The sequence below is a fragment of the Spongiibacter marinus genome, assembly GCF_016906995.1.
In the GTDB taxonomy this organism is placed as follows: domain Bacteria; phylum Pseudomonadota; class Gammaproteobacteria; order Pseudomonadales; family Spongiibacteraceae; genus Spongiibacter; species Spongiibacter marinus.
This window is the reverse complement of the sequence record NZ_JAFBBD010000007.1, coordinates 1-57,671: the sequence shown is the minus strand read 5'-3', so window position 1 is coordinate 57,671 and position 57,671 is coordinate 1. Positions and strand designations below refer to the sequence as shown.

Here is a 57,671-nt window from a genome sequence, read left to right as displayed (position 1 = left end):
CTGCTGGAAGAGCGCATCCAGCGGGTATTGATTTTGGTGCCCGACAGCCTGGTTCACCAGTGGCTGGTGGAAATGCGCCGCCGCTTTAATCTGAACTTCAGTATTTTTGACGAAGCCCGCTGCCGGGAAATCGACCCGTATCGCGACGACGCCGACAGCGTGTTTTTCGACGAGGAAGAAGAAAAAGCCCGCGAGCAAAACCCCTTTGAAAGCGAGCAGCTGCTGATCGCATCAATCGACTGGCTGGCCAGCCACCCTCGTCGGGTGAGCCAACTTGAAGCCGCGGGTTGGGATACGCTGATAGTTGACGAGGCCCACCACCTGCAATGGCAGGAGACCGGCGAGCAAACACCGGGCTACGCCATGCTGGAAACCCTCTGCAGCGCCACCCCGTCTGTGCTGCTACTGACGGCAACCCCAGAGAACGCCGGTATCGACGGCCATTTCGCGCGCCTGCGCCTGCTTGACCCAGAGCGCTACAACGACCTGCAGGCCTTTCGCGACGAGCAGCGCGACTACACAGACATTAGCGAACTGATTAACCGGGTGCGCGACAAGGATGCCGACAGCGGCCTACAAGACGCGTTGCGCTCCTACCTGGATAGCGACTTACTCACCGCTTTCGCCAATGACCCGCAGAGCCATCGCCAGGCGGTCGTCGATGCACTGCTCGATCGATTCGGCACCGGCCGCAGTTTGTTTCGCAACAGCCGCGCCTCAGTGGGTGGTTTCCCCGCCCGGGCCCTGCACGAGCACCCATTGTCGGCCCCTGCACTCTATACCGCGGCGGCCGATGAGCTACCGCTGCACGATCGCCTGCACCCTGAACCGCTGCTCGGAGATGACTGGCCGGACACCGACCCTCGCGTGCAGTGGCTGGAAAAATTCCTCCTCGGCCAGCCCGACGCTCGCTGCTTGCTGATTTGCGCCGATACCAATACTGCCCGCGAGCTCGAGCTCTACATGCGGTTGCGCCGCGGTATTGCCAGTGCGGTATTCCACGAAGAAATGAGCCTGATGGAGCGCGACCGCGCGGCGGCCTACTTTGCCGATCCCGACGACGGCGCTCAGCTTTTGGTATGCAGCGAAATCGGCAGCGAGGGCCGCAACTTTCAGTTTGCCGAACACCTCGTTCTATTCGATCTCCCGCTGAACCCGGACCTGCTGGAGCAGCGTATTGGTCGTCTGGACCGCATTGGCCGCCAAGGGGATGTCAATATTCATGTGCCCTACTACAGCGGCAGTGCACAGCAAGCGCTGCTGAATTGGTATCGCGACGCCATGGCCATATTTACCGAACCATGCACCATCGGTAGCGCCATGATGCAGCGCTATGAAAGCCAGCTGGTCGCGGCGCTGGAAGATTCCACCGAAGCCGTCGATGCCCTGCTGTCAGAAGCGGCAAACACCGCAGCAAGCCTGCGCGCTGAGCTGCACTCTGGTCGCAATCAACTGCTGGAATTAAATTCCTGCCGCCGCGACCAGGCTGACGCGCTGGTAGCCCAAGTGGCTGAAGAGCAACGCAGCGAGGAGCTGGCCGCCTACCTGGAACAACTGGCTGACCAGTTTGGCCTTGAGCACGAAGACCACAGTGACCAGGCTATTATCCTTCGGCCCGGCGATCATATGCTCAGCGATGCTTTCCCACAGTTACCCGAGGAAGGCCTGACCGGCACTTTCGACCGACGTCGCGCGTTGAGCCGCGAGGACATGGCGTTTCTCACCTGGGAGCACCCGCTACTGCGCGATGCCATGGAGCTGATCGCCAACGGCGATTTCGGCAGTGCCACAATGTGCACACTCGCGGTGAAGGGCTTACCCGCCGGCAGTATGCTGCTGGAAACCTTCTTTAACCCTTCGCTGCAAGCCCCTGCGGCATTGGCACTCGATCGCTTCCTGCCCGCCCAGAGTGAGCGGATTTTGCTGGATACTCAGGGCCGGCAACTCAGTGACAAGGTCAGCCACGCCCAACTCAACAGCCTCTGCCAACACGTTAAGAAAGGCCTGGTGCCGGCGTTAATGCGGCAAATCCGCGAACCCTTAACCGCGTTGCTAAACAACGTGGAGGGCATTGCCAAACAGTTGGAAAGCGAGTGGCGCGAGCAGGCTCTAACCGCCTACGAGCAGGCGCGCAGCAGTGAACGTGCGAGACTACTGGCACTTGCCGAGCGCAATCCAGACATTGACGAGCAGGCCGTGCAGCGCTTCGATAGTGAAACCGAACAGGGCCGTACTCATCTCGGGGCCTTGCGGCTAAATACCCACGCGCTGCGACTGGCCATTATCAGCTAAGTTGCCACCGACAGGAGAGCGCCGATGTTTCTTTTTTCCATGAACGCCAGCTCACGCAAGGACCAAGGTGAGTTTAAAAAAGACGAGGAAGTGCCCTTTATTGTCTACATCGACTTTAAAGATCTGTTTGGCGCAGAGCAGCTCGCAACCCTATTTGTGATGCGCGAGGGCTTTCGTGACGTAAAGGTGCTTAAGCGCAGGCAGATCAAGGTCGACGCCGCCTTGGAGAAGGACCCGCAAGTTCAAGAGGCCATTAACAAAGGCTATTGCGTGCAGGCCTTCAGCGCCCACTGATTTACCGCGAAAAAGTCGTTGCCCACGCTACGCCGTGGGCACATGCTGGCGCAGCCACTGCTGAAATTGCACCTTCGGCAAAGCGCCTGACAGGCGAGCGATTTCTCGCCCCTGGTGAAACACGACCAACGTGGGAATGGAGCGAATTTGATAAGCTGCCGCTGCCTGTTGCTGGGCCTGTGTATCCACCTTCAGAAAGCGCGCACGCGTCGCTTCTTCTGCGGCAACGCTGCTATACACCGGCGCGAAACTTTTGCAGGGGCCGCACCACGGCGCCCAAAAATCCACAACTACCGGCTGGCTACTGTGCTGTAGGAAGCGCTGCAGGGTTGCGCTGTCCGCCGTGACGACCTGTCCATCTAATAATGGCGCACGGCATTTTCCGCATACCGGGCCGTCATCTAAACGACTGTCGGGTATACGATTGATCGCCCCGCACGCAGGGCATGGCAGTTGTTGGCTCGCCGTCACGACAATTCCTCTTTCATCCACAACAGTAGTTATCGGGACGAAAAACCGGATTTCAAGTGGCTCACGCCCCTGCCGCGAGCAAGGTTAAAAACGCGCTAATGGCGCTGTTTACTGGCTCTGGCTTTTCCAATTGGACGAAGTGACCGGCATCCGGCACCAGAACGAGTGGCTGCAAATCGGGAATACGCTGACGCATTCTCGCGACCATCTCATCATCTAACGAGGCCACCACGGGGTCGGATTCACCGGCAATAAAAAGTGCAGGTACAGTAATATTCTGCGCAGCGTAGGCCGCGCCGATGTGCCAATTTTCGTCGGCCACCCGGTAGCTTGCCAAGGCACCACTGAAGGCGTTATCGGCACCGGCGCGCAGATAATCGTCGACGATGACCGCCATATCGTTCTCACTCATCCACGGCCACGGCAGGCTCGGCGCCGGTGGCAGCACATCCAGATACGCGGTGCCCTGGGAGGGGAAGCTCGCCCAATCGCCGAGGCTGCCCTCGGCGCTTAACGCCCAGTATATGCGACGTAAAAATTCGCTGGCATTATGGCCGAGCTCGCGATCGGCCACACCGGGGCGCTGGAAATACTGCGCGTGTAAAAATTGCTGCTCTGCAATTGCAGCAAAACCCACACTGGGCGGATGTAGTGGCGATGCTACCAGCAGGGAGTCGGCATTGAGCGCCTGCAGTTGTGCGTCAGGCAAATGCCCCATACAGCTGCGGCCGTAGTAATCGTGATCAAAGGGCACGCTAATACCGACCACAGCCCGAACGCGCTCGGGCTGCCGGAGGGCGAGATTCCACACCAGTGATGCACCAAAATCCTGCCCGACAAACACCGCTTGTTGAATACCAAACGCATCCAGCAAGCCGCACATATCGCCAATTTGCTGGTTCATGTTATGGGCCGAGACGTCATCTGGGCGGCTGCTCTGACCGTAGCCGCGCATATCGGGCACCACAGCGGTATAACCAGCATCGGCCAGAACCTGCATTTGGCTGCGCCAGTTTGACCAATGACCGGGATAACCATGGCAAAGCACAACCCAGGGGCCTTCTCCCTGACACCGAATGTGTAAGTGAATCCCGTTAACCTCGACCCGTTGCTGGCGCGTGCCGGCCATGACCATCACCCTCTGGTTGCAGCGTTTAGCATCCGCCCCAACCTCAGGGAGTCAACAGCCAGACTTTCTCCTGTGCGGGGCATTGCCCCTTGAGTCCCCCAGGCACCGACTCGCAGTGCAATGGCTCAAGGGTATAGCGCTGCGCGTAGTGCCTATTTAGCTCGTCGTCACTAATGGCGAATGGCGGCCCCGGCATCGCGCTTTGCTGGTAGTCATAATTCACCAATAACTGCGGGGCCGCATCGGTCATTTGAATGAGATGCTGGGTATAGTGCTCGCGCATTTCTGTTGGCAGAGCGACCAGTGCGGCTCGATCATAAATGGCATCAACCACCCCGAGTAAAGGCGACGTTAACGCAAAGATGTCACCCAGGTAGATATCCAACCCGGGGGCAGCATAGACGCTGAGCTCGCCGAGCTCGGAGATCACCGGGGTTTCACCTAGCTCACTGAATAATTCTTCGACGGCAATGCGACTTAATTCAGCGCCAGCGACGTGCATCCCCTGCTGTCGAAGCCACGCAATATCACGTGTTTTCCCGCACAGGGGCAGAAAAATACGCGCCCCTTTGCTCAGGGCCAAGGCAGAGAAATAACGCTCCAGCATCGGGTTCGCCCCCGACGTATGAAAAGCGATATCTTTATCCGCCCATTTTTTGTGCCAAAACTCCGCGTCCATTTCCCTACCTCTTCCACACGCGCGGCGACTACCGCGCTATCAATTTGACCCCGGCACACCACCGGGATTCGCCTCGGACTTTGGTGCTTCAACACAGATCACCACCAGGCGGCGAACCAACGGTGACACCGCCGTTACCGTGGGAAAAGCCACCGTAAATGCCAACGCCCAGGCGCGCAGCCAAATACCGACAATACCGTCGACCGCGCCAATATTGATCAGGGAAATAAACAGCGACATCACCCCTGACATGATAAAAGCAAACACATAGCCAGCGTATCGTTGCGGTATCACGGCGTCCTCCTTTGCGAGCAGGTTGCTCGGCGTAGATTTTTTTGCCCAACAAGGGCATAACGCCTATGATAAGACAGCTACCATTTAAGGAACTATACGAAGTTTAATAAGCTTATATTTCATATTTGAAATTATATATGTATGACGATATCGCACTTTTTGTCCATATCGCTCAGCAGGGCGGTCTCGGCAATGCAGCCAAGCATCTGGGGCTACCGCCAGCCACGGTGACCCGTCGACTGCAAAAATTGGAATACCAGCTGGGGTATAAATTGCTGCAGCGCTCAGCCCGCCAATGCGTGCTCACCGTCGACGGCGAGGCGCTATACCACGCCTACGCCGAATTAATTGAACAATTTGACCAAACACGGCAGCAGCTGCGCAGTGACATGCAACAGCTGCGCGGAAAGTTGCGGGTCCTCGCGCCAAGCAATATTTCTCACGGCACACTGCGTCCCATGTGGCTGGGCTTTACCCGCGACTACCCCGACATTCAGCTCGAGCTGCAACTGAGCAACCAGCTACAGGATATGATTAAAACCAAGGCAGATATCGCCCTGCGCATCGGCCCTCAAGCTGACTCGTCGCTGTATCAAAAGAAGCTGGGGCAGATCGATAAGGTGGTAGTGGCGGCAGCCAGCTACCTGAACAAAGCCGGCGAGCCACAGCACCCCAGCGAATTGAAAGACCACCGCTTAGTCGGCACCACCATTTCCAGCAAATGGACACTGCGCCACGTTGAGACAGGGAGCCTTCAGGAGATCCTCCCGCGTTTTGTCGCACAGTTTAACGACACCACTTTCGCCAAATACATGGCTGTCGACGCGCAGGGGATCACATTGCTGCCGCTCAGCGAGGTGAAACCCGAGCTCGACTCCGGACAGCTGGTGCAGGTGTTGCGCCAGTGGCAGGGGGAGCCGCGGGAGCTCTTTGCGGTGTGGCCAAGCGGCCGCCTATTGAGCGCCAAGGCGAAGTGCCTGCGTGACTATATGGCTGAATATATCGCGCGCCACTTGTCCTGAAACACGCGGCACGCCATCGGCAATGCCTTGACCGTATTCGTCATTACGGTGCCGAGAGGCCATCATTATACTGGGCGAATCACTGACAGGAGCCCACTATGGAAGTCCAAGATAAACTGAATGCCGTGCAGCGCTATGTCGATGCCTTTGAAACGGCGGACATCAACATTATTAAAGAACTCTACGCCGCCGATGCGACAGTCGAAGACCCCGTGGGAAGCGACATTCACAATGGTATCGACGCGATTGTGGCATTTTATGAGGGCGCACTCAGCGCAGGGATTAAATTGCAACTGAGCGGCACGCCGCGCTGTGCAGGCAGCGAAGTGGCCTTCCCTTTTCAAGTGAAGGGGCCAGGCATGAGTATCGATGTGATTGATGTGTTCAAATTTAATGCCGAAGGCAAAGTCGTGTCTATGCGCGCCTTCTGGGGCCCGGAAAATATGGCCAGCTAATCATTCCAACCGAAAAAAAAGGCGCCTAAGGGCGCCTTTTTTACTGGCCAAGTCGCAACTACAAACTCAACACTTTCTCGCCGCGGGCAATACCCGACACACCACTGCGCACTACTTCCATAATGGCAGCTTCGCCAACGGCCTCCAGGAAGGAGTCCAGCTTGTCCGCTGCGCCAGTCACCTGAATGGTGTAGACACTGGGGCCGACGTCGACAATCTGTCCGCGGAAGATGTCAGTGCAGCGCTTGATCTCGGCGCGCTGCGCACCTGTCGCCCGCACTTTCACTAACATCAGCTCGCGCTCAATGTGCGCACCCTCTGACAAATCGACCAACTTCACCACATCAACCAAGCGATTGAGATGCTTGGTGATCTGCTCTATCTTGTGATCGTCGCCAATCGTTGTCAGCGTTAGCCGCGACATCGTTGGGTCTTCAGTCGGCGCCACATTCAGCGTTTCGATGTTGTAGCCGCGCTGAGAGAACAGCCCGACAACACGCGACAGTGCGCCGGGCTCATTTTCCATAAGTACTGAAATAATCCGCCGCATTAGGTTCGCTCCGTTTTGTTCAACCACATGTCGCGCATCGAGCCATTCGGGGCCACGTGCATGGGATACACGTGCTCGTGCGGGTCGACATGAATGTCCATGAATACCAACTCATTCTTGCGGGCGAAGACTTCTTTCATCGCCTCTTCCAGATCACTCAGCTGCGTGACCTTAACCCCCGAGTGCTGGTAGGCCTCGGCCAGCTTGATAAAGTCTGGCAATGAGTCTTCATAGACACTTTCTGAGTAGCGACCGTCGTACTGCATGTCCTGCCACTGCTTAACCATGCCCAAGTAGCCGTTGTACAAGTTCAAGATTTTCACGGGAATCTTGTACTGCGCACAGGTAGACAGCTCCTGAATATTCATCTGAATACTGCCCTCGCCGGTAACGCAGGCAACGTCCGCATCCGGGAAGGCCAACTTAACACCCATCGCGGCTGGCAGGCCAAAGCCCATGGTTCCCAAACCACCGGAGTTGATCCAGCGGCGCGGCTCGTCGAACTTGTAGTACTGCGCGGCAAACATTTGGTGCTGACCTACGTCCGAGGTCACAAAGGCCTTGCCACCGGTTACCTTGCACAACGTTTCGATAACCTGCTGAGGCTTGATATAGGGCGTTGTCGTATCGTAGCGCGGCGCCGTCCACAGGCCGTGGTGGTCACGCCACTCGTCGATCTGCTTCCACCAGTGACCCAGCGCGTCTTGATCCGGCAGCGTTGGTTCCTCGGCACGCAGCTCACGCACCAGCGCAATCAATTCAGTTAACACCGAATCGACGGGGCCAACGATGGGAACATCGGCGTTGACCGTTTTAGAGATCGCCGCCGGATCAATATCGATGTGAATGATCTTGGCACCCGGGCAGAACTTGCTCGTGGTGTTCGTCACCCGGTCATCAAAGCGCGCGCCCACCGCCAGAATCACATCGCTGTGATGCATGGCGTTATTGGCTTCATAGAAACCGTGCATCCCGAGCATGCCCAGGAACTGGCGATCACTGCCAGGATAGGCACCAAGGCCCATCAGCGTATTGGTAACAGGGAAGTTCAACTCCTGGGCCAACTCGCGCAGCTGCGGTGAGGCATTGCCTTGCACCACACCACCGCCCGCGTAAATAACCGGACGCTTGGCCGCCAGCAACAAGCTCGCCGCCTTTTTAATTTGCCCACTGTGCCCACGGCTCGCTGGCGTGTAGGAACGCAGCTTCACCTTCTTCGGGTAGTTGTACTCGTACTTGTCATGGGGGTTGGTGAGATCTTTCGGCAGATCAACCACCACCGGCCCGGGGCGACCGCTGGAGGCGATATAAAACGCCTTCTTGATCATCTCGGGGATTTCTTCGGTTTTCGTCACCTGGAAGCTGTGCTTCACAATCGGCCGCGAAATACCGAGCATGTCGGTTTCCTGGAAGGCATCCTCACCGATCAGGTGACTCATCACCTGCCCGGAAAGTACCACCATTGGAATAGAATCCATATACGCCGTGGCAATACCGGTAATGGCATTGGTGGCTCCGGGGCCGGATGTCACCAGCACCACACCGGGTTTACCCGTGGCACGGGCATAACCGTCTGCCGCATGGGTGGCCGCCTGCTCATGGCGCACCAGAATATGCGGCACCTTACAACTTTTGAAAAGCGCATCGTAAATATGTAATACCGCACCGCCGGGATAGCCGAAGATGAACTCAACACCTTCGTCTTCCAAAGCACGTGCGATCATTTCGCCGCCAGATAACAACTCCACTGAAAGACCCTCGCTTCAGTTTGAAACTTAAATTCCGTCGCCACGCCTCCGGCTGCCCACCGGAAACGCTCAATGTGAACGCCTAGATGCCGAAACACATACCTTCCGAGCACATTTGCTGGTGCTCGGGCGAATCGCCTAATGCCGCTGCTAGCGGCTATCTTTGCTTTGCGGGGTACGCAAAGCGGGCAATCTCGCAACACAGGTCATGTGTCTGCAGAGTGAATGGAACTACCTTGAGTAGCAGTGCAACAGCTTTAGTCACACTCTGTATATTGGCCGCAGGTAAGCAGCGCGGAAAACAGCCATCGCCACCCTAATTGGGAGGACGGTATATTTTTTAACCTCACCTGTTTTTTGTCAAGGCAATGGGTGCGCCAAGACCGTGTTTTTTCTGGCAATCTGGCTGTTTTGTGGTTTTGTGACAGCGCTTTTTGCGGCCCCGCTAGAATCTGCCATAATCAGCCCATCAATTATGTTGTTGTGGCCGCTGAATATGCGCAGAAATTTGCTGTTTTTATCCCTGATAAGTGTGAGCTTATTGACCAGCCACGCCGCCCTTGCGGCCAAGTCCGGTTACTACCGCTGGACCGATGCAGAGGGCGAGGTGCACTTCAGCCAAAAACCCCCGGTAGGGAAAGCCTACGAGTTTATCGAATCGCAAACCGGCAAACGCTCAGCCGCGACTGAAAGCGCTAACGATTCAACAACGCCCCCACCTGAGTCCGAGCAGGACTTAGCCCCGGACGCAAAAATGGAAGTGCTTCCGCCCAAGGACCCGGCAATTTGCCAGCAGGCGAAGAGCAATATGCAATCCCTGAATGCCGCCGGGGCGCGAATTCGCGCGACCGGGAAGAATGGCGAAGTCCGCTACCTGACGCAGGAAGAGATTGAAGTGCAAAAACTGCGTGCTCAAGACGCGATTAAAGTGCACTGCGAATAACAGCCGTGTTTTAAATGCGTTGCCACGCCCACCACAACCCTACAGCGGCGACCGTCAGTAATATAGCGGGATATCCCCAGCGGGTATAAAGGGGCTTTTTCTGGCAGTACACCAGAAGCGGTACCAGAGCCACCGTTACCGCTAATTGCGCAGCTTCCACACCAATATTGAAACTGGCTAATGCCAGAACCGCACTGCTGCCCTCATCCATTAACCCGGCCAACATGCTGGCAAAGCCAAAGCCGTGAATGAGCCCAAACACCCCCGCCAGCTGCCATTGAAACCGGTGGTGTTCGCCGAACAAGGCGACCAACGCCGCGACGCTTATTGATAGTGCGATGACTATTTCAACGGGCTGGATAGGCAACTGCCACCACCCGAGGGTTGCCGCAGTTAACGTAATACTGTGAGAAACCGTAAAAGCCGTCACAACGCCTGCGCAGCGCCATAGCAACGGTCTAAGCGACTCATCTGAGGAGGATGCCCTCACCAGAGGCAATAGCAAAGCCAACAAGAAAAGAAGGTGGTCATAGCCCAACACCATGTGCAGGACACCTTCCTTGAAGAAGGCGGAAACGGTCGCCCAGGGCCCATGAGACTGCAAAGTCAGGGCACTTTCGGAAGGTGTCAGTACACCGAGTAGCGACTGCTCTGCCACATCATTTCGGTAGAGCAACCTGTGAAGTGGATCGACATCAAAGAGCAAGTCGTAATTCAGCGTCAGCCTGTCTGGCTCAGCAAAACAAGGTGACTTAAGCCCCCATGCTGCATAGTACTCGCCGCTGTGGCTCGCTACGCCCAGGCGCTGTAATTTGAGGGGGCAATCGCCGCCTTCCCGCGTTACACGGATACCTTTTAGAATAGATGCCTCAAGCCCCATCGCCGCACCGCGAAGCTCCTTGGCTGTCACCCGTCCATCCACTGGGTTTGTATCCAGATCGTAGATTCGCTGCAGATCTTCCACAGCAATATCTAGCCGCCATTGCTCCGAAGCTATATACAGATAACTGTCACTATTTTTATGCGCAAATAAGCTGGTACTGGCAAAGCAAAGAAAGAGAGCAAACCACCGACTCATTGTTGTACTCCCTCTGCCGAACGACTGCGCGCCAGTAACTGCTCGTCCGGCCATTCGCGCTGCTCTTGCCAATTACTGCTAGCAACACGCAAAGCCAGTTGCGGCTTGTCTACAACATCGAGCAAAAAGTGCGCATAAGCACGCTTGTGGAGCCGCTCCCCGCGCCATTGAGCATCCTCAAACTTTTCGAGGAGTTCTTCCTTGAGCTGTAAATACTGCTTTTTATGATCGCCTTCGTTGGTTGCCGCCAGACTTTTTAGCGCGACCGCGCGACAAGTGAGTACGCCATCTGAGAGCGCTCCCTCGCTGATCTCCAGTACCAACGCGTACTCACGCTGCTGCAATGCCGCAAGGCAAAAACGATCACGCACGTATTGATCACCTGGCGACAGCGCAGCGGCGGAGCGCCATAGCGAGAGCGCATCTGCACGGCGCCCCCGGTCAGCCAAGTCAGCTAGGCTGACCAATGACCAATGTAATTCGGGGCCTGTGCCTTGCAGCACTTTTGCTCTTACGAGACCTTGCAGCGCCTCGAAAGCTTGCTCAGTATCACTGGTGAGACCGCGCAAGTATTCGCGGCATGCTTGGAAATACAACGATGGACTAACGACGCCCAATTTCTCACAGTGCGATTTCGCAGCGTTGTATTCACCTCGCACAACGGCCAAATTCATGAGGGCAAGCAGCGTTTGCTCGTAGGGGCCATCGACTTCAGCCTCGCCTGCATTGCTAAGCACTTGCCATGCACTTTCGAGACCTCGCTGGGCCTCGTCAAACTTGTGAAGGCTCTCAGCAATTTGAGCCGTTAAAAAATGAAATCGCCATTTCAGAAGAGGAGAAAGAGTCGTAGGCGGCTCTAATTTGGCTAATACGCCGCTGGCCTCACCCAATCGCCGGGGGTTACCCTCACGTCGGTATCGCTGAAGATAATCTTGCACCTGAGCCAGCTGCTCTGCAGGCGGTCGATCCGCACTATCCACAGACTCAGTCTTAGCCTCAACGGTAATTAGTTCGGTACTCGGCGCGGGCCAGGACGCGGGGGGGAAGGCGTATATACTCGCGCTAAAAAAGCCGATAAAAGCGGTAAGGATGAGTCCTTTCATATTATTTACTCAATAGTAAAAGGGGCAGCCCAGCTGCCCCTGCCTGCCAGTAGACTGGCTAGCGAATAAAGCCGTCGAAAGACTGTTTATCCAGTGTTTCAGGCTTAATATCGTTGACCTCCACAGGTGCGTCATTCGGCTCCTGAGAAAAGGCCTGTGCAAAAGTGACAGCAAAGACGCCATCGCGCTTGGCTTGCGCAGGTCCATCGCCGTCGTCGTCAAGTGAGCACGCCGACACCGCTGCCGCCACAATTGCTATTACGAGTCGCTTTTTCATAGGTAAAGTCCTCGTATTATTCAGGGTGAGCCCGCAATGGGCGTAGCGAGGTAGGGGAAGCCACCGAGGTAATCAAAGCGGTCGGGCTTCGCCCCGTCATTGACGACGGCGCCAGCATTCACCACCGCTGGTGCTGCTCCTGACAAATCACATGTCTGCAAGCCATTGGGGTTGGCCGCGGTAATCGCGCCTTCAGCAACACTTAACGCAATGTCGACGACATCATCGACTGGGCGACGCCCATTTGGGAAGCCCGCTAAGTCACAATCTAAAAAGCCCAACTCCCCCTGACTCACTAACGCCGTTGGCGCAATCGCGGTATTCAGGCGAAGCATTTCGCCCGGCTGTGCGGCAGCGGCTTGGTTCAGACCGTTAACACCGGTCACGAATGCCGCTAGCAAATCGCTTCGCGGGGTGTCGGGTACGACCGTTGCACCGGGGAACAGAACATCCACCAAGACTGGTAATGTGGGATACAACACATAGGCGCCGAAGTTTTCGACATCATCTTTTGGATGGCTGGCGTTAAACTTATCTTTGTCGGTGATCCCGATGACGACTTCATTAACTAGCGGGCTACCCAGACGAGACACCTGAGTCCAGGCACCACCCTCCACACTGGGCCCCTGCCCGTCAGCCGAGGCAGTCGGCCCAACGGGCTTGGAGTTCAGCAATCGTGCCTGTGGCTTGCTTGCCGTTGTCCAGGCACCAATAACGGTTTCGCTGCCAGCGGTCACACAACTGATCGGCAGCTCAAGCGCCAGCGACGTTACGTTTTTATCAGCGATTGTATTTGAAGCGCTGTCTCGAGCACCCAGAGGGTTGAGATTCACTTGATCGAAGACTTGACCCAGGTTTACAACAAATCCTTCTTGGCGCTGGCCGACAAACATCTTGCCAGGAGACATGCACCCGGGAATATTAATATCGTATACGAACTGCGAGGCGTAGCCCTCGTAGTCAGGAATGGTCTTGTTGCCGATATTGTCCACCGGCTTTGCGAAGCTTGTAGAACCATCAGCCAGATTCGAAACCGGCGTCGCGTTACCACTGCGGCGTGGTCCGGCAACCAGCTCCACAGAGAAGCTCTCCACGACATTCAGCAATCCGGTGCTGGTGCCACTGCCACCGCCCACGGCGGCTAACGGGACCTGTACCAAAATGTCATTGCCCTGATCGTCCTCACCGGTTTTAACCTTACCCGCATCAATCAGCCCCGCCGCTGAGGCTTGGCCGTAGGCGTTGGCAAACTGGAATTGAAAGGTCAGGTCTTCAATCGCATCTCCGTCGTTGTCTATGTGAATCTCATAAAGCGCCTGCGGGTCCATCGTGAAGTAATTAGGACCGCCATAGGCATCTTGCAACGGCTGATAGTTCGCAATGAGCGTCACAAATCCCTCTCGACCTGCCTCATAACTGCGAAACATATAGAAATCTGTACCGTCGACTTTTGGAGAGCCCGCTATAAATGGCGCCTCCCGATGACTTGACGCCATCAAAGACGAAGAGAATGCTGCGCAGCCTAACATGCTGAGCATGACGGCCTTCTTGTACGCTAACCCCATAGTGTCACCTCTGTCAGATATAGTGTTTATTTTTTCTTACAAAGGAGTTCTACGACACAACTAGGTATTGCGATCACCTAGACAAAAAAAAGCCCGGTGGGAGCCGGGCAACTGATAAGGGTGGGTATGTTTTGTCGCAGGTCTACTGTAGCGTAGCCGCCTTAAATGCCAGTTGATCTCCATCAATTTCTGCGCGAATTTGCTGGCCCGGGGTAAACTCCCCCTGCAGCAGACGCTGCGCCAAGGGGTTTTCCAGCTGTTGCTGTATCGCACGCTTGAGCGGGCGGGCACCAAATACGGGGTCAAAGCCCACATCCGCCAGGCGATCCATCACCGCATCGCTGAGCACCAGTGACAATTCCCGCTCTGCCAACCGTTTATTGAGTATTCCCAGCTGGATATGCGCGATTTCACGCACTTGCTCTCTGCCCAGCGGCTCGAATACCACCAGCTCATCGACGCGGTTAACAAACTCTGGACGGAAGTGGCCGGATACCACGTCGAGCACCGCGGAACGAATCGCCGGGTAGTCGCTACCGCCGCGTGTCATTTCCTGGATCACATCGGAGCCTAAGTTCGAGGTCATCACGATCACGGTGTTGCGAAAATCCACCGTGCGGCCCTGACCATCGGTCAGGCGGCCATCGTCAAGCACCTGCAACAGGATGTTGAATACATCGGGGTGAGCCTTTTCAACCTCATCCAGCAACAACAGCGAATAGGGGCGACGACGCACCGCCTCAGTAAGGTAACCGCCCTCTTCATAGCCGACGTAGCCCGGAGGCGCACCAATTAAGCGAGCAACGGAGTGCTTCTCCATAAACTCCGACATATCGATACGTACCATCGCCTCTTCGCTGTCATACAGGAAGGTTGCCAATGCCTTACACAGCTCGGTTTTACCCACACCGGTTGGCCCCAGGAACAGGAACGAGCCATTGGGGCGATTCGGATCACTCAGGCCCGCGCGACTGCGGCGCACCGCATTGGAAACGGCGTCCACCGCTTCGCCCTGCCCGACAACGCGTTTATGCAGCGCCTCCTCCATGCGCAGCAGCTTGTCTTTTTCGCCCTCCAGCATCTTGCTGATGGGAATCCCTGTCCAGCGCGATACCACCTCGGCGACTTCCTCGTCCGAGACTTTATTACGCAGCAGCTGCATTTCGCCGTGCTCTGCGGCATCTGCCGATGCGAGACGTTTTTCCATATCGGGGATCACGCCGTACTGCAGCTCCGACATTTTTGTTAGGTCGCCACTGCGACGCGCGGCCTCCAGGTCCAGCTTAGCCTGCTCGAGATCACTCTTAATCTGCGCGCTGCCGTGCAGGGTCGCCTTCTCGGCCTTCCAAACTTCGTCGAGATCGGCGAACTCTTTTTCCACTTTATCGATATCGGCATTGAGCAAGGCGAGTTGCTTCTTCGCCGCCTCATCGTCGTCTTTCTTCACCGCTTCACGCTGAATTTTCAGTTGGATCAAGCGGCGCTCCAGCTTGTCCATCACCTCGGGCTTGGAGTCGATCTCCATGCGAATGCGGCTGGCCGCTTCGTCGATCAGGTCGATGGCTTTATCCGGCAACTGGCGGTCGGTGATGTATCGCTGCGACAGCTTGGTCGCCGCAATAATAGCGGAGTCAGTAATGTCGACACCGTGGTGCACCTCATAGCGCTCTTTCAGGCCACGCAGAATCGCGATGGTGTCCTCTTCAGAGGGTTCGTCCACCAAGACTTTTTGGAAACGACGTTCAAGCGCCGCATCTTTTTCGATGTACTGGCGGTATTCGTCCAGGGTTGTGGCGCCCACACAGTGCAGCTCACCGCGCGCCAGCGCAGGTTTGAGCATATTGCCTGCGTCCATCGCGCCGTCAGCTTTACCGGCACCGACCATGGTGTGCAGTTCATCGATAAACAGGATGACCCGCCCCTCTTCCTTGGCGAGTTCGTTAAGCACCGACTTCAGGCGCTCTTCAAAGTCACCGCGAAATTTGGCGCCGGCAAGCAGTGCCCCCAAATCCAGAGACAGCACGCGCTTGTCTTTTAAGCCCTCGGGCACCTCACCGTTAATAATGCGCTGCGCCAAGCCCTCAACGATGGCAGTTTTACCCACGCCCGGCTCGCCGATCAGCACCGGATTGTTCTTGGTACGGCGCTGCAACACTTGAATTGTGCGGCGAATTTCATCGTCACGGCCGATCACCGGATCCAGCTTGCCCGACTCAGCGCGCTCGGTCAGATCAATGGTGTATTTATCCAAGGCCTGACGATTTTCCTCGGCCGATGCGTCGTTCACCGACTGCCCTCCTCGCAATTGTTCTATCACGGATTCAAGGCGGCTTTTCTCTATGCCAGCCTCTTTCATCACTTTGCTAATCGACGTCGCCGACTCGAGCATCGCCAACACCACAAGCTCGCTGGAAATGTAGGCATCGCCGCGTTGTTGGGAAAGTTTGTCGCTGATATTAAATACCCGCGCCAAGCCCTGCGACACATGAACATCGCCAGGGTTGCCCTCGACTCGGGGTAGCTTGTCCAAGGCGTCATTAACCGCAGCGTCCAGCGCAGCGGCATTCGCCCCCGCCTGGCTGAGCATCGGTTTAACCGCGCCGCCGGACTGTTTTAGCATCGCCGCCAACAGGTGCTCGGCTTCAATATATTGGTTGTCGCGTCCCAGCGCCAAGGATTGGGCATCTTGCAGCGCGGTTTGCAGTGAGTTGGTAAATCGATCTATACGCATTCGCGGCTCTCCATCCATGCGGCCCCGCTCACGCAGAGCGATAACCGCACTATTAATAAGGTCTTTCTACTTACTAGATGGGGATGCTTCGCTGGCTTTCAAGCCTGACTGGAGAGATTTTTAGCTGTCGCGCAACAGAATAATGCTGGCCTGGCGCCCACACTGGGGCTGTCGCCGATAGGAGTAGAACAGGTCCTCGTCGGCCACCGTGCAGTACTCTCCTCCATAGATGGCGTCGACTCCGAGCGATTTCAACTGCAGCCGCGCTAATTGATACAAATCGGCGAGATATTTTCCAGAGTGACCGTCTGCCGGCACAAAGGCGGCGCGAATGGCAGCGGTATCCGGGCCGGAAAATTGGCACTGAAACGCTTGTAGCACCTCTTCGCCAACTTCAAAGTGTTGAGGGGAAATCGCCGGCCCCAACCACGCCATTAATTGCTGAGCGGGGCGATCAAACGCGGCAACGGCATTGGCGACCACACCGCTACACAGGCCGCGCCAACCTGCGTGAACAGCGGCCACCTGACGCCCTGACCGGTCACAGAGCAACACCGGCAGGCAGTCGGCGGTTAATACGGCAAGCGCCTGGCCGATGTCAGTTGTAATGGCGGCATCGGCATCGGGCAGCGCCTGCACATCGGCCTGAGATCGATACACAGCAGTACCGTGGGTTTGGTTCAGCCATTGAATACGACGCAAGCCCTGCGGCTGCAATTGGTGGAAAAGCGCCGCGCGGTTTGCGGCGACCGCCAGCGGCTTGTCGTGAACATGCTGGGCAAGATTAAAATCCGCATACGCCCCTTCACTGGCGCCGATAGTGCCCGCTGGCGCGTGCCGCGTTGTGGTCAGCGCGACCACATTGTCGGGCGCTGGCCAGGCCGCGCGAATCACAACTTTTCCTCCGCATCCAATACGGCTAGCAGAGCTTGCATGTCGTCGGGCAAAGGCACTTCCCAGCTCATGGTATCGCCACTTATGGGGTGCTCGAGTTCAAGCTTGCGGGCATGCAGCGCCTGCCGGGGAAAGCTGCGCAGCATATTCACCAGCGCATCGCTCGCGCCTTTGGGCAGGCGCGGCCGACCGGCATAAGTGGCGTCGCCCACCAAAGGGTGGCGAATATGGGCCATATGCACACGAATCTGGTGGGTGCGGCCGGTTTCAAGAAAACAGCGCACATGGCAGTGGTCGCGATAACGTTTTTGCAGGCGATAATGCGTAATCGCCTCCTTGCCGCCAAACTGCACCACCGCCATTTTCGTGCGCTGCTGGGGGTGACGCCCCATTGGCTCCTCAACCTTACCCCCACCGGTCATGCTGCCCATCACAACGGCGTCGTATTCGCGGTGAACATCGCGCGCCTGCAGCTGCGCCACCAAGTCGGCGTGGGCTCGCAGCGTTTTGGCAACCACCATGAGCCCGGTCGTATCGCGGTCGAGACGGTGAACAATACCCGCGCGCGGCACGCTATCAATACTGGGGCAGTGACTGAGCAGGGCATTCAGCAGGGTGCCGCTGGGATTACCGGCACCCGGGTGAACAACCAGGCCGGCGGGCTTATTGATCACGATAATATCGTCGTCTTCATAGACGATATCCAACGCTATCGCCTCGGCCTCAAAACGCCCCTCGGGTTGCAGCTCCGCTTGCAGGGTCAGCACGTCGCCTTTGTGAACTTTGTCCCGAGGGCGGCAGCTGCTGTGATTGGCCGTTAATTGGCCGCCTTTTATCCAGCTTTGTAGGCGCGATCGCGAATATTCGGGGAACAAGGCGCTGGCGGCCTGGTCGAAACGCGCATAGTTGAGGTCGGCGGGAACGATTTCCTGGCGATTGATGGTTTCTGTCATAGTGATTCTCCGAGGCCTTCTTTATACCACTGACACGCTGTGGTTAAATAGCAGGCCCTCGCAAATGCGGGGTTCTTCCGCCATTTGGAACGGGTAAATGAAAGCGTTTAACAAGCTCCTAGCACTCCTTCTCATCGCCACCCTCGTGGGTTGCGCCAGCGAACCTGAACGACAGGAACTGTCGGAGCGGGAGATATACGAAACCGCGCAAGGCTACCTGAACAGCAAGAACTTTTCACTGGCTATTCAGAACCTGCAGCTTTTGGAAAGCCGCTACCCCTTCGGCCCCTATGCCGAACAAGCGCAGCTGGAGATTATCTACGCCTACTATCGCGGCGGTGACAACGAGGCAGCGATCGCTGCTGCCGATCGCTTTATTCGCCTGCACCCACAGCACGAGAAAGTGGATTACGCCTACTACATGCGCGGCCTCTCGAACTACACCGAGGGCGAGGGCCTGCTGGAACGCTTCATCCCCACTGACATGACTCAGCGCGACCCGGGTTCGGCGATCCAATCCTTCGAAGATTTTCGCCAGCTGCTACAGCGCTTCCCGAACAGCGTGTATGCAGACGATGCGCGCGCCCGGATGATCTACCTGCGCAACCGTCTCGCGCGCTACGAGATCAATGTGGCGAATTACTACTTCAAGCGCAAAGCCTACTTGGCCGCGGCCAACCGCGGGCGCTATGTTATCGAAAATTTGCCGCAAACACCGGCAGTGCCCGATGCACTAGCGGTAATGGTGCAAGCCTATCTGCTGTTAGGCATGGATGATCTGGCGGAGCAGTCACTTGCCGTGTTGCGCAAGAACTATCCTGACCACCCCAACCTCGACAAAAACGGTAACTTCATCAGCGAAGTCGGTATCGAACAGGAAGGCTCATTTATCAATAAAGCCACCTTCGGCCTGTTTGACCGCTATGAGCCGCCGCGTTTTGACAACCGCAGCAAGAGTGAAGAATAGGTCGTCGCGACAGCGAGGTACAAAAAAAGGGCGCCATAGGCGCCCTTTTTTATTTCCGGTCTATCAATCGCCAATCGGCCATTTCTGAGTGATGGGATAGCGACGGTCACGCCCGAAGCCTCTCTCGGTGATGCGCGTACCGATCGGTGCTTGCCGGCGCTTGTACTCGTTTAAATCGACAAGGCGCAGTACCCTGTACACGGTGTCGCGGTCAAAGCCATCGGCGATAATCGCTTCAGCGCTTTCATCGCGCTCGATATAGCGCTCCAGGATTTCATCCAGCGTATCGTAGGGCGGCAGGTTGTCTTCATCTTTCTGATCTGGCGCCAACTCAGCCGAGGGCGGCCTGTCGATAACGCGCTGCGGGATCGCTGGAGAGCGAGTATTGCGATAGCGAGCCAGTTCAAACACCCGGGTTTTAGCGACATCTTTCAGTACGTCAAAGCCACCGGCCATATCGCCGTATAGCGTCGAGTAACCGACCGCCACTTCGCTTTTGTTGCCCGTGGTGAGGACCAAGTAGCCCTTTTTATTGGAGATTGCCATCAACAGAACACCACGACAGCGGGCCTGTAGGTTCTGCTCCGTGGTATCGACTTGGGTGCCGGCAAACTCGTCTGCCAACGTCGCCATGAAGGCGTCGTACATCGGCTCGATCGACAGACAGGAGTAGCGCACACCCAACATATTCGCCTGTTCCTCGGCATCTTCAACGCTCATGGACGCCGTGTAGCGAAAGGGCATCATCACCACCTCCACGCGCTCCGGGCCCAGTGCGTCTACGGCAATCGCCAGCGTCAAACCGGAATCAATACCGCCTGACAAACCCAACACCACGCCCTTAAAGCCATTTTTCTCAACGTAGTCGCGCACCCCCAGCACCAGCGTTTCGTAGACATCGTCAAGCACCGGCTTAAGGTCGGTCACCGCCCCTTCATCAATGCTCAGTGTGCCGTCCTGCCAATGTGCGGTAACACAGGCCAGATGCTCGACATAGGCGGGGCTTCGCGCCAGTAATTCGCCCTCTTTGGAAACCACCATTGACGCACCATCAAACACCAGTTCGTCCTGCCCTCCCACCAAATTGCAGTAGACGATGGGCATTCCGCCTTGCCAGGCCCGTTGCGCCAGCAGGGCTTCGCGCTCTATCTGCTTACCCGCATGGAAGGGCGAGGCGCTCATATTCAACATCAGCTGTGCCCCGGCGGCTCTGGCAGCCGCGGTGGGGCCATCCTGCCAAATGTCTTCGCAAATACTCAGCGCCGTGGGCACACCAAACAGGTCAAAGACGACGCTTTCACGGCCTTCTTTGAAGTAGCGCTTTTCATCAAATACGCGGTAGTTCGGCAAACATTGCTTGTGGTATTCGTGGAGCAAACGGCCGCGGTAGAACACCCCGGCCGTGTTGTACAAACCCTGCTCTTGGCTGCGCGGATAGCCGACGACGATATAGGTCTCTTTCGCGGCTTTGGCAATGCGCGCCAACGCGCGTTCTACCCGATGGCTGATGCTGCTGCGCAGCAGCAAATCTTCGGGCGGATACCCCGTTACAACAAGCTCTGGGAACAATATGAGCTGGGGGTTGTGCGCCTGTATTGCCTGTTCAACGGCATTGAGAATTTTGTCGGTGTTGCCTTCGATGTCCCCTACTACCGGGTTGATCTGAGCAGTAACAATACGAAGCGTGGTCATGAATATGTGTATCCCCGTTAATAGGCGTTGGCTTACCGCGGTGCGCAGGCATTCTATCAAAACTCGCGATGTGCATCCGCAGGAATTGCCAGATACACTTATTAGCATTATCTGAACGAGAGCATCATGCATAGCGCCAGCATCGACCACAGCCAACGCCGCGCCGTCATGCGGGTATATGCGGTGTACCGCCTGCTGTTAGCCAGCGCGCTGTTTTTCATCTTCATTTACGGCTTCAGTCAATCGGTGCTGGGAAGTACCGCCCCCGGCATCTATTCGCTGATTTCCTTTGCTTACCTGGCTTTTTCACTGCTTGCCTTGTTCCAGCACTTACTGACCAGTCGTCACTATCACGACACGGGGCTGTTCTTCGAGTTTTTCATCGACATTGGCTGCATCATGCTGATGAGCTACTGCTCGGCAAGCGCCGACTCTGGCCTCGCCTCCCTGTTGATGGTTAGTATCAGCGCAGCCAGCATGACCTTACCCGCCCGCTTGTGCCTGTCTCTGGCCTCGCTGGCGACCATCAGCGCCATCGCCGAGGTCGCAGCCAACACCCTGTACGAGCGCGTAGAGACCCAGCAATTTGTCGTCGCTGGCATGATGGGGATGGCCTATTTTTCGACAGCCATTGCCATTCGCTACCTCAGCCAACGAATTATTTCCGCTCAGCAGTTGGCAGAGCGCCGCCGCAGTGACTTAGAGCGGCTCTCGCAAATCAACCAAAGCATTGTGCAGCGAATGCAGACTGGCATTGTGGTCATGTCACGCAGTGGCCGCATCAAGCTCTGCAATGCCGCTGCCGCAGAGCTCTTGCAAGTCCCCTACCAACGTCGCCCCGATTCACTCTATGCTCCTCCGCAAATCACCGCCCTCACTGCACCGGGTAGCAGCTTGTCGAAAATCATTCAGCTGCAGCCCTCGGGCGTGGAATTACACGTCAATATCGCCCAGCTGGACCAAGACAACGACGAAGACTTCCTGCTGTATATTGAAAATATCAGCAAGATCAATCAGCGCGCGCAAAACTTGAAGCTCGCCTCGCTTGGGCGCTTCACCGCCAGCATCGCGCATGAAATACGCAACCCTCTCTCGGCAATCAGCCATGCGGCACAACTGCTCGCCGAAGGCCCGCACCTCGACGACGGCGATGCGCGCTTTGTCGGCATTATCCAAAACCATGCAAAACGCATGGACGATATTGTAAAAAATGTTCTCGAGCTGTCACGCGGCCGACTGCCCAAACCTGAAGCCTTCGCACTAATGCCCTGGCTGCAGCGCTTTTGCCGGGACTGGCACAGCATTCATCAGGGGCAAATTCAGCTGCTAACGGACGACTCACAATGCAGTAACGACACGGTGAATGTCGACCAAAGCCAGCTAAACCAGATACTGAGCAATATTACGGAAAACGGTATTCGCCATAGCCTGGCAGAGGCCGACAACGCCGTTATCCGCTACCGTTTGAGCAACGGTATTAGCGGCGGTGTGACACTGGATATCATCGATAATGGCCCCGGCATTTCACAGGACAATCAAGACAAAATCTTTGAGCCCTTTTTCACCACGGAGTCTCAGGGCAATGGGCTCGGCTTGTACCTTTGCCGCGAGCTCTGCCTGGCGAACCAAATCGCTATTAGCTACCGGCGGGAACCCAGCGGCGACAGCTGTTTTCGATTACAATTCGCCCACCCGCAGCGCAGCGCGTTCCCCGATTAAGACTGACAAGCCGATATGACACAGAAAACCGTACTCATCATTGACGACGAACCGGATATTCGCGAACTTCTGGAAATTACCATCAGTCGCATGGGCCTTCATACCGAGTCGGTCGGCTGTGTCAGTGACGCTATCGCACTCCTGCAGCAAAACACTATTCAACTTTGTCTTACCGATATCAAATTGCCAGATGGCTCGGGCTTGGACGTCGTTCACCACATCCAGCAGCACTGCAGCGAAACCGCCGTTGCGGTGTTAACCGCCTACGGCAGCACAGAGCTCGCCGTTGAAGCACTAAAGGCGGGGGCATTCGACTTCATCAACAAGCCGGTGTCTATTGAGCAGTTGCGCAACCTGATCAAAACCGCCCTGCAGCTGGAGAGTAGCAGCGCCACCGCCATCGACAGCAGCCGCAACACCCGCTTACTCGGCGAAACCGACGTTATCAGCCGACTGCGCCAGCAAATCACCAAGCTTGCCCGCAGCCAGGCTCCCGTCTACATAAGTGGCGAATCGGGCAGCGGCAAGGAAGTGGTGGCGCGCATGATCCACGCCAATGGGCCGCGCCGCAATGCTCCCTTTGTCCCAGTGAACTGTGGCGCCATCCCCGACGAGCTTGTCGAAAGTGAGTTCTTTGGTCATGTTAAGGGCAGTTTTACTGGCGCCTACGGTGATAAGGAAGGCTTATTTGAAGCTGCCAATGGCGGCACTCTCTTCCTGGACGAAGTCGCCGACCTGCCGTTGAATATGCAGGTTAAACTGCTTCGCGCCATTCAGGAAAAGGCCGTGCGGCGCATCGGTTCAAATGAGGAAATTGCCGTCGACGTTCGCATACTCAGTGCCACGCATAGAGACCTATCCCGCGAAGTCGCCTCAGAACACTTCCGCAGTGACCTGTTCTACCGTATTAACGTTATCGAGGTCGCGGTGCCCAGCCTGCGGCAACGGGTCAGCGACATCCCGTTATTGGCCAATTTTATGCTAGAGAAAATTGCTAGCGAATGGGGTATACCGGCCCCCCGTCTCAGTGAAGATGCTCTTAATGCGCTGAGCAGTTACCCTTTTCCCGGCAATGTCCGCGAGTTGGAAAACATTATTGAACGCGCCGCAACACTGTGCGACGACGAGATCATCACTGCCAAGGATCTATCGCTACCGACATCAAATAGTAGCGTTAACCCGGATAAACACGCCGACCACCTATCGGCAGCTATCGGAGACGTAGAGGGGTACCTAGCCAGTATTGAACAAAACATTATCAATGCCGCGCTAAAAGCCCAACAGGGCAATAAGACGGAGTCAGCGAAGTTGCTGGGGCTCACCTTCCGGCAATTTCGCTACAAACTAAAGAAGTACAACCTCGACTAATGAACTCACAGAACGAAAAAGGCAGCCGAGGCTGCCTTTTTCTTTATTCGTAATACCAATAGGTGCGTTTTCGCCCGCCGGACAGGTCGAGCGCGGGGGTGCTGGGATCAAAGGGTGATGGCCCCGCCCCACCAATCACAAAGGGCACGGTTTTTCCGTCAATCGTCACAAGCCCGGCAATGGGCGACGGTGGAAGTCCACCACCAGAGAATTCATTTCTCTGCCGCTCACCCGTCACAAGGTTCACGACATAGGCGCCGGCGTTACCCAAATTTGCACTGCAACTTTCAGCATCGGGCACATCCGGCTGGTTGGTACCAAAATAGACTTTCCCGGCAACCGCCAATGGTGCGTTAACGCCTTTTTCACCCACCAACAGGTCAAAGTAATACCCTGCGACACCGCTATCCAAACCACTAAAATACAGTTCGGTCGCTCCTTCGCTGCCACAGGACACAATGCCACCGCTGCCGTCGGTACACTGCAAAGTGCTTTGGTCAACGAGGTCACTTACGGTCACCGCCGAGTGAGTCGAGGGCATCGACTTACCGGTATTTTTGTCCATAATCATGAAAAACTTATTCTCGACATTGTAGGCAAGCCCGGCGGTGGTACTACTGGTATAAAGCGGGTGCTCACGGTCGCCGGAGACCGCCACCACAGCGTCGAAATTATTCGTGGGCACGACATCCGGGGCGAAGAGGAATTTGCGAGCACTGTTGCCACTGCCCCCCAGGCTTGCGAACTTATTGACTTCAATGTCGCTAAAGGCGGTTGTCGCGGGGCTGGCTGCCTCAAGGTCAACACGCCATATATTCCCGCCCACATCTGCCGCATAGAGGCGGTCGGTGAAGCCATCTAAGTCCTTATCCAGAACCGTTACATCAGCGGGAAACGATTTCGTCATCGCGGAAACGGTCTCGCAGTGTCCGCCTGTTGCCACGGTGACACCGGTACAGTCAGCCAGCGCTGCCCACAGCACTCCTCCGGTCATCGCATCCAGAATGAGAATACCCCGTCCCTGGCTATTCGTCGCAGGTGCTGGCTCTTGGTCCTCGGCAGGGTCGTAGCCCGCCCCCAAAATCAATACGGGGTTGCTGTGACCTTTGATTAAGGTCAGCTGGGCCTGCGACCATGTCTGCCCCAACTCCGGAACCTGATCATTCGTCAGCGACCACAGATAACGCGGTTCCGCGACATTGCTGACATCGAGTGCATAAAGTAAACGTCCGCCACGGCGCGCCGACATAAAGATCAAGGACTTTCCAGACGTGGGCTTACCGGTGCGCTTGTCCTGCAGAGTCGTGGTGTTTCCGTCGAAAAAGTAGTCGCGCGGCTGAGCCCGGCTGTCGAGCACATTTGGGTACTTCACCAGCGGGTCGTTATTGAATTGCCGCTTAAACTTGCCAAAGAACTCCGGCGCAATAAAGCTCCATAACTCACCACCGGGTTGTACGCCGGCGATATTACCTGCCTGATTACCATTGATGGCGTGGAAGTGGCCATCGTTGGAGCCGTAGAACACAACAACCCCGGTAGTGCCGCCGTAGTTGATAACCGCGGGGCGTGAGTGCAGGACATCTGCATGAATCGACCCACGCGCGGTGATCGGACAATCGCTCCCGCGTAGCTCGGGCGGGCATGGGCCTCGACGGCTTTCATTGCCGATAATATCTTCCCCGCGTACCCAATCGATGACGGTCTCGGCGGTTAGCGACACTGCACTGCTGCCACAACTTACATTGTTGTTTTCCGCAAGCACGTAGTCCCCAAGCCTTAGCACATAGTTGTCGGCATCGGTAACCGCGATCACACTGCCGAGCACTGTGCCGTTGAGCAAGGCGCTATTGTGTGTATTGACGGTAGAACCGACAGTACAGCCCTCTAATTCAACCTGGTCTCCCAATGACAAACCATGGGAGGTTTGCGCAACACGAGCGGCACGGCTCACTTCTACAATAACGGCACCATTGTAGGTTTGGTCATCGGGGATATTGCGAGAGGTAACGTCAAAACTTGTGGCCGTGACATTGCTGATGCTGCACGGTTCGGCAAAGGTACAGCTCTGTTTATTAGCCTTCAGCGATTCATTCCATGCGTTTAGTATTACTACCTTATCGGTTGAGGCGTTCAGCTGAGTACCGCCACTACCTTCAGGAGTGATAGTGCAGGTGATATTATTGCCATCACCTGAGCAGCTTGTTGATATCTTTTCGCCATCGTCATAGCGACCCACACTGATCGATGCAGTCCCGCCCTCTTCGGCGGCGCCCAGCTCTGCATCAAGCTGCGAAACTAGCGCGGTATTCGTCGTCTTAAATTCAGGTAAAACCGACGTGCTCGGACAACTCCCAACACTGTTACAGGTATAGACTTTGCGGCCTGATGACGTGGTCAGGTTATTCACCCGCAACAGCTGGCCCGCACCGCCTTTCTCAACTAAATCGCCGTCAGGGTGGTCAAAGGCAAAGCCCTCTCCTTCCGGGCTATTACGCCAGAAGCCATCCAGCGGCCAATCCGCCACGGCGGCGCCTGACGCATCCTTGGGCGTGTTTGTCGTCCAGAAGCTCACTGCATCATCAACAATTGCTCCGGTGATGGGGTTAGTAACAGAAGTAACCACCGACGCCACATCCTGAGTCGAATCAGTTAAAACGATATTTCCACCGGCGTCAAAGCCGAGCTGATACTGTTTAACGTTGCCGTTCCAACGTGGAGCCGCGTCGCTGTCTGGCCGAAAGCTGGCGATATAAACTTGGTTCAGAAAGGTGCCTTGCGTGTTAGCACTAACAGGCAGCGTCGCCGATGAAAATGCACTGTTAATATCCTGCACTTCATTAAATATCTGCAGGAGCACCTCCGCCAAACCAGCATGATTATCAGCTGTTACTTTAAATGCCTTGCCGCCGCCAACATTCGCCAAGTCTGCGAGGAAGTTGATTTCGCCAGCCAGCTTTGTTTCTAAGCTAGGGTCGTAAACCGCAATAGAGTAGGTACTGACATTGCGATCAGATTGTGCGCTGTCACTGGTATCTACCAGATTCATAAACTGCGCCCATTCATCCCCCCAATATTTATTATTGGATGAGTCTGAATTGGTGAGCTGGGTAACTGCGCGCGGTGTGGCAAAAAACTTGTACTGAGAAGAACCGGTGCTGTAGGAAAACTCACTTGTTAACTGGTTTTTCAATAGCGTATCGGGGCTTCCCGTGCCATCGGCAACACTGGAATTTTCCTTCGTGGCATTGCCAATATAGACGAGCACGGCGTCGCGGCATTGGGTCGCCGTTTCCGCAAGACCGGAGTAGTCAACGCCTGAACAAGAGGTTGCCAGACCATTCAACATGGCCCAACTTTCGGCAATCAGATCACCCAGCCGCGACTGGTTTGCCAAGTTGTTTTTATCAATACTTTTAAGCTTGCTAATGAAGCTGTTAATACCAGAGCTGTCCATCAATGTTGGTGGCACAAGCAAATAACCACACCGGTTATCGCCATTACCTAAACCCGTGCCATTATTGAAGCTGCTGTAACCATTTTCATTGAATACCATCAGGCCAATCTTAATTGCACCTAGCAAGTAATCATTTTCGGCGTCTAATAGAGAGAGCATGGTGTTCACCAGCGCACACTGCTCCATACCGCCCACCGTATCACCAAGCGATGGGGCCGCGCCGCTATCTCCGTAAACGCAGCCGTGGGTGACATTGGCATTGGAGTTCGCCGTACTGTGCCAACCCAGCAATACCGTTGGGGGGTTGGCACCGCCAGGGGTGATCCCAGCGAATAAATCGATATCCTCGGCCTGTGTCGGCGCAGACATCGCGATAAATAGAAGCGACAGACGGATCCAACTAATTAGCGTTTTCATGGCCTTCACTCTTTCTAACACCGGTTAAACCGGAGAATTAATTCAAACAGGGCGTCCCAATGACTTCGCGCAAATACACCCCTTGGTGCATTTCCAAGCGGCTTTCAGTCTTAGCGTCACCCACTGTTGCGGCGATATCCCAGCGCATTTTGGTACACCAGGAGTTGCCTTGGAGGGCAACGTCGTCATCCGTCAGCACACCGCTGGTATTATTTTTACCCGTTCCCAGGCACTGAGCATCTGCTGGGTCGGCGACATCAAGTTCAACCTGTTTTATTGGGTCTGTACTCAGACAGGTTGGCGGCGCGACCACAGCAACCATGTCATCACTACCATCACCATTGAAGTCGCTGCCAAACTCCGTATTCCCGTCGGGCAATGGAATTGCGAAATTAGCCGGATTACTGACAAAAGATTCTATGGCGTTACTCGCCGCATTTTTTGATTCGATGTGATACTGCTGATTACCGGCTATTTTAAAATTAATATTGCTGCCGCTCAGCATGCTGACAATGATAATGCTGAATATCCCCAGCATGACGAGCACTACGATCAATACCAAGCCTGACTGTCGCTTTACGCTTATCATTCTCTCGGCCCCGCAACATTAGGTATTAACACAACGGTCGACACAACTTGCCGTTTAAAACGGTCGTCGAAAGGCCCCACCCTGTCAGCGCGACCAAGGTCAAAGGTGTCTTCAACTGGCTCCGCTAAAATCGGTTCTTCAGAGCGAATCAATAAATGTACGCGCACAGCAACGGTATCCCGCCAGTTTTCCGTTGCCGTACCAGACCACTCTGCGGCCGGGCAGCCACCGGGCGCAACGGCGGCTCCGGGATCACTCACATAGCAATCGGGGCCACCGTCGATATCTAAATCTAATCCGTATTCGATGTGCAGGTCTTCGACGCCGGAGACCAGTGGCAGTACGCGCCGAACCCTACTGCTGTACTCCAGCATTTTAAGTGTGGGGCGACCATCACCACCGTCGGCACAATCCTCACAATCGCTTATAAAGTAGCTGCGAACGAGGTAAGGGCGAGCACTTGCTAATGACGCGCAACCCTTTGCCCGCAAGGTAAGCGCAGCAGGGTCTGTATTCAGTACATAAGGCAGAGCATCTAGCTCACAGTTGGAAACCTGCAGATACGGTGTCGTGTTTCCCGCCGCGATGCTCGCCACGTCCACCTCGGCAACGTCCACACGATGAATGTTCAGCATCGGCGAGTTCGCCACCGGACTATCTGCACCAATACATGCCGGCATTGCGGCACCGCTGGCAACACCAGACACCGCAAGCGGCAGCGCAAGCGTACTCGGATCAAAACCTAGGTCACTCGCATTGCCACTATTTACGCATGGGTCAACGAGCTGGTAATCGGCCACACCAACACCCGGATGATAGGTGCCGAGAAAACCCGCCAGTGCCAACTCTTCATTCAGTGCATGCAGAGCATACCGCCCGCTCTCTGCTTGATCTGATACCAGAGAGAGCTTGGTGCGGGTCTGACTGACGGAGGCAACTAAGGAAATAATCCCCAATAGCATAAAAGCGCCCAAACCCAGAGCAATCATGAGCTCAACCAAAGAAAGGCCACGTTGCTGCCGCCTAGACAGGTTCACGTTAAGTCTCCAATTCGCACGATCGCGGTAACAATTCTTCGCTGCTTTTCGTCACCGTATTGGTTCTTTCCACAGGTCAAGTTATCAGAGGGAGCAGAGGTTTCGTTCAGACCTTGCCAGGCGACACTCACTCGATATTGACGCGTAGCCGCGTCTAGCTGCTGTATGCAACCACGGGCACCAATCATCGCGCCGATACTCTCGTCACTTTTATTTTGTTGGGCGCTGCCAATCAATGCGGCATTCCACTGCACAAGATCCTCGTCTGCGGTCTCGCGTTGCTCGGCAGAACCTTGAGCGCAAGCGGGCGGGTTGGAGGCACCGTGCCCTAAGGCCAAGCCATTGGCTCCCGCAGAATAACAACTCACGACAAGCCGGTTTGCATTAATCCGACTCACCATATCCTGGAGTAAATTAAGCGCCTGTAAGCGCTGATAAGCCTCCACTTCCTGCTGAACAGAGCGCGCTATCAAGCCCGCTCCGCCCATTAAACCGACCAGGACAACAAGTAGGGCAACAAGAATCTCCACTAAGGTAAATCCGACTTGCCGTTTTGGCATTAGCAGCCTCCCTTCCGGCTTCGCGGGCGGCCGCTGAGGCTTATATCCACACAGTAGGCGTTTGCGGTATTCCCGGAATCGGGCACTAGACTGAACTCTGCCGCGGCATTGCTCCGTCCCGAGCCGTTAAACTGCACCGTATTGACCGCGCTGGTAATGGTCAGGCTCGGCTGAGACGGTGCGACCTGTAGTACAGTTGCACCATCGAGTACCTGCCACCCCTTGTTCCAGTTATCGCCAATTCGACTGACACTAACCACCGCGTTGCGCTTAACTGCCTCACTGCGCGCCAAGTCAATGGTAGACCGTAAGGTATCGGCGGCGCTGCGAACGCGCTGGCGCTCAATAACGTCGTTGAATGACGGCGCTGCAATGGCGGTCACGATGGCCACTACCGCCAAGGTTACTAACAGCTCAAGTAACGTAAAGCCTCTAAACCTACTTATTCCCAGCATCGCGTTGCCCCCGAGGCATAACCTTTTTCTCCCTTATTGTTCAGGGTAAGCGTCCCGCAATCATCGCGACTTGCCTGCGTCCCCTTCGGAGCAGCGCTAATCATATAGCTAGGAGGATTAGCAGTGTTGTCGGCGGTCACACTAACGACATACGCGCCGGAAATTTCTGACGGCAAAGAAGCGCCGAGGGTAGCAAGGTCGGCAGCATAACTGCGATTGTCCAAGTAAAATCGCTCTTGCATATTTGCCACCTCCATCGCGAAGTTTTGCGCTGCCGATCGATTCGTGCGCACGACATACTCCTGATAAGAGGGCAGCGCTACGGCAACCAATATGCCAATGATCGCGACGGTGATCATTGATTCAATCAGGGTAAAACCGGAAATATCTTTAGCTCGCACTCGGCCTCTTCTCCCAAGCATGGAAATTATTATCGGCCGAACAAATGGAGCATTGAGTAGGGGTGCCAGTAGCAGTTACCAGCGACTTTCCGTAGTCATTGTGATGGTTTGCAAAAGCACAAACGCTTAAATGCCAATCAGCACGGCCAGCACTTTGATTATAATTCTATAGCGACTGGGCAAGAATACGCAGATTTACCGCCATGTACAAAACAAATGACGTGTTTCGCGAGCCACTCGACACCTCTGAATAACGCGTATGGACACCCGCATATCTACGTATAACGGCACTACCTGCGCCAGCAGTCGGCCAGGGATTTAGTCGATCCAGAGGGCTTGTTTTTTAACGCCATGTCACCCGTTTCATCCAGAGTGAAATCTCCACAACTGTCGCCCGCCATCGTACCTCTGCGCACTGCGATCAAGGTAAACGTATTCGCTGTCGGTGTGCCATCCGCGGATATCGTGTAATACGTTCCGCCATTCTCCGGCACCCGAGAGGGAAACACCGCAGGCAAGTCACTCCCCCCGGCAGTGGTGGTATAACGACCATTAGCGGAGTAGTAGCGCTCTAGCGCCTGGGCGCCAATCATCAGGGCATTGGCCGCCTCGTTGCGCCGCGACTTAGCCACTTGCTCTTGATAACTCGGGTAGGCAATCGAGGCGAGTATCGCTACGATTGCCACGGTGATCATGAGCTCCATTAGGGTAAACCCACGAGATAAATGACGATGAGTCATTACTGTAATTGTCTCCAAGACTGTCGCCCTATCCTTCCGCCATCGCCACCTTTCTCGGTGATGACCCCCACTGTACCACTACTGCCTGAGGTGTATTTATATTCAAGGTCACCCTTGCTTATCACCCCTGGGGTTTTGATAATTTCATCACTGCTGCGGCCACTAATCGGGTAGTACTCACCATCCACATAAAACACAGCATCCATTTCGTTAATCAAACCGTCGTTATTGGTATCAAGCACCGGTTCTGCATACCGCCCACCCGTGTTGGCATCCAGCTCCATCAGCCAGCTCCTGCCGCCAAAACCACAGGTATTGTTGTTCGGGATTAAGCTAGTGAAAATAATCCTGCCATTACGTAGCAGAGGCCGGGACACTGCACGTTCGCCTTCCAAGGAGTCATCCGGCGGCTGTAACGGCAGGCGCCAGCCATATTGAGGCGCATCGGCAGAGTTTGACGACACCAAGCGAACTGGCACATCAGTAGTAGACCCGTCTCGGTTGGTCCCCGTATTCTCAAAGAAAATATTTTGTACCAGTAAATCGCCGCGGCTGACGACGGCACCGTTATCACGAATGCCGTAAAAATCTTGAAGTTGCGGACTCGCGCCTACAACACCGTCGACGGTCTCAAAGTACTTCCCTGTACCGAAATAAACAAAGTAGCCGCCAGCGGGGTGACGCCCTACCGTCGGTCTCATAGTGATCGGCTGGCGAACCCCGGAACCGTCTTTCGCCACAAATAGTGGCGCCGGCTTGCTGGCAGACGTATAGGCAACCTTCCAACCCGAATCCGAACTTGCCGTAAGATCGAATTTCCAGAGGTTTCCTTTGAGATCCCCTGCGTATATAAAGTCACTAATACGATCATTATCGACATCAACGGGCACAACAGAACCTAAGCCGTTGCTTACGCCACTAACTTCTGTGTCGATCGCCTTAATTAAGCTTCCCGTTGCAAGATCAACAACGAATAGCTTCAGCGTGTCGCCTGACTCATAGCCATTTCCAAATACTACCACCCAGCGATTACCCGCCTTAACACGAATTATGGTCGGCTCGCTCATCGCCACGCCAAGCTTATGCTCTGCATCAGCGGCAGTCGCAAATTCCCACATGAAGCTATTTTTATTAATGGTATCAGGACTACTGACATCCAGTGCAAACACAGACCTACCGCCAGCTCCATTGGCACCGACCACAATGGTTTTCCATGCGCTATCGATGTATGCGTCACTCGCACGCGGCGACCCGTCAACAAGATATCGGTGCTCATAATTGGGGTCGGCAAGCTGCACTAAACCGCTAAAGGATGAAACAGGAATAAACCCAAACACCTCTTTACCTGTTTCTGCATCAAAGCCATGTAACATTCCATCGTTCGCACCGACGACGATGATGGAATCCCAGGACTTTTTCGTTCTTAAAAAATCGCGGTAAGTGCTACCTTCAGACCCACTTAATGTATGGAAGCCATAATCGTCGCGATTACCAATAAATGCAGGGTCTGAATTAACGATATCACCCAAAATACTTGTGCGGCGACGCAAGCCAGCCAGCTGCTCGCCTCGCACCCACCTAACAATTCTGCGACCATCGTCATCAGTACCGCCATTTTTTAGGGTGGCTCGTTGTTGAGCACTAAGATCAGCCCACGTCGCCGTATTATAATTGATGGCGTCTGTTACTACCGTATTTCGATCACCGGTAGCCGCAAACAGGTTACGCGATGCCACAGTCGGTATAGCCGACTTATCGCTATCCCACTTTATGTCTCCCAGACTGCCATCAGACTGCACTTTGTAAGCAACGATCCTGCCTGTCCACTCTAAGCTATTAAAGCTTGCTTGATATACCAATGTTCCAGAATCAAGCCGAGTAGAGTTGGCGGCTACTGCCGATGCAGATGACTTACTTTCGTTGGCAATTGTCTGCAGAGAATCGGAAAGTCCCTGTGCGAATTCGTCAGGGTTATTTGCACTGAAAAACTGGCCACGGCTGTTGACTGCGGCATGGAGGAGGTCATCAATTTTATGCAGGTCATCCGATGTTGGCGATGGCCAATTAATTGGGGCACCCGTCGTTAATGCGGCAAACGCCGCTTCAGGGTCAATAGTGCCACTCACCCCCAGGCCAACCCCAAAGGTTGTCATATGCTGCCAGAACGCCGGGTTTTTCTTGTTAATCGTTACGGCATTAGGAAGGTCGGAGCGTAAATCATTCTTCCAATAATACATCGCGACATCCGCCAAGGTATCGGAACGATCATCCTTAAACGGGGACACCGCTTTATAAGTGTATGAGGCGCCGTTAGACGCCGTATGCGTTGGGTTGTTCTTGCCATCGTTGTTTTTAAATGGGTCGCCAGATAAATCACCATTTGACCAATACCCGTCGGTCATTAATACAGTGTAGTTCCGCCGGCACTCCAGATCATCCCCACCGCTTTCTCCTGGCGTGTCATTCCAAGGCCCTTGGTCGTCGTCACGTTGAAAATATTCACCAGCGGCACTCAATGCCTCACGTAATGGTGTACCTTTATCAGGTATATCAATACCGTAGAGCTCGTCATAAAACGCTTGGCGATCGTCGCCGCTGAAAGCGCGAACGCCCTTTCGAATCACTTTGGTGTTTGGTTCATCATCTACATTTCTACTTTCACTATTTAGGCTCCCGAAACCAACACGCAAGCCGCCGCCTTGCAGTGCAAATGCACGACCTGAGCCAGCTCGTGCCGTTAATACACGAGAGCGATAATACGTATACCAATTAGCAAAGTTTTGAATCTCCTCAGCATAGGTACAAGTCGCGTTTTCAGCATCCGCACAATCACTGCGTCGTACCCTGCCATGACCAACATATTCATTGTTGGAGGTCGCAAAATTTTTTATAACGACTTTTTCGTATTTTCCAGTGTCCCACTTATCGTCCGTACTCTGAACATTCCCGTTAAACCAATAATAAACTGCAGGCCAGAACCTTTTATTAGCGTTATTGTCGCTACTACAACCTCCTGACTTTGGACATTCCCTCCAACTTCCGCCATCTTCGCCAACAAAATACTCGCCGTCATTTTCTGCGGCTAAGTCACGGCAAAAATTTCGACCTGAACCGCTATTTATCGGGTTATGCAGTGCGCAGCGAGGGTTCGCTTGTGGAAATTCATCGCCGTCAGCGTCTAACCAAGGACGATAAGTAATTGCAGGGTTGTAGTACACCGTATTCAATTGCGGAGAGCGGCTCATCCGATTAAAAGCGGAGCTACTATTGAATGTCACTACACGGTTGTCGTAACTTCTACCTCCGTATACAGATTTTATCCGGGGGTACAAAAATCTCGCATTGTTACGAATCAGCTCACCAGGCATTAGTTCAAACTGCATCGACCCAGAGTCATCCAAGATGTACATGACATTTGGTGGAGCCGATTGCGAAAGAAATAGCGGCACCTGGGATATGCCCGACTCGGGAACAGCGTCATCACAGTCTTTTTTTCTGCCAGTAATATTAAAACTCGCTTTACACCCTCTAAATACAGTCAGTCGATTGTCTTCAAAAGAGTACGAGAATGGCGAACACTGATATTCCCGCCGGCCAAAAAAGAAGATAGGAGGCGCTACTTCATTTACCGAAACAGTGGTTATCGACTCCAGCTCATCAAAAATTTGCGATTGAGTCCTGAAGAAGGACCCTATTTCTCCAGTTTGAAGCGACACCTCACAGCTTGTAGCATTTGCAAGCTGGCCCCCAGACACAATAAGAAATAAGAAAAGACCTATTACTCTACGCATATTTATAAGCCAGGGCCGAACAGCTGTCGGCGGCATATTATTTTTCATACTAGCCCTCCTCTCGCCGGTAGGTAGTAGCGAGCACAATCATGGAGCGATCACTGGCGCCAAACCCTCGCGCTGTGATCCGGTAGTAACCCTGCATTGCAATGGTTCTGTCCGAATCTAACGATGAGCCAACGTCAATCGACGCGCTTATCTGCTCAATTATGAACTCCGGCTGGCGATTCACATCTGGCAACTGTTCGCTAACCTGTCGCCACCCAGTGGCGGAATCTGATTTCCAATCAGGTTGACTACAAGCGGTGGTCTTGACTGTTGGGTCGGGGCAAGATAAATAAAGTCCGTTTGAACCATCAAAATCAATGCTTGAAACAACGCCCATTAGCGTTTCTGCTTCTCGTAACGCGGCTTCTGCCGCTTGAAACGCGACATTGATATCTCTACTATTCCCCGCCATGCGCTCTTGGAGTGTGGCATTTTGCATGGCACCAACGCCGATGACCGTCAAAATGGCCGTAAACACCAGTGCAACAATCAGTACCGCGCCACGCTGCGCATTTGCTGTGATCATGGCAAGCGATTCCTTATTGCAAATACCGATGAAAATACCTGTCTCATGCGCCCGTCAGTGTTACTCAGCAATTGCCCAGAGGAGTCGTATACGCTCTGCGCATCAACAGAGCCGGTACGCCCCACAACCCCCTCATCATTCGCGACCAGGGTCAACTCGAGCTTGGCACTCACCACTTGCTGCCAATCTGTCACCGCTGATGCGTCGGCGTAACTATCAATCGCTCGATCGTTGTCGGTATCCAGACCATAGACGATTTGCAAATTTTCCACGCCTTCGACGAGCTCAACCGCTGCTGCCATCGAACCGCCACTACCCGTTGGTCGTTGCTGGCTGTAGAGGCTGAGTACAGGCCTACCCCCAGCGGTATCACGCCCTGTGTCTCGCACAAAGAAGTGGGTGACTTCAAAACCGAACACTTCTGCGTCACCACCGTATATTTTGCTCAGCCGATTACTGGTATTCCAATCATTACCTTTGCTGTGGGTCAAGGTGGCAGTGCCTTTGCCACTCTCCTTCGGCGTGTTAGTAACGCGGAAAATATCAGCCGATGTGCAGTCCGAAATCAATACGTAGTCGCCTTTAGCAATACTGTAGGTATTATCTTCAATTTGAACATTGGCATTATTGGGCGCCAGGTTTCCGGTCAGCCGTACTGAACCGTCACCCCCTCTGAGTATTTGTATCGTATCGGTGCCTTCAACGGCGCCTAGAGTGTGCCCAGCGCCGACATCATCCTCCCCTTTAACGGGAACAAAATCGGCCGCATAGGTCGCTGGCTTGGCGATAACATTAACGTCAATATTGCCGACGGAATTACACCCCATATACCCCGCCATTCTCACTTCACGCCCCATAAAATGCATGCCGAAACGCGCATTCTCCTGGATCATCGACAGTGATTCCTGGAGTTGATAACTTGTTCTAGAGGCAAGAAAAACCTGAATGATCGCGGTACTCAGAATCAGCCCTAAAGTGATCGCGATCATTAGTTCAATCAGACCAAAGCCTCGTTGGGCATTCACGCTTTATAGCTCCGTAACAAAATCAAAGGTTTGCAGGGAGGGCGCTGACCCTTCACGGGTCTTTTCCAAGCGACCTTCGCTCCACTGAATCCGGATGGTGAAACGCGTATCGTCGCGAATTACCGCGCCATCGCCCGCGGGAAGCCTAAGTGCAACCTCTCCCAGCCATTCACGCAGGTCGACGGCAACCGCACCCGTGCCCGTCGGAGCGTCATCATCAATCGCAATGTCGTAGTCGCCCTTTAACGCGACAACCCGGTTGGCCCGCATTCGGTCACTGATATCGTTGGCCAAAAACACAGCGTTGGAGCGGAATTTCGCCGCCTGGTTGAATTTGACAGAGTTCAGCTGAACGGCCGCCGCACCCATGACACCAATAGCCGTGATCAGCAATGCCACCAGCACTTCTATAAGCGTCGCGCCTTGTTGGTTGCGCGGAAAGCTAATCATTTACACTCCCCTAGCTAAAGGTCATTCAAGCCCTCGCCGCATAGTGATTACTTTAAAAGGTATTTTAGCCCTGAAACCCAATCTTTCGACCTTGCGACCGCCCTGACTCAACGACACCGTTGCATGCAGTAGATTTATTTTTATGAACCGAACACTGAGCGATTTTGCTGCGCTTTACCAGTATCGACTTAAAAAAAACCACTTTTTGCAAGATATATGATCACTTTCAAAGTGTTAATACGCAAATTCCGCAGTCTAGTGACATAGCGGCAAGTAGTGAGACATTGCAAAAAATGCATCCGTGAACTAAAGCTAACACTACGGACTGGAAAGGATTCCAAGATGTATGAACAGGGAAAGACACTTATCGAGTTGATGGTGACGCTCAGTATCGCCGCCGTTATCGGCGCTGGTGCGGCACCTTCACTGCAGCGCTTTGCGCGTCAGCAACAGCTGAGCCACGCCACCAACACGCTGCATTCCGCCGCCCAATTTGCGCGCGAACAAGCCATTTATCTTGAGCAGACCGTTAGCATTAACAATACTGACGGCCACTGGAGTCACGGCGCTATTATCTATATCGACACAGACAGCAATGGCAAGCACGGTGCCGATGAAGAAATCCTTCGCACTATTCCCCCGCTAGGCGGGGTCGATGCAACGGGCAACCGCCATGTGAGCCACTACATCAGCTACCGGCCAGACGGCAGCGCGCATCTAAAGAGCAATGCCTTTCAGGTGGGTACACTAACGATATGCCCTAGCACGGGCGAAGAAGGCCGGCAGCTCGTCATCAGTATTGGTGGACGAATTCGCAGGGCAGAGTCCCGCTGTGGTGAGTAGCGGCGAGCACTGGCGATGGCTCTAGGGCTTAATTGGCCTCAACCCAACGCAGTTCGCGAGGCAGGGAAAAAGTAATATTTTCTGCGCGTCCCTCAAGCTCCTCGGGGGCTGACGCGCCCAACTCACAGAGCCTGTCAATCACGGCTTTCACCAGTATTTCAGGCGCCGAGGCCCCGGCAGTGATGCCGATTCGCAAGCCCTCTTTGAGCCACTGGGGCTGTATGTCTTTCTCATTGTCGATCAGCTGTGCCTGACAGCCAAAGCGTTCGGCTAATTCACGTAAGCGATTCGAATTAGAACTGTTCGGAGACCCCACGACAAGCACCAAGTCGGCTTGCTGGGCGAGCGTTTTCACCGCATCCTGGCGGTTTTGAGTGGCGTAGCAGATGTCATCTTTGCGCGGCCCCTCGATAGTGGGGAAGCGCTGCCGCAGGGCATCAATCACCGCCGCCGTATCGTCCATGGATAGCGTCGTTTGCGTGACAAATGACAATTTTTCCGGCTGTTTAACCTCGAGCTTGAGCGCTTGCTCAACATCCTCAACAAGGTAGATATTTCCGCCTTGGCTAACGTCGTACTGCCCCATCGTTCCCTCAACTTCCGGGTGGCCCTTGTGGCCGATCAGTACACATTCGCGCCCGGCGTTGCTGTAGTTGACCACTTCCATATGAACCTTAGTCACCAGCGGGCACGTCGCGTCAAATACCTTCAAGCCACGGCGCGCTGCCTCGTTCCTAACTGCTTTGGAGACACCATGAGCGCTGAAAATCACGATTTTGTCGTCGGGCACTTCATCGAGCTCATCGACGAATATGGCACCTCGCTGCCGAAGGTTCTCAACAACAAACTTGTTGTGAACAACTTCGTGGCGCACGTAGATTGGTGAGCCAAACACATCCAGGGCGCGATTCACGATCTCGATAGCGCGATCCACACCGGCACAGAACCCACGGGGGTTAGCGAGAACAATTTTCATGGTTTACTCCGCACCGGCCTCTTCATCGCCAGCATGGACCTGCACGTCGAGAATCTCAACGCGGAAACCGAGCTGCTGCCCCGCCAAGGGGTGATTAAAGTCAATCTCGACCTGCTCATCATCAATCGCGCTTACCACGCCAGGAAGCTCAGTATTCGCTGCGTCAGCAAAATTGAGTACCAGGCCTTCACTGAGTTCAATATCCGCAAACTGGCTGCGTGGCATACGCTGGATATTTGCAGGGTTGCGCTGGCCGAATGCATCTTCGGGGGCGAGTGTCAGCGTCGCTTGCTGACCTGCCGTTAAGCCTTGCAGCTTCGCCTCCACACCGGGGAGCAAATTACCGTCTCCGAATACGAAGCTCGCCGGGCCGCGCTCGAAGGTGGAGTCCACCTCGCTACCATCCTCCATCAGTAGAGCAAAATGCAGGGTGACGGCGGTTCCCGGACCAATCGCAATAGTCATAATCGCTTCTCTGTTAGCGCTATGCCGACCTTACTTGTCGCCGGCATCTGAATGAATAAACGTATCGATGATTAACAGCACGGCACCCACCGATATCGCCGCATCGGCAATATTGAACGTGGGGAAATACGCGTTACCCCAGTGCACCGAAATAAAATCAATAACATGGCCGAGGCGAACCCTGTCCCACAGGTTTCCCAGCGCACCACCCAGCACTAAGGTCAGTGCCATCGACAACAGCCACTGCTGTCGGCGCAGCTTCATTAGCCACACAAGTAAGTAAACGCTTACCGCCGCGGAGATAACGGTAAAAAACCAACGCTGCCATCCCCCGGCATCGCTCAAAAAGCTAAAAGCGGCTCCAGGGTTGTAGTGCAGCGTAATATCCAGCACCGGCAACACGGGGTTTGGCTGCCCATACACCAAACTGGCGTCGGCCCAAACCTTGGTAATTTGATCGACCAGAACAATAACCGCGGCAAATATCCCCCACAGCAATCGCCCCCGCCGCTGCTGCGCAGCGCCGCTATTAGGCATAGTGGCGGACCTCACCATCACCATCGACGTTATCTATACAGCGGAAACACAGTTCTGGATGCGTCGTCGACTGACCAACGTCTTCGCGATAGTGCCAGCAGCGCGTACATTTCATGCCTTCACTGGCGCCAACGCGTACCTGTAAGCCCTCCAGCTCTGTCGTCTCAGCCTCGTTCGCCGCGGAAATCGGTGCGAGCATGGCTGAAGAGGTGATCAACACAAAGCGCAGCTCATCACCGAGCGCCGACAGCGTCTCGATCAATTCATCGTCACAAAACAGCGTCACTTCAGCCTGCAGGGAGCCGCCCACAATGCCCTCGTTACGGGCGTTTTCCAGCACTTTATTGACCGCCGTTTTCACGCTCTGCACACGCTGCCAAAAGGCGTCGCCCATCTCGTCATCGTCCGAGAGTTTTTGCAGGCCCTGGTACCATTCAGCGGCAAATACCGGCCCTTGATGCTCGCCGGGCAGAACCTGCCACAGCTCGTCGGCGGTAAAGCTAAGAATCGGCGCGATCCAGCGCGTCAGCGCCTCAGCAATGTGGTACAGCGCCGTTTGCGCCGAACGCCGAGACTGGCTGTTTTCCGGCGTGGTGTACTGGCGGTCTTTGATAATATCCAAATAGAAGCCGCCCAACTCCAGCACACAGAAGTTGTGCAACTTTTGGTATACCACGTGGAATTGATAAGCATCGTAGGCGGCCAGCAGTTCATCTTGCAAAACCGCAGCGCGATGGACGATCCACTTATCCAGCGCGAGCATCTCGTCGCTGGCCAGCGCATGCTCACCCGGCTCAAAACCTGCCATATTGGCAAGCAGGAAGCGCGCGGTGTTGCGGATGCGCCGGTAGGAATCGGCGGTGCGTTTAAATATCTCATCCGATACCGTCATCTCATTGCGGTAGTCGGTCGCCGCCACCCAAAGACGGAGAATGTCTGCGCCCAGCTTATTCATCACTTCCTGTGGCGCCACCACATTGCCCAAGGACTTGGACATTTTTCTCCCGTTGGCATCCACCGTGAAGCCATGTGTCAGCACTGACTTATAGGGCGCGCAGCCCTGCGCCGCCACCGAAGTGAGCATCGAGGACTGGAACCAGCCGCGGTGCTGGTCAGAGCCTTCAAGGTACAAATCTGCGGGGAAGGCCAGCTCCTCACGCTGAGCCAATACGGCGTAGTGCGTAACACCGGAGTCAAACCATACATCGAGGGTATCCGCGACCTTATCGTAGCTCTGCGCCTCGTCGCCCAGCAGCTCGGCAGCGTCTAGGTCAAACCAGGCCTGAATGCCCCCCTGCTCCACTCGCTCGGCAATCTGCTCGATCAGTTCTGGCGTTCGCGGATGCAGTTCAGCGCTTTCTTTATGAACAAACAGGGCGATGGGTGCGCCCCAGGTACGCTGACGCGAGATACACCAGTCGGGCCGCTCACCCATCATCGACTCAATACGCGCCCGGCCCCAGCCTGGCATCCAGTTCACCGCATCCACTTCGGCCATGGCTTTGTCGAGCAGGCCGCCCTGCTTCATGCTGATAAACCACTGCGGGGTCGCGCGAAAGATGATTGGCGATTTATGCCGCCAGCAATGCGGATAGCTGTGCTCGTAGGACTCGTTGTGCAACAAGCTACCGCGCTCTTGCAGTGCCGCGATCACCTGTTCGTTAGCTTTAAACACATGCTGACCGGCGAATAATTCCGTACCTTCGATGTAGGTACCATTGGCCGCAACGGGGTTGTACACATCCAAGCCATATTTCTGACCGACAACAAAGTCATCTTGGCCGTGGGCTGGCGCGGTGTGCACTGCGCCGGTACCCGCATCAGTGGTGACGTGCTCACCCAAAATCACCGGGACCTGGCGCGCATACAAGGGGTGCTGCAGAGCGAGGTTCTCCAACGCCGCTCCTTTGCACTGGCCAACCACCGCGTAATCAGTAATACCCGCACGCTTCGTCACGGACTCCTGCAGGGCCTCAGCAACCAGCAGTAACTCTGCGTTGCCGTCTCGTTGATAGGACAACCAAACGTAGTCCAGCTCGGCATGCAGGCACACAGCCATATTCGCCGGAATGGTCCACGGCGTTGTGGTCCAAATTACCAGATTCATTGCGCCGTCAGCGCTATCGGCAAGCCCGCAGCGCTGGCGAGCATCCGCGGCGTCCACCACAGGGAACAGCACATCAATCGCCGGCGACGTCTTGTCTTTGTACTCCACCTCGGCTTCGGCCAGCGCCGAGCCGCAGTCCATACACCAATGCACGGGTTTGAAACCCTTGTGCAGATGGCCGTTTTCAACAATTTTGCCAAGGGCGCGAATGATATTGGCTTCAAAGTCGAAGCTCATCGTCAGGTAGGGATTATCCCAATCACCCAGCACACCGAGCCGCTTAAAACCCTCTCGCTGGCCATCGACCTGTTTGTAGGCATAGTCGCGACACTTCTGACGAAAAGTGGCGGCGTCAACCTTGCGCCCGACCTTGCCCACTTTTTTCTCGACATTGAGCTCGATCGGCAAGCCGTGACAGTCCCAGCCCGGCACATAGGGGGCATCGAAGCCGCTTAGCGTGCGAGACTTAACGATCATATCTTTCAGGATTTTATTAACCGCATGGCCGATATGGATATCGCCGTTGGCATACGGAGGGCCATCGTGCAGTACAAACTTTTCCCGCCCGGCGCGCGCGCGGCGAATCTGGCCGTAGTAGTCCTCGTCGTACCAGCGCTTTAACGCTTGCGGCTCACGATTCGCCAAATTTGCCTTCATGGCAAAATCCGTTTTTGGCAGGTTCAGGGTGTGCTTGTAATCACTCATAAAAGCTAGTCTTAAAGGCCCGGCAATAGGGAAAAGTTAAAGGGAGAAGAATCGTCGCGCCTGCGCGATGTCGCGAGAAATTTGCTCGCTCAAGGCGTCGATACCATCAAATTTAATTTCGTTGCGCAGTTTTTCTCTAAACAACACGCGGATATTGCGGCGATACAGATCGCCTTCAAAATCCAATAAATGCACTTCGAGTATGGCCTTGCTCAAATCGCCCACCGTTGGGCGAACCCCAACGTTAGCGACCGCCGGCAGCAGAGAATCCGACACGCCTGCAACTTGCACGGCAAACACGCCTGACAGCGGCGAGCGCAGGCGGCGCAATTGGATATTCGCCGTCGGCGCACCAATGGTACGACCAAGTTGCTGACCGACAATCACCCGCCCGGCAATACTATAAGGGCGGCCCAACAGATGCTCAGCAAGGGCGAAGTCGCCCTGCCCCAGCACTTCGCGAATCCGCGTACTGCTTACTCGCTCACCTTCGTGAAGCAAGGTCGCGGTGTCCATCACGTCAAAGCCGTCGCGAGCGCCGTACTTACGCAACAGGTCGAAATCACCGCTTCGGTCGCGACCAAAGCGCAGGTCATCACCAACAACGATGTATTTCGCACCCAGATTTTTAACAAACAGGCTGGTTATAAACTCGTCTGCGCTCATATTGCGCAACGCGTTGTTAAAGCGAATGCGAACCACACGATCAATACCCAGGTCGCGAATCGCCTCAAACTTTTCACGAAATGACATCAGCCGTGGCGGCGCGGCATCCGGCGCTAGGAATTCTCGCGGCAGGGGTTCGAACAATACCACTGTTGAGGGCAGGCCGTACTCCCGACTCTTATCAATCAGCTGCCGCAGCACCGCCTGGTGACCGCGATGAACGCCGTCAAAAGCGCCAATCGTAGCAACGCAGCCGCGATGACGCGGGCGGAAATTGTGAAATCCGCGGATTAACTCCATGCCTGTGGCCGACCCCATATGCACGCCCCGCTGTCAGCACCGCGACGAAGTCGCCAGTGAATGCGCCGAGCAGTAATAAAGCGACTGATTATAACTTACTCAGCCACGTGACAAAAACGCTTAAGTCGGCGGGTTAGCGCCGCCGCGCAACTGTGCGGGCCGCAGCCCCATAAGCAGCAAACCCAGCAGGTAGGTCACGCCGCCTGCTGCACAAACGCCGCCGAGCACCGCCGCCCGCTGCCAGGCAGACCACAGCGACCAATCGCTGATTTGCGCGCGGCACAGCAGCAACAACGCCGACATTAGCACCACGGGAACACAGAGCTGTAGCGTGTATCGCAGCCAGCCTGCCGCGGGGCGATACACCTGGCGCGCCAGCAAGCCACGCAGCAGCAACATGGCATTGAGCCACGCCGACATGGCGGTGGCCAGGGCCAGCCCTACGTGGCCAATTTGAAGGTAATAATGCAAGGGAACGACTAAGGCGATATTAAACACCATATTCGCCACCATCGCGTATATGCCGATTTTTACCGGTGTTTTGGTATCCTGGCAGGCAAAAAATCCGGGCGCTAATACTTTGATCAACATAAAGGCGATGAGGCCCAATGTGTACGCGCGCAGGCTCAGCGCGGCCATGGCGACATCGCGGCTTTGCAACTCACCGTACTGAAACAGCGTAATCAGTATTGGCTCGGCGAGGATCAACAACGCCGCCGCCGCAGGAAGCGCCATCAGCAACACACCACGCAGCGCCCAATCCAGGGTCTGTGAGAATGCTAGCTCGTCGCCACCGGCTCGCTGGCGAGACAATTTGGGCAAGATCACCGTCGCGATGGCAATGGCGAACACACCGAGGGGCAGCTCTACCAAGCGATCGGAGTAATACAGCCAGGAGATACTGCCAGTGGGTAAAAAAGATGCCAGCACCGTATCGAGCAGCAGGTTTATCTGGCTGACTGATACACCGAACATTGCCGGCAGCATAAGCTGCACAATGCGCTGTACGCCCTCATCGCCCCATCGCCACTGCGGTGTTGGCAGCAGGTGCAGGCGCTGCAAGAACGGCAGCTGGAACAACAACTGCACACAACCCGCCATGAGCACACCCCAGGCCAGCGCCATCGCAGGCTCGTCAAAATATGGCGCGGCCACCACGGCAGCGGTAATCAAACAGACATTGAGCAACACCGGCGTAAACGCGGGCACCGCGAAACGCCCATAACTGTTGAGAACAGCCCCGGCAAAACCGGTCAGTGAAATCAGCATCAAATACGGAAAGGTGATGCGAATCATCTCTGTGGTCAGCTGGAACTTCAGCGGATCGTCGCGAAACCCCGGCGCAAAGATCGACGCCACCATCGGCGCGGCAACCACGGCGAGAATCGTTAGACACAACAGCACCCCACCCAATGCGCCCACCACGCGATTGAGCAGTTCTCGTACAGCGGCGTGGTCACGCTGCTCCCGATATTCTGACAGTACGGGCACAAAGGCCTGGGCAAAAGCGCCCTCGGCAAATAAGCGGCGTAGAAAATTGGGGATCTTAAAGGCGACAAAGAAAGCATCGGCGTTTGCGCTGGCGCCGAGCACCACCGCAATGACCACGTCGCGCGCCAATCCCAACACCCGCGACAACATCGTCATGGCGCCCACCACCAGACTGGAGCGCAATAGTCCGCCGCCGCGAGGAGCCTCTGCCTCACTCATTGCCAGGCCTCACGAAGGCGCTGTCGATGGCGCTGCAGCCACAGTAGGGCGATCAGGCTGTGGGCGTTATTAATCTCGCCGTCGGCGAGCATTTGCATCGCCTGGTCAAAACCGTAGACCTTGGCGCGAATGTCTTCGCCTTCGCCCGGCAAGCCGTGAAGGCCGCCGGCATCCGCCAGATTGCAGCGGCCGCAGTACAGGTAAAAATATTCGTCGCTGCCGCCGGGCGAGGAAAAATACTCCGCTATCGGTTCCAGCTCAGATACCGTTAACCCGGCTTCCTCGTGCGCTTCGCGCCGCGCGACCTGTTCGGGCGCTTCATCGGTATCAATAATTCCCGCCACGAGTTCCTGCAACCAGGGCGAATCGCCGCTGTCGAGGGCGCCAACCCGGAATTGCTCGACAAACAGCACCTCATCGCGCTCGGGGTCATAGGGGAGCATGCCGACCGCCGCACCGCGCACGAAAAGCTCGCGATTAAGCGGCTTGCCCCAGCCGCCGGCAAACAGTCGGTGGCGCAGGCGCAGCTGGCGAATTTCAAAGAAACCTTTCCAGGCGCTGCGTTTTTCCAGCACCTCGACATCGTCGCGACCAAAACGGCTCATCAGAAGCGCCTTTCGGTGTACCAATTCACATCCCGCGCCGATTTATCCACTTGATCGACGACATCCAAGATCATCGCAAACAATGCCATGCGCACCAGCACGCCATTGTCCGCCTGACGAAAGATTGCCAGGTTAGGGTTGTCATTCAGGTCGTTGTCCAGCTCGTTGGCTTCTTGACGCGAATCGCGGGGCAGCGGGTGCATAATCACCGTATTGGGTTCGCAGTAGCGAGTGTAGATTGCCTGATTCAAACGATAGCGGCCGCGATACATATCGGCTTCAGCCTTGCTTGCAAAGCGCTCTTCCTGAATGCGAGTGGAGTAAGCAATATCCACCTTGGCAAGGCTGCCCTCCATCACATCGGATTCACTCACCGTGTGGCCAGCGCTGCGCAGGGCATCAACAATTTCACCGGGCATTTTCAGTTCATCCGGCGAAATCAACACAATATGGACATTGTTATACAAGCCCAGCAATTTGCAGAGTGAGTGTACCGTTCGGCCGTATTTCAGATCGCCAATCATCGCGATCCGCAAGCCATCCAGATCACTGCGCCCTTGGTGCAGCAACTCTTTACGAATAGTGTACAGGTCCAATAGCGCCTGGCTGGGGTGCTCATTGGCGCCATCGCCGCCATTAATCACCGGCACGCGGCTGGCCGCCGCAAACTCCGATACCGAGCCCGAAGCCGGGTGACGCATGACGATCACGTCGCTGTAACCACTGAGTACCCGCGCGGTATCGTACAGCGATTCGCCTTTGGCAATGGCCGAGCTTTCAAAGCCCGTGGTTTCACGCACCTCACCGCCGAGTAAGTTAAAGGCGCAGCCAAAACTCACCCGCGTTCGTGTGGAGGGCTCAAAGAACATATTCCCCAGAATTGCCCCATCGAGCACCTTGGTAATACGCTCGCGGTGCGCATAGGGCGCCATGCGATCGGCCACCGCAAACACGCGCTCTATATCTTCGCGCTCAAACTGACTGATAGAGAGAATATGACTACCGGCAAATTTCAACACTGCTCTCCCTTTATACTGCGGCCCGGCCGCTATGATTCACTGGCAGCCGAAGCCGCCTGATTATTGGCGTCATCAAATTGCAAGCTCGCCCAACGGGCGTAGAGGGGTGACTGCACCAAAAGTTCACTGTGACGCCCACTGGCAACCAGCTCACCATTTTCGAGTACCGCAATGCGATCGACATTGATCACGGTTGCCAAGCGATGGGCAATCACCACCGTCGTGCGGCCTTCCATCAACCTTTCCAGCGCCTGCTGCACTTGATATTCACTTTCTGCGTCCAGGGCACTGGTCGCCTCGTCGAGCAACAGCAGTTTAGGGTCTGCCAATATTGCTCTGGCAATCGCGACGCGTTGACGCTGACCACCCGACAACCGCACCCCGCCTTCGCCCACAAAACTTTGATAGCCCTCGGGCAAACGCTCAATAAATTCGTGAGCAAAGGCTGCCTTAGCCGCGGACACTATCTCCGCATCGCTGGCATCTGGGCGGCCGTAGCGAATATTGTCGGCCACCGAGCCAGTGAACAGCACTGGCTGCTGCGGCACCATCGCGATATTTGCACGTAACTCGTCCGGATCGAGATTGCGAATATCGACGCCGTCAAAGCAAATGGCCCCGTCACTCACATCGTAGAAACGCAGCAACAAATCAATCAACGTTGACTTGCCAGCCCCGGAACTGCCTACCAGCGCCAAACTGCTACCTGCCGGCACCTTCAAACTAACATTGCTTATCGCCGGGTGTTCCGGCCGCGAGGCATAGGCAAAGCTCACCGACCTAAAATCGATATCGCCACGCACCGGCACCGGTAAATGCGACGGGACTGCTGGCGGCAATATACGGTTCTCTGCCGCCAACAATTCCAGCAGGCGCTCGGTCGCTCCCGCCGCTCGCTGTAAGTCACCATAGACTTCGGAAATGGCACCGACGGAGGCAGCTACCATCACCGCATAGAAAATAAATGCCGCCAGTTCACCGCCACTGATTCGGCCGGCCAGGACATCGTGTCCACCCACCCAAAGCATGCCGGTAACGGCGCCTAACACCAGCACAATCACCACCGTCGACAACCATGCGCGCTGCTTAATGCGCACGATGGCAACATCGAAGGCCACCTCTACATGGCCATCAAAGGCTTTGCGATCAAGCGTTTGATGGTTAAACGCTTGCAGAAGCTTGATATTTTTAACTGCCTCGCCCACAAAGCTGCCAACACTGGCGATCTTGTCCTGACTGCTGCGCGACAGCCGCCGTACGCGTCGACCAAACACCAGGATGGGCACAATTACCAACGGCACACTCAGCATTACCAATGCCGTGAGCTTCGGGTTGCTGATGAACAGCCAGATTAAACCGCCGATAAACATCAGCGCGTTGCGCAGGGCGATGGACACCGAGGACCCGATCACGGTTTGCAGAAGGCTGGTATCGGTGGTGATCCGGGATTGAATGTCGCCACTCAGCTGGCTTTCAAAAAAGCCGGGGTGCAGGGTGACGACATGGGCAAACACGGCTTTACGCAGGTCTGCACTAACGCGCTCGCCAATCCAGGACACCAGGTAAAAACGCACAAAGGTGCCGGTCGCCAACAGCAATACCAGTGCGAAAAACAGCACCAAGGCCTGGTTTAGCGCCGCTTCACTGGCGTTGCTGGAGAAACCATTATCCACCAGCAAACGCAGCCCCTGGCCGATGGACAGCGTGATCCCCGCCGTGCAGATCAGCGCCACGCTGGCACCGATAACCTGCCAGCGATAGGGCTTCAAAAACCCAAGCATCGCCCTTAATACACCTAGCTTTGCGGTACCGCGCTCACTGTGTTGTTGGTCAGCCATTAGCCTCTCCTTCTGGCCGCGCATTATTGCCCGTATTCCCGGCAGGTAAAAGCGCCGCATCAACCAACGCTAACTTTTGTTTACGCGGTAATTTTTTTATCGCCGCTTCACGGCGCGATGCCACTGAACGGTTTTCCGCTGGTTCGGTGTAGACAATGGCCTCGGCGGGGTCACTGCGAAAGAATCGCGCGCCCTTGCCGCCTTCGCCGCAGTGCTCGCGAAAACGCCGCGCGGTATCGGTGGTGATCCCGGTATACAAGCGGCCACTGCGGCAGCGCACCATATACACCCACCACTGACTCAAAGCCCCTCCTGCTCCAGTGCATCGGCGTAGTCGTTGAGCTCCTGCAGTACAAATTGCTGGAAGTCGTTATCGGTGGAGTCGGACAACTCCACTAACCGCTGGCGAAAGCTGTCGAACCCGTGCAGATGTTCTCCGGGTTGACGCAGACGCTGCCGACAGAACTCCAGCCAGCGCTGCCGCTCCGCCGACGATAAGGTCTCGGGGAAGTTACGCGCCCGATAGCGCCACAGCATCTCGGGAAGGCGACGGTCGCTGAATTGGAAATGCTGCCCGGCAAGATCCTCCGGCAGCATTTTTCGCAGGCGCTCCATCTGCTGGCGATCACCGTCACTAAAAAAGCCGCCGCCATAGAGCTGCGTGTCCGGGTCGGGGTTTTCACTGAATTCACGCTGGGCATACACCGATGCCAGGGTTTCATTAAGCCCCTCGGCCTTGCGCAGCATCGACCAGTGCCGTCGGCACTGATCTAAGTCGATCTGCAAACGCTGTGCACTGGCATCGTCCAATAATTTAGGGGTGGCAACAATCGGTGCGCGATTGAGGTGAATTTCCTTGAGCGGAATACGCGGCGTGTCCTCACCCAGCTCGTCACTGGAACTGAAAATTCGCCGTGCAACCTCGTCACTGTCCAGCGTAATCAGCGGGCTCGGGTCAACACTTAAGTCATAGACGATCACGCTGTTCTTGTTCACCGGGTGCGGTGCCAGCGGCATCATCAACGCCGAGCAGCCTCGCGCCGCGGGCAGGCGCCCGGAAACATGCAGCACCGGCACTTGGCTGTCGGTGTTGAGCATGGCCGCCACCGTGCGCTTGTTCCGCAGGCTCAAGGCATAGTCGTAGAGTTTGGGCTGGGCTTGACGGATCAAGCGGGCCAAGTCGATCGTTGCCAGTACATCCGAGAGTGCGTCGTGCGCCGACTCGTGACTCAGGCCATTGGCCGCGGTCAGCTCTTCGAGCCGGAAGCTCGGCGAGCCATCCTCGCGCCGGGGCCACTCAATGCCGTCGGGACGCAGCGCGTAGCACAGCCGAACGACATCGATCAGGTCCCAGCGAGAGTTACCGTTTTGCCACTCCCTGGCATAGGGGTCGTAGAAATTGCGATACAGGGCAAAGCGAGTCACCTCATCGTCGAAGCGGATGCTGTTATAACCCACCGTGCAAGTGCCAGGCTGAGACAATTCCGCGTGGATATTGGCGACAAATTCCGCCTCGCTGAGCCCCTCTTCCAAGGCTTGTTGCGGGGTAATCCCAGTAACCAGGCAGGCCTCGGGATTGGGCAGGTAATCGGGAGTTGGGCGGCAAAACTGCACCAGCGGTTCGCCGATAATGTTCAGCTCAGCATCGGTGCGCACACCAGCAAACTGCGAGGGGCGATCCAGGGCGGGGCGAGTTCCCCAGGTTTCGTAATCGTGCCAGTAAAAGGTCTCACTCATCACTCAGTTCGCCACCTGTGAAGCAGATACAAAAACGGCAGTGCCAATGCACCGGCCAGGGCGTCGCCCAAAGCCGGCACGGCGCTGCCGTCAACTTAGCTAACGTTGATATTTTCCGCTTCGATCTTCGCTTTCCAAATTTGCGGGCCTGATTTATGCACTGAGTCGCCGGCGGTGTCTACCGCGACCGTCACAGGCATATCTTCAACGGTAAACTCGTAAATGGCTTCCATACCCAATTCTGGAAAGGCCACCACTTCAGACTTTTTAATCGCTTGGGCAACCAAGTAAGCCGCGCCACCGGTGGCCATCAGGTACACCGCTTCAAACTCTTTGATGGCGTCGATCGCACCGTCGCCGCGCTCGGACTTACCGATCATGCCCATTAATCCGGTTTCGGCGAGCATGGTGCGGGTAAACTTATCCATTCGCGTTGCCGTGGTTGGGCCTGCGGGGCCAACGACTTCGTCACGCACGGGGTCAACGGGGCCAACGTAGTAGATGAAGCGGCCCTTCAGGTCGACAGGCAGGGTTTCGCCTTTGCTCAGCATATCGACCATTTTCTTATGCGCAGCGTCGCGACCGGTCAACATCTTACCGTTGAGCAAGAGCGTATCGCCGGGTTTCCAGGTTTTGATCTCATCGGCCGTTACGGTATCCAGGTTCACTCGCTTCACGTCGCCACCAGACTGACGCGTTACCTCTGGCCACTCTTCGAGTTTTGGCGGGGTCAGAGCGACGGCGCCACTTCCATCCAGGGTGAAGTGAGCGTGGCGGGTTGCCGCGCAGTTGGGGATCAAGGCAATCGCCTTGTTAGCAGCGTGGGTCGGATAATCTTTAACCTTAACATCCAAGACGGTGGTCAGACCGCCCAAGCCCTGGGCACCAATACCGAGCTGATTGACCTTTTCATGCAGCTCCAGACGCAGCTCTTCCGAGCGGTTTGACGCGCCGCGTTTTTGCAGATCGTGAATATCGATGGGGTCGAGCAGCGCTTCTTTTGCCAACAGCATCGCCTTCTCGGCAGTACCGCCAATACCAATGCCCAGCATACCCGGTGGGCACCAGCCTGCGCCCATTGTCGGCACCATTTTCAACACCCAGTCCACCACAGAATCAGAGGGATTGAGCATGGCAAATTTAGACTTGGCCTCTGAGCCGCCGCCTTTTGCTGCAACATGCACTTCAACGGTGTCACCGGGAACAATTTCGTAGTGGATCACCGCGGGGGTATTGTCTTTAGTGTTACTGCGGGCACCGTCGGGGTCGGCAAGAATGGAGGCGCGCAGCACATTATCAGGCAAGTTGTAGGCACGGCGAACGCCTTCATTAACCATGTCGGTAACCGACATCTCAGCGTCCCACTGCACATTCATGCCCACGGTCAAAAACACCGTCACAATACCTGTGTCCTGACAAATGGGACGATGCCCCTCTGCACACATCCGCGAGTTGATCAGAATCTGTGCCATCGCGTCTTTGGCGGCAGGGTTTTGCTCGCGCTGATAGGCTTCGTCTACCGCCTTGATGAAATCAACCGGGTGGTAGTAGGAGATGTATTGCAGCGCATCTGCAACACTCTGAATCAGGTCATCTTGGCGGATAACAGTCATTGGGCGAGGTCCTTGATAACGTTGTGGTGTCGGTGCCAAAGTGCGACGGTTGCCGCACCTGATCACACTGTGCTGTTGCAGCCATGTGCCGCAACAGCTGGAATCGGCGCAGAAGTATACACCAGCTGCGGCCTCGCCGTCAGCGGGCCTGGGGACTGCCGCTGTGGTATTGCGTGACCGTTTGGCGCAGCGCTTCGATATCGCGATTCACCTGTTTGCGGAAGGCGTTCACCGAATCAAGCCATTCTTCACTCTGCTGTACACGACGTTCAACCGCCTTCACCCGGGCATCCAGACTGCCGCCCGCAGTGAGTTGCTTATTCACCTCCAGCAGCGTCTTGCGATTTACCTCAGACTGGGCAATGACGCGGTCAAGTTTGCCAGACATTGAAGCCATTGCCTCGCGGTCGGCATCATAACCCTGCAATGCACTCTTGAGCTTTGCGTCTAAAGAGCGGTGGCGGCTTTCGATGGCAGCCAGTCGCTTTTCATTTTTCGCCAACTGCGCATCGTGCTCAGCCAACTCTTGTTTTTGTTTTTTCCACACGTTGTCCCACAGCTTGCGGATTTCAAAATCCAGCTCTTTTAATTTCACCGCCGTGGTCACGCTGTTCTCTTCCAGGCTTTCATCCGCGGAAGATAAGCGCTGCTCCAGCACCTCCAGGCGCTGCTGGGCCTGTTTTAAATCACCCTGAGCAATAGTCAGTTGATCAAACAGGTAGTAGGCGGCGGCCGCCAGCGCAACAATTAACAGCGTTAACATAAACAGGACGAAACCACCTCCGCCACTCGCCGCAGTGGCAGGGGGTAGCTCCTTTGAGCTTACTGCCGCACGCTGTGCGACATCTTCCTCGTCAACAGCAATTGAAAATCGTGGTTCTTGTTTATCAGTACTCACAATTCAGTATTCCAATTAATTGTAGTTAAAGCGCCACTCTACACTCGCGCGTCTGCGTGGTAAGTCAGCGCATTATGAACGTCTGCCTCGCTCGCCTCCAGCCCCAGCATGCAGTTTCGCTGTGCAGCCTCGGCGGCTTTGCTATACTTGCGCAGCCTGGGCCTCGGAGTCTGCGAGTCCCGACAAAAAAACAGACAACAAGATGAGAGAGGGGTTTTATGGACGCGTTCATTTCTGCGGATCTGGCCTTGCGCTGGCTGCACGTACTGTTCGGCATCGTTTGGATTGGCCTGCTGTACTATTTCAACTTTGTACAAACTGAATACTTCAAGGAGGCAGAGCCCTCTGCCAAGGCAGACGCCGTACAAAAGCTGGCGCCTCGCGCGCTGTGGTGGTTCCGCTGGGGAGCGATGTTCACCTTCCTGACGGGTCTGGGCTTGCTGCACTTCACGATGAGCCGCGGCGGGTTGAATGGCTACATCATCATCGGTGCACTGATGGGCACCCTGATGTTTTTGAACGTCTGGCTGATTATCTGGCCCAACCAGAAGATTGTCTGCGGCATTACCCCGGGCGACGCCGCTAAAGCCGCGCCAAAAGCTGGCCTGGCTTCTCGCACCAACACCCTGTTCTCAGCACCCATGCTGATCGGCATGCTGGGCTCTTTCCACGGCAGCGGCAATGCTGCTCTCGCGCAAGTCGGTAAAACAGCAAGCGGCGACCTGAGCCTCGGCCTGTGGATTTGCCTTGGCTTAATCGCGCTCCTCGAACTGAACGCCCTGTTCGGCAAAACTGGCCCAATGACCACGGTCAAAGGCGTTGTCCATTGCAGCATCGCGCTGGCCTTGGCGATGGTTGCACTGCTTCAGTACGTGTAATACCGATGAGACCACACCATGTGGTTTAGTACTAAAAAGGGGGCTTTCGCCCCCTTTTTTTTCGCCAGCCTAAATCCCACCAGTCAGGCGCCTCTAATTAGAACTGCTTACTGCGCAACAGCACCAAGGTACAGGCGTCCTCGCAAACAATGCCGCGCGCTCTTAACTCACGGGCCAAGCCCTCGTCCTCACTCCCTGGATTGAAAATGACCCGCCGGGGAGACAAACCAATCAGCGCATCCATATGCGGAGCCAGTAGCTCGCCACGCATATACACGGTGACGGTGTCGACAGGTCCGTCGACACTGGCAATATCAGGCTGGCAGTGAATTCCCGCAACCGCGCGATGATAGGGATTCACCGGTACAACCGTATGCCCGTACTCGGTGAGCATTTGTGTTGCCTTGTAGGAATATCGCTCTGGTTTAGGGCTTGCCCCAAGTACCACAACCCGTTCAGCCATCTCTTCCCTCCAAGCGAATACTCGCTATTTCACTGACGCCAGACGTAAAAAAGCCGGGGCATGCCCCGGCGCTATCATAGCGAAATACGCTTATTTTTCCTGGGTACCCATCCAGCGGCGCAAGGTCGACGCCAGCTCTTGCGCGTTATAGGCCTCTGCGCTGTCGGGCATCGGGTCATTACCCATCTTAATTTCCAGAGACGCCTGGTAAGAGGTTCGGGTGGTTGTCGAGGCAACACCACCGCTCAAACGCCCCGGGGTTTGCGCAACCACTGTGTCACAGCTCAACAGGCCACAGCGTTGATACACCGCCGTGCCGCCACCAAACTCGTTCACGCCAGAAATTGTACTGCTGCTGCGGCTTTTGCTTTCAGTATCGCGGTTCACTAACTGAAACCAGTCATAGCCTTCCTGCAAAGTCAGCTCTGCCGCACGAAGCAGTGCGTAATCATTGACCGTTTCTTTATCCGTTACGGTATTACCGGTAAACGTCACGCGGTAGCGGTCCTTGCCCAGTGCGGTCTCGGTGTAACCGTATGCACCGCGCTTTTCAGCCGGCTGGTATGTGGTGCTACTACTGCAAGCAGCCATCAGCACTGAAAGCAACGCGACAAACATCATCTGGGTACGCATAAAATCTCCTCGTTTTTTTGAAAGCCAACTCTTTTTTCTCATCGACCCCTACTGTACTAGCCCCGCCTGAACTGAAGCTGAATAAGTAAAAACCCTTACCAGCTACTGCCGCGACCGGACCTATGGACGCCAAACACGCATGTGCGCGCGGTGGCAACTCCCCGGCGCTAGTAATAATTCATCGGCGAAAGCCATGCCTCTCTCTACGCAAATGTATTCGTTGTAGTGCTCGGCAACATCATCCATTTTCTCGGCCAATGTTGCACCCGGGTTCCACACCACAACGGTATCGCACCCCTGCCCCGCAATAGCCAGCGACCCCTTTCCCGTTGCTAATTCCTGAACACCACCCACCTGCTCAAATACGCGATCAACCTCACCATCAAAGCGCTGGACGGTGCTAAGTCGGCATTTAGCCAAGCCCTGGGTATTGTCCAAATAGTCGCCCGTGCCCAGGCCCTGAACACTCGCCGCAGCAGTCTCCGCGGCAAAGTAGCTGTGCATGGCAAAACTCAAGGGCAGGCTCTGCTGGCTGCGATTGCAAATCACTAACTCGCACGCCAACTCGCGCCCCAATCGGTACACCACCTGTGCGCTATACATCCAGGGAAAGCGTGCCTGCTCGTCAGGTGCAGACTCGATGGCAAATCGAAGGACCAAACCATCCTCGTCGCTACTCGCCTCAAGCAATTGCCACTCTCGCTGCCTGGCAAACCCGTGTTTGGGCAAGGTGGCGTCGCGACGATTCACACCAAACCACGGCAAACACAGGGGAATCCCCCCACGAATGGCCGCGCCGTCGGAAAAAACCGCCTTGGGGCTCAGCCACAGCCAGTCTTCGTCGCCCACCGGCGCAAATGACAACAACTGCGCGCCCTGCAGCGCAAACACCGCCCGACATTGTGCGGTGTCTGCAACGATTAGCGGCAAAGCCTGCTCGCTTCCATATTCGATACGGCTATCGCTGACCCTCACGCCACGGGGAAGATCAATCATCAGTATTTTCCTCGGCGGCGGACGCAGACTTCACCCACAGCATATCGTTCGCCCCCTTTTGAAATTGGTAATCCACGCGCTCCATGCCAACATCATAGCCCCGCTCCCCCAGCTCCCGCACAACGGCGGGCAGGTGCTGCGACACACGACCATCTACTGAGACCAGCGGATAAATACGCACCTCACGGGCAACACGGCACAGCTCAAGCACTGCCTCAACATGGGCCTGAAGATCGATGTGCTCGCTGTAGAGAAATAATAAGTGTGAACAAAGGGCCAGGTCGTACTCGCCATCAAAACACGGCAGCTCAGGCAAACTGGCCTCAACATAGCGACCCGCTTGCAAACCGCTTGGGTAATCTTCCAAAAATCGATTCATCGCCGACATACGCACTGAGCCCAAGTGCCCTGGGTCGCGAAAGTGGCGCCATACATATTGGTCTGCCTGCCGCGCAAATTGGCTGAGCATACCGGGGTAGACACGGCGAATACGCTGCTGGATATCGTCGGCGCTGAACTGATAGATCGGGTCGACCGACAGCACTTTACCGCCCTGCGCCGTTACTTCGGCATTAAAACTCGCCGTGCCGTCACCGCAGCCAAGGATACTGCGCTCTAGGTCTTCCTCTCGCAGCGCAAACATCGCTGCATATTCCGCCAGGGATCGCCCCCACGGCACTACTGATGATAGCTCCAAAAATAATCCACCGAATAACCAGAAAAAACCCGCGTGGCGGGCTCGAATAACGCAGTATAAATCCTGGGGCCAGCATGGCGCCAATAACTCAGCTAAAACACAACCATACAGGCACATTCCCGCAATACTGAGGGGCAACTCAGCTGCAAAGCCTGTCCTGCCACGGATGGCCAGGCAAAAAAAAGGTTCATCGTAAATCAGGGTGGAACGCCGCCCTGATCTTCATGAAGAAATAGTCGTTATCCCGATACCCGTATGCCATTCGCTT

At 55.4% G+C, this 57,671-nt stretch carries 52 protein-coding genes (1 of these 52 running past the window's edge); 10 read left to right on the top strand and 42 right to left on the bottom strand.

Translation table 11 applies throughout. The features are described 5' to 3' along the window. Positions 1–2,292 carry the 3' portion of an RNA polymerase-associated protein RapA gene (gene rapA, locus HNR64_RS11680; RefSeq protein ID WP_204996633.1) on the top strand. Its footprint begins 582 nt before the window's first position, so only the last 2,292 of its 2,874 coding nucleotides appear in the window; its start codon lies off the left edge, out of view; the stop codon is at positions 2,290–2,292. A 24-nt stretch (positions 2,293–2,316) separates the two neighbouring features. Beyond that, a complete protein-coding gene (locus HNR64_RS11675; protein WP_027874226.1) occupies positions 2,317–2,586 on the top strand; it encodes a hypothetical protein in 270 nt (89 codons plus the stop codon). Positions 2,587–2,613: 27 nt separating this feature from the next. Here the strand turns inward: HNR64_RS11675 and trxC are convergent, their stop codons facing one another. The 4 genes from trxC to HNR64_RS11655 form a co-directional block, all read right to left on the bottom strand. Then, complete coding sequence (gene trxC, locus HNR64_RS11670; protein ID WP_338061850.1) at positions 2,614–3,057, bottom strand: thioredoxin TrxC; 444 nt, start codon at positions 3,055–3,057, stop codon at positions 2,614–2,616. 61 nt (positions 3,058–3,118) lie between these two features. Further along, positions 3,119–4,186, bottom strand: a complete 1,068-nt coding sequence (locus tag HNR64_RS11665) for an alpha/beta fold hydrolase (protein WP_204996632.1) — start codon at positions 4,184–4,186, stop codon at positions 3,119–3,121. A gap of 43 nt (positions 4,187–4,229) precedes the next feature. Then, positions 4,230–4,865: a thiopurine S-methyltransferase gene (tmpT, locus tag HNR64_RS11660; protein WP_204996631.1), complete on the bottom strand. Its 636-nt coding sequence runs from the start codon at positions 4,863–4,865 to the stop codon at positions 4,230–4,232. A gap of 39 nt (positions 4,866–4,904) precedes the next feature. Continuing rightward, positions 4,905–5,159 carry a DUF2798 domain-containing protein gene (locus HNR64_RS11655; protein ID WP_204996630.1) on the bottom strand — a complete coding sequence of 85 codons (255 nt, stop codon included), beginning with the start codon at positions 5,157–5,159 and terminating at the stop codon, positions 4,905–4,907. 137 nt (positions 5,160–5,296) lie between these two features. Between HNR64_RS11655 and HNR64_RS11650 the strand changes: the two genes are divergently transcribed. Together HNR64_RS11650 and HNR64_RS11645 are read left to right on the top strand one after the other, a co-directional pair. Beyond that, positions 5,297–6,181, top strand: coding sequence for a LysR family transcriptional regulator (locus HNR64_RS11650; protein WP_204996629.1), 885 nt, complete (start codon positions 5,297–5,299; stop codon positions 6,179–6,181). A gap of 98 nt (positions 6,182–6,279) precedes the next feature. Continuing rightward, entirely contained in the window at positions 6,280–6,636 is a 357-nt protein-coding gene (locus tag HNR64_RS11645) for a nuclear transport factor 2 family protein (RefSeq protein ID WP_027874224.1), read from the top strand. Between the two features lie 58 nt (positions 6,637–6,694). On the opposite strand, the gene ilvN is transcribed toward HNR64_RS11645, so the two are convergent. Next, on the bottom strand, positions 6,695–7,186 hold the full coding sequence (ilvN, locus tag HNR64_RS11640; RefSeq protein WP_022959484.1) for an acetolactate synthase small subunit: 492 nt from the start codon (positions 7,184–7,186) through the stop codon (positions 6,695–6,697). Further along, positions 7,186–8,934 carry an acetolactate synthase 3 large subunit gene (locus HNR64_RS11635; protein WP_027874222.1) on the bottom strand — a complete coding sequence of 583 codons (1,749 nt, stop codon included), beginning with the start codon at positions 8,932–8,934 and terminating at the stop codon, positions 7,186–7,188. Before HNR64_RS11635 ends, ilvN begins: the two co-directional genes overlap by 1 nt. Before the next feature lie 496 nt (positions 8,935–9,430). Between HNR64_RS11635 and HNR64_RS11630 the strand changes: the two genes are divergently transcribed. After that, the gene (locus HNR64_RS11630; RefSeq protein ID WP_204996628.1) at positions 9,431–9,877 is read left to right on the top strand and encodes a DUF4124 domain-containing protein; all 447 of its coding nucleotides are present in this window, start codon (positions 9,431–9,433) and stop codon (positions 9,875–9,877) included. A gap of 10 nt (positions 9,878–9,887) precedes the next feature. Here HNR64_RS11630 and HNR64_RS11625 read toward each other — a convergent pair whose 3' ends face one another. The 7 genes from HNR64_RS11625 to rluD form a co-directional block, all read right to left on the bottom strand. Further along, positions 9,888–10,955, bottom strand: a complete 1,068-nt coding sequence (locus tag HNR64_RS11625; RefSeq protein WP_204996627.1) for a HupE/UreJ family protein — start codon at positions 10,953–10,955, stop codon at positions 9,888–9,890. Then, positions 10,952–12,058, bottom strand: a complete 1,107-nt coding sequence (locus HNR64_RS11620; protein ID WP_204996626.1) for a hypothetical protein — start codon at positions 12,056–12,058, stop codon at positions 10,952–10,954. The genes HNR64_RS11625 and HNR64_RS11620 overlap by 4 nt, the downstream gene beginning before the upstream one ends. Before the next feature lie 58 nt (positions 12,059–12,116). Further along, positions 12,117–12,335, bottom strand: a complete 219-nt coding sequence (locus tag HNR64_RS11615; RefSeq protein ID WP_204996625.1) for a hypothetical protein — start codon at positions 12,333–12,335, stop codon at positions 12,117–12,119. 20 nt (positions 12,336–12,355) lie between these two features. Continuing rightward, on the bottom strand, positions 12,356–13,900 hold the full coding sequence (locus HNR64_RS11610) for a DUF4331 domain-containing protein (protein WP_204996624.1): 1,545 nt from the start codon (positions 13,898–13,900) through the stop codon (positions 12,356–12,358). A 142-nt stretch (positions 13,901–14,042) separates the two neighbouring features. Continuing rightward, a complete protein-coding gene (gene clpB, locus HNR64_RS11605; protein WP_204996623.1) occupies positions 14,043–16,631 on the bottom strand; it encodes an ATP-dependent chaperone ClpB in 2,589 nt (862 codons plus the stop codon). Positions 16,632–16,751: 120 nt separating this feature from the next. Further along, positions 16,752–17,525 carry a peptidoglycan editing factor PgeF gene (pgeF, locus tag HNR64_RS11600; protein ID WP_204996622.1) on the bottom strand — a complete coding sequence of 258 codons (774 nt, stop codon included), beginning with the start codon at positions 17,523–17,525 and terminating at the stop codon, positions 16,752–16,754. Then, on the bottom strand, positions 17,522–18,478 hold the full coding sequence (gene rluD / locus HNR64_RS11595; protein WP_204996621.1) for a 23S rRNA pseudouridine(1911/1915/1917) synthase RluD: 957 nt from the start codon (positions 18,476–18,478) through the stop codon (positions 17,522–17,524). Before rluD ends, pgeF begins: the two co-directional genes overlap by 4 nt. Positions 18,479–18,575: 97 nt before the next feature. Between rluD and HNR64_RS11590 the strand changes: the two genes are divergently transcribed. Next, complete coding sequence (locus HNR64_RS11590) at positions 18,576–19,445, top strand: outer membrane protein assembly factor BamD (protein ID WP_204996620.1); 870 nt, start codon at positions 18,576–18,578, stop codon at positions 19,443–19,445. A 63-nt stretch (positions 19,446–19,508) separates the two neighbouring features. Here HNR64_RS11590 and HNR64_RS11585 read toward each other — a convergent pair whose 3' ends face one another. Beyond that, positions 19,509–21,137, bottom strand: coding sequence for an NAD+ synthase (locus tag HNR64_RS11585; RefSeq protein ID WP_204996619.1), 1,629 nt, complete (start codon positions 21,135–21,137; stop codon positions 19,509–19,511). A gap of 126 nt (positions 21,138–21,263) precedes the next feature. Between HNR64_RS11585 and HNR64_RS11580 the strand changes: the two genes are divergently transcribed. Further along, a complete protein-coding gene (locus HNR64_RS11580) occupies positions 21,264–22,856 on the top strand; it encodes a sensor histidine kinase (RefSeq protein ID WP_204996618.1) in 1,593 nt (530 codons plus the stop codon). Between the two features lie 15 nt (positions 22,857–22,871). Beyond that, entirely contained in the window at positions 22,872–24,224 is a 1,353-nt protein-coding gene (locus tag HNR64_RS11575) for a sigma-54-dependent transcriptional regulator (RefSeq protein WP_204996617.1), read from the top strand. Between the two features lie 43 nt (positions 24,225–24,267). Here HNR64_RS11575 and HNR64_RS11570 read toward each other — a convergent pair whose 3' ends face one another. The 11 genes from HNR64_RS11570 to pilV (HNR64_RS11520) form a co-directional block, all read right to left on the bottom strand. Beyond that, complete coding sequence (locus HNR64_RS11570) at positions 24,268–28,095, bottom strand: pilus assembly protein (protein ID WP_204996616.1); 3,828 nt, start codon at positions 28,093–28,095, stop codon at positions 24,268–24,270. A gap of 37 nt (positions 28,096–28,132) precedes the next feature. Continuing rightward, positions 28,133–28,684 (bottom strand): hypothetical protein, encoded by a 552-nt coding sequence (locus tag HNR64_RS11565; protein WP_204996615.1) that lies wholly within the window; start codon positions 28,682–28,684, stop codon positions 28,133–28,135. Continuing rightward, positions 28,681–29,721 (bottom strand): PilW family protein, encoded by a 1,041-nt coding sequence (locus tag HNR64_RS11560; RefSeq protein WP_204996614.1) that lies wholly within the window; start codon positions 29,719–29,721, stop codon positions 28,681–28,683. Before HNR64_RS11560 ends, HNR64_RS11565 begins: the two co-directional genes overlap by 4 nt. Beyond that, positions 29,718–30,281 carry a type IV pilus modification protein PilV gene (pilV, locus tag HNR64_RS11555; protein ID WP_204996613.1) on the bottom strand — a complete coding sequence of 188 codons (564 nt, stop codon included), beginning with the start codon at positions 30,279–30,281 and terminating at the stop codon, positions 29,718–29,720. The genes HNR64_RS11560 and pilV (HNR64_RS11555) overlap by 4 nt, the downstream gene beginning before the upstream one ends. Next, entirely contained in the window at positions 30,281–30,736 is a 456-nt protein-coding gene (locus tag HNR64_RS11550; RefSeq protein ID WP_204996612.1) for a GspH/FimT family pseudopilin, read from the bottom strand. The genes pilV (HNR64_RS11555) and HNR64_RS11550 overlap by 1 nt, the downstream gene beginning before the upstream one ends. Beyond that, complete coding sequence (locus HNR64_RS17390; RefSeq protein WP_338061849.1) at positions 30,724–31,137, bottom strand: type IV pilin protein; 414 nt, start codon at positions 31,135–31,137, stop codon at positions 30,724–30,726. The genes HNR64_RS11550 and HNR64_RS17390 overlap by 13 nt, the downstream gene beginning before the upstream one ends. A gap of 290 nt (positions 31,138–31,427) precedes the next feature. Further along, positions 31,428–31,877 (bottom strand): type IV pilin protein, encoded by a 450-nt coding sequence (locus HNR64_RS11540; protein ID WP_204996610.1) that lies wholly within the window; start codon positions 31,875–31,877, stop codon positions 31,428–31,430. Next, the gene (locus tag HNR64_RS11535; protein ID WP_204996609.1) at positions 31,877–35,716 is read right to left on the bottom strand and encodes a pilus assembly protein; all 3,840 of its coding nucleotides are present in this window, start codon (positions 35,714–35,716) and stop codon (positions 31,877–31,879) included. The genes HNR64_RS11540 and HNR64_RS11535 overlap by 1 nt, the downstream gene beginning before the upstream one ends. A 1-nt stretch (position 35,717) precedes the next feature. Beyond that, positions 35,718–36,242 carry a pilus assembly PilX family protein gene (locus tag HNR64_RS11530; protein ID WP_204996608.1) on the bottom strand — a complete coding sequence of 175 codons (525 nt, stop codon included), beginning with the start codon at positions 36,240–36,242 and terminating at the stop codon, positions 35,718–35,720. Then, complete coding sequence (locus HNR64_RS11525; protein ID WP_204996607.1) at positions 36,239–37,267, bottom strand: PilW family protein; 1,029 nt, start codon at positions 37,265–37,267, stop codon at positions 36,239–36,241. The genes HNR64_RS11530 and HNR64_RS11525 overlap by 4 nt, the downstream gene beginning before the upstream one ends. Positions 37,268–37,270: 3 nt before the next feature. Beyond that, positions 37,271–37,717 carry a type IV pilus modification protein PilV gene (gene pilV / locus HNR64_RS11520; RefSeq protein ID WP_204996606.1) on the bottom strand — a complete coding sequence of 149 codons (447 nt, stop codon included), beginning with the start codon at positions 37,715–37,717 and terminating at the stop codon, positions 37,271–37,273. Positions 37,718–38,059: 342 nt separating this feature from the next. Here pilV (HNR64_RS11520) and HNR64_RS11515 point away from each other — a divergent pair, with 342 nt between their 5' ends. Beyond that, entirely contained in the window at positions 38,060–38,560 is a 501-nt protein-coding gene (locus HNR64_RS11515) for a GspH/FimT family pseudopilin (RefSeq protein WP_204996812.1), read from the top strand. A gap of 28 nt (positions 38,561–38,588) precedes the next feature. On the opposite strand, the gene ispH is transcribed toward HNR64_RS11515, so the two are convergent. From ispH to HNR64_RS11450, 13 genes are all read right to left on the bottom strand, one after another. Continuing rightward, the gene (gene ispH / locus HNR64_RS11510) at positions 38,589–39,536 is read right to left on the bottom strand and encodes a 4-hydroxy-3-methylbut-2-enyl diphosphate reductase (protein WP_204996605.1); all 948 of its coding nucleotides are present in this window, start codon (positions 39,534–39,536) and stop codon (positions 38,589–38,591) included. A 3-nt stretch (positions 39,537–39,539) separates the two neighbouring features. Then, positions 39,540–40,001 carry an FKBP-type peptidyl-prolyl cis-trans isomerase gene (locus tag HNR64_RS11505; protein WP_204996604.1) on the bottom strand — a complete coding sequence of 154 codons (462 nt, stop codon included), beginning with the start codon at positions 39,999–40,001 and terminating at the stop codon, positions 39,540–39,542. Between the two features lie 30 nt (positions 40,002–40,031). Further along, positions 40,032–40,538 carry a signal peptidase II gene (lspA, locus tag HNR64_RS11500; protein ID WP_204996603.1) on the bottom strand — a complete coding sequence of 169 codons (507 nt, stop codon included), beginning with the start codon at positions 40,536–40,538 and terminating at the stop codon, positions 40,032–40,034. Continuing rightward, positions 40,531–43,350 carry an isoleucine--tRNA ligase gene (gene ileS / locus HNR64_RS11495; protein ID WP_204996602.1) on the bottom strand — a complete coding sequence of 940 codons (2,820 nt, stop codon included), beginning with the start codon at positions 43,348–43,350 and terminating at the stop codon, positions 40,531–40,533. Before ileS ends, lspA begins: the two co-directional genes overlap by 8 nt. A gap of 36 nt (positions 43,351–43,386) precedes the next feature. After that, a complete protein-coding gene (gene ribF / locus HNR64_RS11490; protein ID WP_338061848.1) occupies positions 43,387–44,334 on the bottom strand; it encodes a bifunctional riboflavin kinase/FAD synthetase in 948 nt (315 codons plus the stop codon). A gap of 102 nt (positions 44,335–44,436) precedes the next feature. After that, on the bottom strand, positions 44,437–46,026 hold the full coding sequence (gene murJ, locus HNR64_RS11485; protein WP_204996601.1) for a murein biosynthesis integral membrane protein MurJ: 1,590 nt from the start codon (positions 46,024–46,026) through the stop codon (positions 44,437–44,439). Next, complete coding sequence (locus HNR64_RS11480) at positions 46,023–46,631, bottom strand: NUDIX domain-containing protein (RefSeq protein ID WP_204996600.1); 609 nt, start codon at positions 46,629–46,631, stop codon at positions 46,023–46,025. The genes murJ and HNR64_RS11480 overlap by 4 nt, the downstream gene beginning before the upstream one ends. After that, entirely contained in the window at positions 46,631–47,647 is a 1,017-nt protein-coding gene (locus HNR64_RS11475) for an aspartate carbamoyltransferase (RefSeq protein ID WP_204996810.1), read from the bottom strand. Before HNR64_RS11475 ends, HNR64_RS11480 begins: the two co-directional genes overlap by 1 nt. Positions 47,648–47,679: 32 nt before the next feature. Next, a complete protein-coding gene (locus HNR64_RS11470; protein ID WP_204996599.1) occupies positions 47,680–49,488 on the bottom strand; it encodes an ABC transporter transmembrane domain-containing protein in 1,809 nt (602 codons plus the stop codon). Then, complete coding sequence (locus HNR64_RS11465; RefSeq protein WP_275587349.1) at positions 49,481–49,792, bottom strand: GIY-YIG nuclease family protein; 312 nt, start codon at positions 49,790–49,792, stop codon at positions 49,481–49,483. The genes HNR64_RS11470 and HNR64_RS11465 overlap by 8 nt, the downstream gene beginning before the upstream one ends. Next, the gene (sbcB, locus tag HNR64_RS11460; RefSeq protein ID WP_204996598.1) at positions 49,789–51,225 is read right to left on the bottom strand and encodes an exodeoxyribonuclease I; all 1,437 of its coding nucleotides are present in this window, start codon (positions 51,223–51,225) and stop codon (positions 49,789–49,791) included. Before sbcB ends, HNR64_RS11465 begins: the two co-directional genes overlap by 4 nt. A 95-nt stretch (positions 51,226–51,320) precedes the next feature. Beyond that, positions 51,321–52,838: a fumarate hydratase gene (locus tag HNR64_RS11455; RefSeq protein ID WP_204996597.1), complete on the bottom strand. Its 1,518-nt coding sequence runs from the start codon at positions 52,836–52,838 to the stop codon at positions 51,321–51,323. Between the two features lie 139 nt (positions 52,839–52,977). Continuing rightward, on the bottom strand, positions 52,978–53,736 hold the full coding sequence (locus HNR64_RS11450; RefSeq protein WP_204996596.1) for a hypothetical protein: 759 nt from the start codon (positions 53,734–53,736) through the stop codon (positions 52,978–52,980). 218 nt (positions 53,737–53,954) lie between these two features. Between HNR64_RS11450 and HNR64_RS11445 the strand changes: the two genes are divergently transcribed. After that, positions 53,955–54,614 carry a urate hydroxylase PuuD gene (locus HNR64_RS11445; protein WP_027874187.1) on the top strand — a complete coding sequence of 220 codons (660 nt, stop codon included), beginning with the start codon at positions 53,955–53,957 and terminating at the stop codon, positions 54,612–54,614. Between the two features lie 97 nt (positions 54,615–54,711). Here the strand turns inward: HNR64_RS11445 and HNR64_RS11440 are convergent, their stop codons facing one another. The 4 genes from HNR64_RS11440 to HNR64_RS11425 all read right to left on the bottom strand — a co-directional run bounded on the left by HNR64_RS11440 (position 54,712) and on the right by HNR64_RS11425 (position 57,403). Then, entirely contained in the window at positions 54,712–55,077 is a 366-nt protein-coding gene (locus HNR64_RS11440; protein ID WP_204996595.1) for a CoA-binding protein, read from the bottom strand. Positions 55,078–55,167: 90 nt separating this feature from the next. Continuing rightward, positions 55,168–55,710 (bottom strand): CC0125/CC1285 family lipoprotein, encoded by a 543-nt coding sequence (locus HNR64_RS11435; RefSeq protein WP_204996594.1) that lies wholly within the window; start codon positions 55,708–55,710, stop codon positions 55,168–55,170. A 120-nt stretch (positions 55,711–55,830) separates the two neighbouring features. Continuing rightward, positions 55,831–56,706, bottom strand: a complete 876-nt coding sequence (locus HNR64_RS11430) for a D-hexose-6-phosphate mutarotase (RefSeq protein WP_204996593.1) — start codon at positions 56,704–56,706, stop codon at positions 55,831–55,833. After that, entirely contained in the window at positions 56,699–57,403 is a 705-nt protein-coding gene (locus tag HNR64_RS11425) for an SAM-dependent methyltransferase (protein WP_239547812.1), read from the bottom strand. The genes HNR64_RS11430 and HNR64_RS11425 overlap by 8 nt, the downstream gene beginning before the upstream one ends. Positions 57,404–57,671: the final 268 nt, after the last annotated feature.

Excerpts from the sequence above, each read along its gene's own strand:
- HNR64_RS11675 (WP_027874226.1), top strand. The coding sequence starts at position 2,317 with ATGTTTCTTTTTTCCATGAACGCCAGCTCACGCAAGGACCAAGGTGAG.
- HNR64_RS11665 (WP_204996632.1), bottom strand. The coding sequence starts at position 4,186 with ATGGCCGGCACGCGCCAGCAACGGGTCGAGGTTAACGGGATTCACTTA.
- tmpT (WP_204996631.1), bottom strand. The coding sequence starts at position 4,865 with ATGGACGCGGAGTTTTGGCACAAAAAATGGGCGGATAAAGATATCGCT.
- HNR64_RS11650 (WP_204996629.1), top strand. The coding sequence starts at position 5,297 with ATGTATGACGATATCGCACTTTTTGTCCATATCGCTCAGCAGGGCGGT.
- HNR64_RS11645 (WP_027874224.1), top strand. The coding sequence starts at position 6,280 with ATGGAAGTCCAAGATAAACTGAATGCCGTGCAGCGCTATGTCGATGCC.
- ilvN (WP_022959484.1), bottom strand. The coding sequence starts at position 7,186 with ATGCGGCGGATTATTTCAGTACTTATGGAAAATGAGCCCGGCGCACTG.
- HNR64_RS11630 (WP_204996628.1), top strand. The coding sequence starts at position 9,431 with ATGCGCAGAAATTTGCTGTTTTTATCCCTGATAAGTGTGAGCTTATTG.
- HNR64_RS11625 (WP_204996627.1), bottom strand. The coding sequence starts at position 10,955 with ATGAGTCGGTGGTTTGCTCTCTTTCTTTGCTTTGCCAGTACCAGCTTA.
- HNR64_RS11620 (WP_204996626.1), bottom strand. The coding sequence starts at position 12,058 with ATGAAAGGACTCATCCTTACCGCTTTTATCGGCTTTTTTAGCGCGAGT.
- HNR64_RS11615 (WP_204996625.1), bottom strand. The coding sequence starts at position 12,335 with ATGAAAAAGCGACTCGTAATAGCAATTGTGGCGGCAGCGGTGTCGGCG.
- HNR64_RS11610 (WP_204996624.1), bottom strand. The coding sequence starts at position 13,900 with ATGGGGTTAGCGTACAAGAAGGCCGTCATGCTCAGCATGTTAGGCTGC.
- clpB (WP_204996623.1), bottom strand. The coding sequence starts at position 16,631 with ATGCGTATAGATCGATTTACCAACTCACTGCAAACCGCGCTGCAAGAT.
- rluD (WP_204996621.1), bottom strand. The coding sequence starts at position 18,478 with ATGACAGAAACCATCAATCGCCAGGAAATCGTTCCCGCCGACCTCAAC.
- HNR64_RS11590 (WP_204996620.1), top strand. The coding sequence starts at position 18,576 with ATGAAAGCGTTTAACAAGCTCCTAGCACTCCTTCTCATCGCCACCCTC.
- HNR64_RS11585 (WP_204996619.1), bottom strand. The coding sequence starts at position 21,137 with ATGACCACGCTTCGTATTGTTACTGCTCAGATCAACCCGGTAGTAGGG.
- HNR64_RS11580 (WP_204996618.1), top strand. The coding sequence starts at position 21,264 with ATGCATAGCGCCAGCATCGACCACAGCCAACGCCGCGCCGTCATGCGG.
- HNR64_RS11575 (WP_204996617.1), top strand. The coding sequence starts at position 22,872 with ATGACACAGAAAACCGTACTCATCATTGACGACGAACCGGATATTCGC.
- HNR64_RS11570 (WP_204996616.1), bottom strand. The coding sequence starts at position 28,095 with ATGAAAACGCTAATTAGTTGGATCCGTCTGTCGCTTCTATTTATCGCG.
- HNR64_RS11565 (WP_204996615.1), bottom strand. The coding sequence starts at position 28,684 with ATGATAAGCGTAAAGCGACAGTCAGGCTTGGTATTGATCGTAGTGCTC.
- pilV (WP_204996613.1), bottom strand. The coding sequence starts at position 30,281 with ATGCCAAAACGGCAAGTCGGATTTACCTTAGTGGAGATTCTTGTTGCC.
- HNR64_RS11550 (WP_204996612.1), bottom strand. The coding sequence starts at position 30,736 with ATGCTGGGAATAAGTAGGTTTAGAGGCTTTACGTTACTTGAGCTGTTA.
- HNR64_RS11540 (WP_204996610.1), bottom strand. The coding sequence starts at position 31,877 with ATGACTCATCGTCATTTATCTCGTGGGTTTACCCTAATGGAGCTCATG.
- HNR64_RS11535 (WP_204996609.1), bottom strand. The coding sequence starts at position 35,716 with ATGAAAAATAATATGCCGCCGACAGCTGTTCGGCCCTGGCTTATAAAT.
- HNR64_RS11530 (WP_204996608.1), bottom strand. The coding sequence starts at position 36,242 with ATGATCACAGCAAATGCGCAGCGTGGCGCGGTACTGATTGTTGCACTG.
- pilV (WP_204996606.1), bottom strand. The coding sequence starts at position 37,717 with ATGATTAGCTTTCCGCGCAACCAACAAGGCGCGACGCTTATAGAAGTG.
- HNR64_RS11515 (WP_204996812.1), top strand. The coding sequence starts at position 38,060 with ATGTATGAACAGGGAAAGACACTTATCGAGTTGATGGTGACGCTCAGT.
- ispH (WP_204996605.1), bottom strand. The coding sequence starts at position 39,536 with ATGAAAATTGTTCTCGCTAACCCCCGTGGGTTCTGTGCCGGTGTGGAT.
- HNR64_RS11505 (WP_204996604.1), bottom strand. The coding sequence starts at position 40,001 with ATGACTATTGCGATTGGTCCGGGAACCGCCGTCACCCTGCATTTTGCT.
- lspA (WP_204996603.1), bottom strand. The coding sequence starts at position 40,538 with ATGCCTAATAGCGGCGCTGCGCAGCAGCGGCGGGGGCGATTGCTGTGG.
- ileS (WP_204996602.1), bottom strand. The coding sequence starts at position 43,350 with ATGAGTGATTACAAGCACACCCTGAACCTGCCAAAAACGGATTTTGCC.
- ribF (WP_338061848.1), bottom strand. The coding sequence starts at position 44,334 with ATGGGGTCGGCCACAGGCATGGAGTTAATCCGCGGATTTCACAATTTC.
- murJ (WP_204996601.1), bottom strand. The coding sequence starts at position 46,026 with ATGAGTGAGGCAGAGGCTCCTCGCGGCGGCGGACTATTGCGCTCCAGT.
- HNR64_RS11480 (WP_204996600.1), bottom strand. The coding sequence starts at position 46,631 with ATGAGCCGTTTTGGTCGCGACGATGTCGAGGTGCTGGAAAAACGCAGC.
- HNR64_RS11470 (WP_204996599.1), bottom strand. The coding sequence starts at position 49,488 with ATGGCTGACCAACAACACAGTGAGCGCGGTACCGCAAAGCTAGGTGTA.
- sbcB (WP_204996598.1), bottom strand. The coding sequence starts at position 51,225 with ATGAGTGAGACCTTTTACTGGCACGATTACGAAACCTGGGGAACTCGC.
- HNR64_RS11455 (WP_204996597.1), bottom strand. The coding sequence starts at position 52,838 with ATGACTGTTATCCGCCAAGATGACCTGATTCAGAGTGTTGCAGATGCG.
- HNR64_RS11445 (WP_027874187.1), top strand. The coding sequence starts at position 53,955 with ATGGACGCGTTCATTTCTGCGGATCTGGCCTTGCGCTGGCTGCACGTA.
- HNR64_RS11440 (WP_204996595.1), bottom strand. The coding sequence starts at position 55,077 with ATGGCTGAACGGGTTGTGGTACTTGGGGCAAGCCCTAAACCAGAGCGA.
- HNR64_RS11435 (WP_204996594.1), bottom strand. The coding sequence starts at position 55,710 with ATGCGTACCCAGATGATGTTTGTCGCGTTGCTTTCAGTGCTGATGGCT.
- HNR64_RS11430 (WP_204996593.1), bottom strand. The coding sequence starts at position 56,706 with ATGATTGATCTTCCCCGTGGCGTGAGGGTCAGCGATAGCCGTATCGAA.